Source organism: Dactylosporangium aurantiacum (genome assembly GCF_000716715.1).
Taxonomy (GTDB): Bacteria; Actinomycetota; Actinomycetes; order Mycobacteriales; family Micromonosporaceae; genus Dactylosporangium; species Dactylosporangium aurantiacum.
Genome location: NZ_JNYJ01000047.1, coordinates 1 through 56,231, shown reverse-complemented (window position 1 = coordinate 56,231; position 56,231 = coordinate 1). Strand labels below are relative to the sequence as shown.

General features: G+C 73.0%; 53 protein-coding genes and 5 pseudogenes (1 of these 58 running past the window's edge). 25 read left to right on the top strand and 33 right to left on the bottom strand.

Annotated elements, in window-relative coordinates:
• The 4 genes from OP18_RS39990 to OP18_RS39975 form a co-directional block, all read left to right on the top strand.
• Positions 1–356 carry the final stretch of a GvpL/GvpF family gas vesicle protein gene (locus OP18_RS39990; RefSeq protein ID WP_052388031.1) on the top strand. 448 nt of this gene lie to the left of the window's left edge, so 356 of the gene's 804 nt are visible here — the last part of the coding sequence; the start codon falls outside the window, past its left edge; the stop codon is at positions 354–356.
• Positions 353–577 (top strand): gas vesicle protein, encoded by a 225-nt coding sequence (locus tag OP18_RS39985; RefSeq protein ID WP_033364392.1) that lies wholly within the window; start codon positions 353–355, stop codon positions 575–577. The genes OP18_RS39990 and OP18_RS39985 overlap by 4 nt, the downstream gene beginning before the upstream one ends.
• Positions 574–864, top strand: a complete 291-nt coding sequence (locus OP18_RS39980; protein ID WP_033364391.1) for a gas vesicle protein K — start codon at positions 574–576, stop codon at positions 862–864. Before OP18_RS39985 ends, OP18_RS39980 begins: the two co-directional genes overlap by 4 nt.
• Before the next feature lie 154 nt (positions 865–1,018).
• Positions 1,019–2,332 (top strand): SDR family oxidoreductase, encoded by a 1,314-nt coding sequence (locus tag OP18_RS39975; RefSeq protein WP_063745721.1) that lies wholly within the window; start codon positions 1,019–1,021, stop codon positions 2,330–2,332.
• Between the two features lie 60 nt (positions 2,333–2,392).
• On the opposite strand, the gene OP18_RS39970 is transcribed toward OP18_RS39975, so the two are convergent.
• Entirely contained in the window at positions 2,393–3,028 is a 636-nt protein-coding gene (locus OP18_RS39970; RefSeq protein WP_052388059.1) for a hypothetical protein, read from the bottom strand.
• Positions 3,029–3,179: 151 nt separating this feature from the next.
• Here OP18_RS39970 and OP18_RS56030 point away from each other — a divergent pair, with 151 nt between their 5' ends.
• Positions 3,180–4,028, top strand: coding sequence for a class I SAM-dependent methyltransferase (locus OP18_RS56030; protein ID WP_162189889.1), 849 nt, complete (start codon positions 3,180–3,182; stop codon positions 4,026–4,028).
• On the opposite strand, the gene OP18_RS53720 is transcribed toward OP18_RS56030, so the two are convergent.
• The gene (locus OP18_RS53720; RefSeq protein WP_052388030.1) at positions 3,998–4,420 is read right to left on the bottom strand and encodes a hypothetical protein; all 423 of its coding nucleotides are present in this window, start codon (positions 4,418–4,420) and stop codon (positions 3,998–4,000) included. The genes OP18_RS56030 and OP18_RS53720 overlap by 31 nt on opposite strands.
• 216 nt (positions 4,421–4,636) lie before the next feature.
• Between OP18_RS53720 and OP18_RS39950 the strand changes: the two genes are divergently transcribed.
• Positions 4,637–6,151, top strand: a complete 1,515-nt coding sequence (locus OP18_RS39950) for a DUF1349 domain-containing protein (RefSeq protein WP_052388058.1) — start codon at positions 4,637–4,639, stop codon at positions 6,149–6,151.
• 153 nt (positions 6,152–6,304) lie between these two features.
• Positions 6,305–6,697 (top strand): DUF2795 domain-containing protein, encoded by a 393-nt coding sequence (locus tag OP18_RS39945; protein ID WP_033364389.1) that lies wholly within the window; start codon positions 6,305–6,307, stop codon positions 6,695–6,697.
• Positions 6,698–6,821: 124 nt separating this feature from the next.
• Here OP18_RS39945 and OP18_RS39940 read toward each other — a convergent pair whose 3' ends face one another.
• The 4 genes from OP18_RS39940 to OP18_RS39925 form a co-directional block, all read right to left on the bottom strand.
• Positions 6,822–7,541 carry a GAF and ANTAR domain-containing protein gene (locus OP18_RS39940; protein WP_033364388.1) on the bottom strand — a complete coding sequence of 240 codons (720 nt, stop codon included), beginning with the start codon at positions 7,539–7,541 and terminating at the stop codon, positions 6,822–6,824.
• Positions 7,542–7,653: 112 nt separating this feature from the next.
• On the bottom strand, positions 7,654–8,169 hold the full coding sequence (locus tag OP18_RS53715) for an STAS domain-containing protein (RefSeq protein ID WP_052388029.1): 516 nt from the start codon (positions 8,167–8,169) through the stop codon (positions 7,654–7,656).
• Positions 8,170–8,289: 120 nt separating this feature from the next.
• Positions 8,290–9,894 carry a sigma-70 family RNA polymerase sigma factor gene (locus OP18_RS39930; protein WP_033364470.1) on the bottom strand — a complete coding sequence of 535 codons (1,605 nt, stop codon included), beginning with the start codon at positions 9,892–9,894 and terminating at the stop codon, positions 8,290–8,292.
• A gap of 183 nt (positions 9,895–10,077) precedes the next feature.
• Positions 10,078–11,391 (bottom strand): ROK family transcriptional regulator, encoded by a 1,314-nt coding sequence (locus OP18_RS39925; protein ID WP_063745720.1) that lies wholly within the window; start codon positions 11,389–11,391, stop codon positions 10,078–10,080.
• A gap of 450 nt (positions 11,392–11,841) precedes the next feature.
• On the opposite strand from OP18_RS39925, the pseudogene OP18_RS61285 reads away from it, so the two are divergent.
• The 9 genes and pseudogenes from OP18_RS61285 to OP18_RS39890 all read left to right on the top strand — a co-directional run.
• Positions 11,842–12,130, top strand: a pseudogene (locus tag OP18_RS61285) (RICIN domain-containing protein); the annotation flags it as partial.
• Entirely contained in the window at positions 12,131–13,609 is a 1,479-nt protein-coding gene (locus OP18_RS51620; RefSeq protein WP_425388695.1) for a glycoside hydrolase family 43 protein, read from the top strand. It abuts the pseudogene before it with no gap.
• A gap of 45 nt (positions 13,610–13,654) precedes the next feature.
• Positions 13,655–14,074, top strand: a complete 420-nt coding sequence (locus OP18_RS62725; RefSeq protein ID WP_425388693.1) for an endo-1,4-beta-xylanase — start codon at positions 13,655–13,657, stop codon at positions 14,072–14,074.
• Positions 13,983–14,495 (top strand): annotated as a pseudogene (locus OP18_RS62720) (endo-1,4-beta-xylanase); the annotation flags it as partial. The gene OP18_RS62725 and the pseudogene OP18_RS62720, both read left to right, overlap by 92 nt.
• A 9-nt stretch (positions 14,496–14,504) precedes the next feature.
• Positions 14,505–15,029: pseudogene (locus OP18_RS62715) on the top strand (RICIN domain-containing protein); the annotation flags it as partial.
• A 69-nt stretch (positions 15,030–15,098) separates the two neighbouring features.
• Positions 15,099–15,979: pseudogene (locus OP18_RS62710) on the top strand (non-reducing end alpha-L-arabinofuranosidase family hydrolase).
• Between the two features lie 79 nt (positions 15,980–16,058).
• The gene (locus OP18_RS39900; protein WP_033364386.1) at positions 16,059–17,180 is read left to right on the top strand and encodes a ricin-type beta-trefoil lectin domain protein; all 1,122 of its coding nucleotides are present in this window, start codon (positions 16,059–16,061) and stop codon (positions 17,178–17,180) included.
• Between the two features lie 3 nt (positions 17,181–17,183).
• Complete coding sequence (locus OP18_RS39895) at positions 17,184–18,824, top strand: glycoside hydrolase family 27 protein (RefSeq protein ID WP_033364385.1); 1,641 nt, start codon at positions 17,184–17,186, stop codon at positions 18,822–18,824.
• A gap of 4 nt (positions 18,825–18,828) precedes the next feature.
• Complete coding sequence (locus OP18_RS39890; protein ID WP_052388027.1) at positions 18,829–20,679, top strand: family 43 glycosylhydrolase; 1,851 nt, start codon at positions 18,829–18,831, stop codon at positions 20,677–20,679.
• 60 nt (positions 20,680–20,739) lie between these two features.
• Here the strand turns inward: OP18_RS39890 and OP18_RS39885 are convergent, their stop codons facing one another.
• Positions 20,740–21,759: an aldo/keto reductase gene (locus OP18_RS39885; RefSeq protein ID WP_033364384.1), complete on the bottom strand. Its 1,020-nt coding sequence runs from the start codon at positions 21,757–21,759 to the stop codon at positions 20,740–20,742.
• Between the two features lie 115 nt (positions 21,760–21,874).
• On the opposite strand from OP18_RS39885, the gene OP18_RS39880 reads away from it, so the two are divergent.
• Positions 21,875–22,450, top strand: coding sequence for a TetR/AcrR family transcriptional regulator (locus OP18_RS39880; protein WP_033364383.1), 576 nt, complete (start codon positions 21,875–21,877; stop codon positions 22,448–22,450).
• Between the two features lie 52 nt (positions 22,451–22,502).
• Here OP18_RS39880 and OP18_RS39875 read toward each other — a convergent pair whose 3' ends face one another.
• Genes OP18_RS39875 through OP18_RS39865 form a run of 3 tightly spaced genes read right to left on the bottom strand, consistent with a single transcriptional unit; the run spans position 22,503 to position 25,143 of the window.
• Positions 22,503–23,159: a response regulator gene (locus OP18_RS39875; protein WP_033364382.1), complete on the bottom strand. Its 657-nt coding sequence runs from the start codon at positions 23,157–23,159 to the stop codon at positions 22,503–22,505.
• Positions 23,156–24,310 carry a sensor histidine kinase gene (locus OP18_RS39870; protein ID WP_033364381.1) on the bottom strand — a complete coding sequence of 385 codons (1,155 nt, stop codon included), beginning with the start codon at positions 24,308–24,310 and terminating at the stop codon, positions 23,156–23,158. The genes OP18_RS39875 and OP18_RS39870 overlap by 4 nt, the downstream gene beginning before the upstream one ends.
• Entirely contained in the window at positions 24,307–25,143 is an 837-nt protein-coding gene (locus tag OP18_RS39865) for a CPBP family intramembrane glutamic endopeptidase (protein WP_033364467.1), read from the bottom strand. Before OP18_RS39865 ends, OP18_RS39870 begins: the two co-directional genes overlap by 4 nt.
• 165 nt (positions 25,144–25,308) lie before the next feature.
• On the opposite strand from OP18_RS39865, the gene OP18_RS56015 reads away from it, so the two are divergent.
• The 3 genes from OP18_RS56015 (at position 25,309) to OP18_RS39850 (ending at position 26,572) form a co-directional block, all read left to right on the top strand.
• Positions 25,309–25,497, top strand: coding sequence for a GAF domain-containing protein (locus OP18_RS56015; RefSeq protein WP_081971510.1), 189 nt, complete (start codon positions 25,309–25,311; stop codon positions 25,495–25,497).
• A 71-nt stretch (positions 25,498–25,568) separates the two neighbouring features.
• Entirely contained in the window at positions 25,569–25,880 is a 312-nt protein-coding gene (locus tag OP18_RS39855) for an antibiotic biosynthesis monooxygenase family protein (RefSeq protein WP_033364380.1), read from the top strand.
• On the top strand, positions 25,877–26,572 hold the full coding sequence (locus OP18_RS39850; RefSeq protein ID WP_033364379.1) for an alpha/beta hydrolase: 696 nt from the start codon (positions 25,877–25,879) through the stop codon (positions 26,570–26,572). Before OP18_RS39855 ends, OP18_RS39850 begins: the two co-directional genes overlap by 4 nt.
• Positions 26,573–26,581: 9 nt before the next feature.
• Here OP18_RS39850 and OP18_RS39845 read toward each other — a convergent pair whose 3' ends face one another.
• Complete coding sequence (locus tag OP18_RS39845; protein WP_033364378.1) at positions 26,582–27,520, bottom strand: tachylectin-related carbohydrate-binding protein; 939 nt, start codon at positions 27,518–27,520, stop codon at positions 26,582–26,584.
• Positions 27,521–27,734: 214 nt separating this feature from the next.
• On the opposite strand from OP18_RS39845, the gene OP18_RS53710 reads away from it, so the two are divergent.
• Entirely contained in the window at positions 27,735–30,470 is a 2,736-nt protein-coding gene (locus OP18_RS53710) for a hybrid sensor histidine kinase/response regulator (protein WP_052388025.1), read from the top strand.
• Between the two features lie 738 nt (positions 30,471–31,208).
• On the opposite strand, the gene OP18_RS39835 is transcribed toward OP18_RS53710, so the two are convergent.
• The 3 genes from OP18_RS39835 to OP18_RS39825 are packed head-to-tail and all read right to left on the bottom strand — an operon-like array spanning position 31,209 to position 33,261.
• The gene (locus OP18_RS39835) at positions 31,209–31,697 is read right to left on the bottom strand and encodes a hypothetical protein (protein ID WP_033364377.1); all 489 of its coding nucleotides are present in this window, start codon (positions 31,695–31,697) and stop codon (positions 31,209–31,211) included.
• A gap of 5 nt (positions 31,698–31,702) precedes the next feature.
• Positions 31,703–32,617: an aminoglycoside phosphotransferase family protein gene (locus OP18_RS39830; protein WP_033364376.1), complete on the bottom strand. Its 915-nt coding sequence runs from the start codon at positions 32,615–32,617 to the stop codon at positions 31,703–31,705.
• The gene (locus tag OP18_RS39825; RefSeq protein ID WP_052388024.1) at positions 32,614–33,261 is read right to left on the bottom strand and encodes a TetR/AcrR family transcriptional regulator; all 648 of its coding nucleotides are present in this window, start codon (positions 33,259–33,261) and stop codon (positions 32,614–32,616) included. The genes OP18_RS39830 and OP18_RS39825 overlap by 4 nt, the downstream gene beginning before the upstream one ends.
• Before the next feature lie 71 nt (positions 33,262–33,332).
• Between OP18_RS39825 and OP18_RS39820 the strand changes: the two genes are divergently transcribed.
• The 4 genes from OP18_RS39820 to OP18_RS39805 all read left to right on the top strand — a co-directional run bounded on the left by OP18_RS39820 (position 33,333) and on the right by OP18_RS39805 (position 36,306).
• Positions 33,333–33,719: a DUF1761 domain-containing protein gene (locus OP18_RS39820; protein ID WP_052388023.1), complete on the top strand. Its 387-nt coding sequence runs from the start codon at positions 33,333–33,335 to the stop codon at positions 33,717–33,719.
• An 11-nt stretch (positions 33,720–33,730) separates the two neighbouring features.
• A complete protein-coding gene (locus tag OP18_RS39815) occupies positions 33,731–34,027 on the top strand; it encodes a DUF1905 domain-containing protein (protein WP_033364374.1) in 297 nt (98 codons plus the stop codon).
• A 16-nt stretch (positions 34,028–34,043) separates the two neighbouring features.
• Entirely contained in the window at positions 34,044–34,358 is a 315-nt protein-coding gene (locus OP18_RS39810) for a DUF4241 domain-containing protein (RefSeq protein ID WP_245635690.1), read from the top strand.
• A 388-nt stretch (positions 34,359–34,746) separates the two neighbouring features.
• On the top strand, positions 34,747–36,306 hold the full coding sequence (locus OP18_RS39805) for an alpha-L-arabinofuranosidase B (protein ID WP_033364373.1): 1,560 nt from the start codon (positions 34,747–34,749) through the stop codon (positions 36,304–36,306).
• A gap of 58 nt (positions 36,307–36,364) precedes the next feature.
• Here the strand turns inward: OP18_RS39805 and OP18_RS39800 are convergent, their stop codons facing one another.
• The 19 genes and pseudogenes from OP18_RS39800 to OP18_RS51605 all read right to left on the bottom strand — a co-directional run.
• Complete coding sequence (locus OP18_RS39800) at positions 36,365–37,510, bottom strand: alpha-lytic protease prodomain-containing protein (RefSeq protein ID WP_033364372.1); 1,146 nt, start codon at positions 37,508–37,510, stop codon at positions 36,365–36,367.
• Positions 37,511–37,719: 209 nt separating this feature from the next.
• Entirely contained in the window at positions 37,720–38,520 is an 801-nt protein-coding gene (locus tag OP18_RS39795) for an S-methyl-5'-thioadenosine phosphorylase (protein ID WP_033364371.1), read from the bottom strand.
• On the bottom strand, positions 38,517–39,689 hold the full coding sequence (locus tag OP18_RS39790; RefSeq protein WP_033364370.1) for a pyridoxal phosphate-dependent aminotransferase: 1,173 nt from the start codon (positions 39,687–39,689) through the stop codon (positions 38,517–38,519). Before OP18_RS39790 ends, OP18_RS39795 begins: the two co-directional genes overlap by 4 nt.
• Positions 39,686–40,393, bottom strand: a complete 708-nt coding sequence (gene mtnC, locus OP18_RS39785) for an acireductone synthase (protein WP_063745719.1) — start codon at positions 40,391–40,393, stop codon at positions 39,686–39,688. Before mtnC ends, OP18_RS39790 begins: the two co-directional genes overlap by 4 nt.
• Positions 40,393–40,974 (bottom strand): 1,2-dihydroxy-3-keto-5-methylthiopentene dioxygenase, encoded by a 582-nt coding sequence (locus OP18_RS39780; protein WP_033364369.1) that lies wholly within the window; start codon positions 40,972–40,974, stop codon positions 40,393–40,395. The genes mtnC and OP18_RS39780 overlap by 1 nt, the downstream gene beginning before the upstream one ends.
• Before the next feature lie 19 nt (positions 40,975–40,993).
• Positions 40,994–41,641, bottom strand: a complete 648-nt coding sequence (gene mtnB, locus OP18_RS39775; RefSeq protein ID WP_052388021.1) for a methylthioribulose 1-phosphate dehydratase — start codon at positions 41,639–41,641, stop codon at positions 40,994–40,996.
• Positions 41,638–43,206 (bottom strand): S-methyl-5-thioribose-1-phosphate isomerase, encoded by a 1,569-nt coding sequence (gene mtnA / locus OP18_RS54565; RefSeq protein ID WP_063745718.1) that lies wholly within the window; start codon positions 43,204–43,206, stop codon positions 41,638–41,640. The genes mtnB and mtnA overlap by 4 nt, the downstream gene beginning before the upstream one ends.
• Before the next feature lie 21 nt (positions 43,207–43,227).
• Positions 43,228–44,466 carry an MFS transporter gene (locus OP18_RS39765; RefSeq protein WP_052388020.1) on the bottom strand — a complete coding sequence of 413 codons (1,239 nt, stop codon included), beginning with the start codon at positions 44,464–44,466 and terminating at the stop codon, positions 43,228–43,230.
• A gap of 78 nt (positions 44,467–44,544) precedes the next feature.
• Entirely contained in the window at positions 44,545–46,017 is a 1,473-nt protein-coding gene (locus tag OP18_RS39760) for a glutamine synthetase family protein (RefSeq protein WP_033364368.1), read from the bottom strand.
• Positions 46,010–47,266: a kynureninase gene (gene kynU, locus OP18_RS39755; protein ID WP_211273820.1), complete on the bottom strand. Its 1,257-nt coding sequence runs from the start codon at positions 47,264–47,266 to the stop codon at positions 46,010–46,012. The genes OP18_RS39760 and kynU overlap by 8 nt, the downstream gene beginning before the upstream one ends.
• Positions 47,263–47,682 carry an ester cyclase gene (locus OP18_RS53705; protein WP_052388019.1) on the bottom strand — a complete coding sequence of 140 codons (420 nt, stop codon included), beginning with the start codon at positions 47,680–47,682 and terminating at the stop codon, positions 47,263–47,265. The genes kynU and OP18_RS53705 overlap by 4 nt, the downstream gene beginning before the upstream one ends.
• Before the next feature lie 2 nt (positions 47,683–47,684).
• The gene (gene speD / locus OP18_RS39745; RefSeq protein ID WP_052388018.1) at positions 47,685–48,134 is read right to left on the bottom strand and encodes an adenosylmethionine decarboxylase; all 450 of its coding nucleotides are present in this window, start codon (positions 48,132–48,134) and stop codon (positions 47,685–47,687) included.
• A gap of 14 nt (positions 48,135–48,148) precedes the next feature.
• Positions 48,149–48,886, bottom strand: a complete 738-nt coding sequence (locus OP18_RS39740) for a 2OG-Fe dioxygenase family protein (RefSeq protein WP_162189888.1) — start codon at positions 48,884–48,886, stop codon at positions 48,149–48,151.
• A gap of 837 nt (positions 48,887–49,723) precedes the next feature.
• The gene (locus OP18_RS39735) at positions 49,724–50,305 is read right to left on the bottom strand and encodes an RICIN domain-containing protein (protein ID WP_081971505.1); all 582 of its coding nucleotides are present in this window, start codon (positions 50,303–50,305) and stop codon (positions 49,724–49,726) included.
• Positions 50,306–50,572: 267 nt separating this feature from the next.
• Entirely contained in the window at positions 50,573–51,568 is a 996-nt protein-coding gene (locus tag OP18_RS39730; protein WP_033364365.1) for a C-terminal binding protein, read from the bottom strand.
• Complete coding sequence (locus tag OP18_RS39725) at positions 51,555–51,767, bottom strand: hypothetical protein (RefSeq protein ID WP_033364364.1); 213 nt, start codon at positions 51,765–51,767, stop codon at positions 51,555–51,557. Before OP18_RS39725 ends, OP18_RS39730 begins: the two co-directional genes overlap by 14 nt.
• Positions 51,768–51,846: 79 nt before the next feature.
• Positions 51,847–53,790, bottom strand: a complete 1,944-nt coding sequence (locus OP18_RS39720; protein ID WP_033364363.1) for an APC family permease — start codon at positions 53,788–53,790, stop codon at positions 51,847–51,849.
• A 76-nt stretch (positions 53,791–53,866) separates the two neighbouring features.
• A complete protein-coding gene (locus OP18_RS62115) occupies positions 53,867–54,580 on the bottom strand; it encodes a response regulator transcription factor (protein WP_052388017.1) in 714 nt (237 codons plus the stop codon).
• Positions 54,577–56,231, bottom strand: a pseudogene (locus tag OP18_RS51605) (DUF4118 domain-containing protein); the annotation flags it as partial. The gene OP18_RS62115 and the pseudogene OP18_RS51605, both read right to left, overlap by 4 nt.

Genomic DNA, 56,231 nt, shown 5'->3' with positions numbered 1-56,231 from the left:
CGTACCTGCAGCGCCGCCGCGCCGAGCTGTCCGCCCGGGAACGCAGCCACGACGACGCGGTGCGCGACGCGGACGCGGTGCACGACGCGCTGGCCCGCCTGGCCGACGCCGCGCACCTGCACGCACCGCAGGACCGGCGGCTGACCGGCGAGCCGGAGGTCATGGTGCTCAACGGCGCGTACCTGGTGCCCGACCCGGCCGCCGAGGCGTTCGCGGCCGCCGTCGAGGCCCTCGACGCCCGGTACCCGGGAATCACGCTGCGGCTGACGGGGCCGTGGCCGCCGTACTCGTTCGTCCCGTCGATCGGCGCCCGCCGGCCGGACCACGATCCCGTGCCCGCCGGGGGACCGGCGTGACCTCGCGCGAGGTCGCCCTCGTCGACCTGCTCGACCGGGTGCTGTCCACCGGCGTGGTCATCGCCGGTGACGTCACGATCGCCATCGCCGACGTGGACCTCGTCCGGGTGTCGCTGCGCGCCCTGGTCTCCTCCGTGTCCTCGGTCATGCCGGACCCGGGCGGCATGCTGCCGGTCGCGCCGGACGCGGCGCTGCCCGCCGGCCCGGGCGGCGCGCGGTGAGCGAACCGGCCCGCGACAACCGGCTCGACCTGGACCGGGACTCGGTCGAACGAGGCTTCGCCTCGCTCGTGCTCACCGTCGTGGAGCTGCTGCGCCAGCTCGTCGAGCGGCAGGCGCTGCGCCGGGTCGACGTGGGTGACCTCGCCCCGGAGCAGATCGAGCGGATCGGGCTCACGCTCATGGCGCTCGAGGACCGCATGGCCGAGCTGCGCGAGCACTTCGGCCTGCGCCCGGAGGACCTCAACATCGACCTCGGCCCGCTCGGCCCGCTGCTGCCCCGCGACTGACCGCGCTCCGCCGCCGCGACCCGGGCCGCCAAGCTTCATCGGCGAGGCGTTGGGTACCGGGACCGTTGAGGAGGATCGTGGCCACATCGACCACGTTCGAAGCGCAGGCGGGCACCGGACGGGGGCGGCCTCGCCGTTGCGGAAGGAGGCCGCCATGCCCAGACCGGTTGCCGAGCAGGTCGTCGTCATCGTCGGTGCGTCCACCGGCATCGGCCGGGCCACCGCGATGGCGTTCGCCGCGAAGGGCGCCCGGGTGGTGTGCGCCTCGCGCGGCACCCTCGCCCTGGAGACGCTCGCCCAGCAGATCCGCCGCGACGGCGGCGACGCCCTGCCGGTGCCGACCGACGTCGCCGACGCGGCCGCCGTACGGTCACTCGCGCTCGCCGCCCAGCAGCACTACGGGCGCATCGACACCTGGGTGAACACCGCCGCGGTCGGCGTGTGGGGCAGGATCGAGGACATCACCGACGAGGAGTTCGACCGGGTCATGCGGGTCAACTTCCTCGGCCACGTCCACGGCGTCCACGCGGCACTGCCCGCCCTGCGCCGCGCCGGCGGCACCCTCATCGGCATCTCCTCCGCCGAGGGCGTCCGGGCCGTACCGTTGCAGGCTCCCTACGCCGCGAGCAAGTTCGCGGTGCGGGCGTTCTACGACAGCCTGCGCATGGAGCTCGCCCAGGACGGGGTGCCGGTCACCGTGACCACGATCCTGCCGGCGTCGATGGACACCCCGTTCTTCGAACACGCCCGCAGCAAGCTCGGCACCATGGTGAAGCCGCCTCCGCCGGTGTACCGCCCCGAGGTGGTCGCCGCCAGCATCGTGTACGCGTCGACCCACCCCCGCCGCGAGATCCCGGTCGGCGGCTCCGCCGTCGTGTTCCTCATCGGCCAGCGCCTGTGCCCGGCCCTGTTCGACGCCCTGCTGTCCGTGCGCCACCTCGGCGTGCGCGGCCAACGCACCGACCGCCCCGACGACGGCCTGGACAACGTCGACCGCCCGATGGACGGCACCGGCCGGGTCCGCGGCCGGCACCCGGGCTGGGTGCTGCGGCACTCCGCGTTCACCCGCCTCGTCGGCCGGCGCCGCCGCCCCGGCGAGCTGCTCACCGCGGCGGTGCGCGACCTGCACCGGCGCCGTAGCCCGGGCGAGACGTTGACCGCCGCGATCCGCGACCTGCGGCAGCGCCGCGACCTGCGGCGCCGCCCGCGCCGCCGCCCCGGCGAGCTGCTCACCGGGGCGATCCTCAGCCTGCGGCGGCGCAGCCGGCCCTCCACGCCGTCCTCGGTCCTGCCGTCGGTCCTGCCGTCGGTCCAGCCGTCGGTCCAGCCGTCGGTCCAGCCGTCGGTCCAGCCGTCGGTCCAGCCGTCGGTCCAACCGTCACCTCAGCCGTCGGTCCAGCCGTCACCTCAGCCGTCGGTCCAGCCGTCGGCTCAGCCGTCACCGGAGCCGATCGCCGGCGTGCGCTGACCGGCCCGGTGGCCCGTTCCCCGGCCCGCGGCGTGCGTCGCGGGCCGGGGAACGCGAAGCTCACCGCATCCACATGCCGGGCATCGTGCCGCCGGTCATGCCGCCGCCCGCCATGCGGTCGGGCAGGAACCGGCGCAGGATGCCCTTCGCGGTCGCGGCGGGCCGGTACGACTGCACCAGGTACGAGCCGCACACGATGTTCGCGCCGGCCAGGATCGGCACCGCCACCTGGGCGATGCGCTGACGGCGCTGCCACTTCGCGATCTGCGGCGGCGTCGCCGGACCCGGCACGGTCGCGTCCCGCACGTCGATCTCGTTGCCGCGGTCGTACGCCTGCTCCGCGAGCTGACCGATCCGCGAGCCGCAGTACGCCGAATACGCCGTCGCGGCCGCACCGAGCACCGTGATGCCGGCCTTCAGCGCGCCGACCGAGCCGAAACCGCGCTGCATCGCCAGCCGCCCCGTGCCGACCCGGGTCAGCTGCAGCCCGGCCAGCATGGTGGCCCCGATCCCGGCCCACTGCATGGGGCTGAACCGGCTCCACGCCGACTCGGCCACCCGGATCCGGTCGATACCCTGCTCGAGGTCGGCGCCGGACTTGTTCACGCCGGTCACGCCCATCACCGTGCCGCCGAACCACAACGCCGAACCCACGTCGTGCACCGCCTGGGCGACCGCATGATTGTCCGTTTCCATCGTCTGCAGCATTGCCTTACCCCCGTTGCGTCACTTACCTGGTTACCGTTCGCACCGCCCTTACCCGGCCCGCGGGCTCCGACACAGAAACCCGCCGGCGGCGCCGCCCGGATGGTTGCGACCCGGCCCGGGGTCCGGAAAAATCCGGCGGGTGGGTGACCGCGACGACCTGGCGACCCTGCTCGACGAACAGGCGGCGTTCTACCGGGCCGTCGCGCCCGAGTACGACGACCACGCCCTGCCCTTCCCCGGCGGCGCCGAACTCGCCCGGGCACTGGACGCGTTCCGCCCCACGGGCAGCGTCCTCGAGCTTGCCTGCGGTCCCGGCACCTGGACACCGCAGCTGCTGCGACACGCCACCGACGTCACCGCCGTGGACGCCTCCGCCGAGATGCTCCGGATCGCCTCCTCCCGCGTCAGCTCCTCCTACGCCACCTCCCCCCACGCCGTCTCCTCCCGCCCCGGCTCCTCCGGCGCCGACTCTCCCCACGGCAGCTCTCCCCGCGCCGACTCTTTCCACGGCAGCTCTCCCCGCGCCGACTCTTTCCACGGCAGCTCTCCCCGCGCCGACTCTCCCCACGGCAGCTCTCCCGGCGCCGACTCCTTCCACGGCGGCCGGGCGCCGTTACGCTTCCTGCAGGCCGACCTGTTCACCTGGCGCCCCGACCGCCGCTACGACGTGGTGTTCTTCGGCTTCTGGCTGTCGCACGTCCCAGCCGAACGCTTCCCCGCCTTCTGGTCCCTGGTCGACGACTGCCTGCAGCCGGACGGACGGGTCTGCTTCGTCGACGACTGGCACCGCACGGACGAGGAGCTCATCGAGGGCGAGGAGTCCCCGATCGTCCAGCGCCGGCTCACGGACGGCACGGCCTACCGCATCGTCAAGATCCCGCACCGCCCTGCGGAGCTGGAGCGGCAACTGCAGCGGCTCGGCTGGAGCATCCAGGTCCATCCCACCTCCGGTCCGTTCTACTGGGGCAGCGGCACCCGCACGAGGTGACCACCGCCGACCAGCCGCTCGCACCCGGCGTCGTCGCCGAGGCGGACAAAGCAGAACAACGTCACCGCCTGGACGGTGAGATCCCGCCTGGAGTCACCTGCCGCCGCGGCGGGCGGCGGGCGGCCGGCGCCGCCCGGTCCAGCGCTGGAACCCGTCGTCGTCCGCACGCCCCCGGTCGAGGTCGGGCCGCCGTCGCGGAGGGTTTCCGCGTCCAGCGTGACATCGACCGAGTCGCCGAAGTCGCCCTGCTTCGCCGCGCGCACCGGACCCGTGCCCGGGACGGTCACCTCGTCCCGGGCACCCGGACCGTAGCGGCCGCGCCCGAGCTCATGCTCCACCGCGGCCGAGCCGCCCCGGCCACCCTGATCGCGGTCATCGTCGTTGGCGTCCATCGCCTGCCCCCCGTGCACGTCGCATCGTCCCGCCGGCCATCACGGCCGCCGCTCGACCGGCCGCGACCCGTGACACCTCGCGGAAAACAACTCCGCCGGATCGCCGCCCCGCCGACCGGTGACCCGGCACCACGCCACTGTCGCAGACCCCAGGTGTCAACCCGGTGTCAGCCGCTGTCACCCTGTTGTCACCGGCCGCGGCGTACAACCATGGCCATGAGTGATGCCACCTTCCGGCGACTGGTACGCGCCGAGTGGACGAAGTTCAGCACGGTGCCCGGCTGGCGCACCGGCACCGCCGCCGCGGCGCTGATGATCGTGCTGTTCGCGGTGCTGACCGCCGCGAGTGCCACCGGTGGCACCACGCCGGTGCCGGTCGGGCCGCACGGCGGACCGGTCAGCGACAGCTTCTACTTCGTGCACCAGCCGTTGCGCGGCGACGGTGCCATCACCGTCGCCGTGACCTCCCTGACGACCGTGATCGGCGGCGACCCCGACGGGCGCGAGCCGACCGTGCCGTGGGCGAAGGCCGGGCTGATCATCAAGGACGGCGCGACACCCGGCACCAGCTACGCGGCGGTCATGGTCACCGGCGGGCACGGGGTGCGCATGCAGCACGACTTCGTCCATGACACCGCGGGCGAGCCCGGCCAGGCGTCGCCGTCCGCGCCGCGCTGGCTGCGCCTGACCCGCGCGGGCGACACGATCACCGGCGAGACCTCCGTCGACGGCGGCCGGTGGAGTCGGGTGAGCACCGTCCGGCTGGCCGGGCTGCCCACCGTCGTGCAGGCCGGCCTGTTCGTCGCATGCCCGAATGATGTCGATGGTCGCGGCACTCGTACCGCCGCGGCGACCGCCGTCTTCGGCCGACCCGACCTGCAAGGGCAGTGGGCGCAGGGCAGGTGGGACGGTGCGCAGGTCGGTGCCGAGGTTGCCACGTTCGGCGGTTATCCGCCGGTGCCGGGCGAGGTGGACGTACACGGGCCGCATATGACCGGCGGGTCCGTCCCGACCGGCGACGGCTTCACGGTCACCGGCGCCGGCGACATCGCACCGGCCGCGCGCTTCGAGGTGCCCCTCGGCGGCACCGTCAGCGACCTGCTGTTCGGCACGTTCACGGCGCTGATCGCGATGAGCGTCGTCGGCACCCTGTTCATCACCGCCGAATACCGGCACGCGCTGATCCGCACGACCCTGAGCGCCGGGCCGCAGCGCCTCCGGGTGCTGGCCGCCAAGGCCGTCGTGCTCGGCGGTGTCACGTTCCTCACGACCCTGCCGGCCACGGCGCTCGCGGTGCCCCTCAGCGAGCGGATCGCCCGAGCCCAGGGCCTCTACCTGTTTCCCGTGAGCACCGCGACCGCCGTGCGCGTCGCGCTGGGCACGGCCGCGCTGCTCGCGCTCACCGCCGTGTTCGCCCTCGGCGTCGGCACGCTGCTGCGGCGCAGCGCCACTGCCGTGACGACGGTCGTCGTGACGGTCGTCCTGCCGCACGTGCTGGTGCTGACCCCGATCCTGCCCGCGTCCGCGCAACGTTGGCTGACACTGGTCACGCCTGACGCGGCGTTCGCCGTCCAGCACACCATCGTCCGCTACGCCCACGTCGACAGCATCTACACGCCGAGCAGCGGCTACTACCCGCTCGGGCCGTGGTCGGGTCTCGCCGTCCTCGCCGGGTACGCCGCGGCCGCCCTGCTGCTGGCCGCGTTCGCCTTACGCCGCAGGGACGCCTGACCGCGACGGTGGGCGCTGACTGAGGAGCGTTGGCGGGGGCTGCTGGCCGTTGGCCGTTGGCCGAGGAGCGTTGGCCGAGGAGCGTTGGCGGTGGACGTTGGTGGAGCGGGTGCCAACCGTTTGGCCTCGAACGGGCTGGGAAGGCGGCCTGGCATGGAACGTAGCAGCAAGCACGGGCCGCGGGTCGATGACGAGATGAGTCGATCCGTTCGCGCCGTTGTTCAAGGCGGCACCGAGCCGCGTGCCGAGAAGCGCATGATGGCTGAGCCGTTCGGTGAGGACCAGCCGGAGCCGGCGCAGGTCCCGCAGGGCGACCGGCGCACCGGGGCGCCGCCTGGGCTCAGCAGCGCCGACATGGAGGAGTTCAGCCGGCTGGGGCGGTACATCGGGCTGTCCGCGCTGCCCGGCGACCGGGGCGCGCTGCGGCGCAGCGCCGAGACGTTGCAGGCACCGGACGACGTGCTCGGTGAGCTGGACCGGTTGCCGGAGGGGGAGACGTACGCGACGGTGACCGAGGTGTGGGCGGCGCTCGGGCACCGGGTCTGACGTCGCTTCGCCGGATTCAGGGAAGCGCGGGCGACCAGGGAAGCGCGGGCGACCAGGGAAGCGCGGGCGACCAGAGAAACACTGGCGACCAGAGAAACACTGGCGGATCAGGGAAGGCGGGCGATCAAGGGAACACTGGCGGATCAGGGAAGCTCGGGCCCCGCAGCTCGCCGGTGCGCACGAGGTGGTCGGCGATCTCGGCGAGCTTGGTGTTGGTGTGCTGGCTGGCGCGTACCAGGAGCTGGAACGCCGCGTCGCTGTTGATGCGGTACCGCTCGACCAGGATCCCTTTGGCCTGCCCGATGGTGTCGTGGGTGGACAGCGCGGCGGACAGCTGTTCGCGGCGCAGCAGGCCGCCGAGTGCGCCGGCCGCGTGCGCGGCGAACAGCAGGCCGATGTGCTCGTCCAGCTCGTCGAAGCGGCCGGGCTGTTCGGCGTACAGGTTCAGGCCGCCGTGCTGGGTGTCGGTGGCCACGAGCCGGAACGACAGCATGCTGCCCGGGCCCGCCTTCCGGGCCCGGGCGGTGAAGGCGGGCCACCGGGTCTCGGTCGTGACGTCGGGCATGCGCACCAGCGGCTCGTCGAACAGCGCGGACAGGCACGGCCCCTCGCCGAGGTCGTATTGGAGCTGGTCGACGGCCCGGACGAAGTCGTCGCTCGCGACCGGTGTGCAGGTGGTCTGCCGCGGGGTCCGCAGGGTCACGCCGGCGTGTTCGGCGTGCGGGACGGTCTGCACGGCGGCGTCGACGATGCCCTGCAGCACCTCCTGCAGGCAGGCGCCGCCGTGCAGGTCCTGGGCCAGCCGGCCCATGCGGGAGGCGAGCTCGACGCTGGGGTCGTTCATCAAAAACTCCGGCATCACGGGGGGACCGGCAGTGGCGTTCGCATGAGGCCCCTGCCCCGTGCGGCGCCGAACATGCGCCCGGCCCGTCGTGGCGCCCGCCCCTCCCATGCGCTCAGCCCGCGACCCGCTCGGACACCCAGGCGCCCTGCCCGGGCACCCAAGCGTCCTGCCCGGACCCCCAAGCGTCCGGCTCGGTCGCTCCGGACTCCTGCCCGGCCGTCCCGGACTCCTGCCCGGCCGTCCCGGACTCCTGCTCGGCCACCCCGAGGACGTCGAGCAGCCCGCAGACCCGTAGCAGCCGGTACACGACGGGGGAAGGACGCACGACCAGGAGGTCGCAGTCGGCGCGCTGGGCCATGACGACCCCCGTCAGCAGGGTGCGGATGCCGTTGGACTCGATGAACGTCACGCGGGACAGGTCCAGCTCGATGCGCTCGGGCTGGTGCTCGCGCAGCACCGTGGCGAGGGCGGCGTGCAGGCTGCCGGTGGTCAGCGGGTCGAGCTCGCCGGCGACTGAGAGGCGGGCCACACCGTCGTGCGGTGCGGGCCGGGCCGGCAGGACCTGGACCTCGAGGAGGGCGACGCCCTCGCAGGACTGCAGGGACTTCGGGAAACGGTCAAGCGCCATGGGCGTCTCCGTCGAACGGTGCCGATCTCGTCCTCTCGCTGCCGAAAGGCGGGGCCAGCTCCTCAAGTATGCACGCCGCGCCGACGGTCGCCACCCGTGCGCGGTCCGGCGGCGGGCAGGTCAGCCGGCGAGGGCCGGCCGACTGCGGAACGAGGAGCCGGCGGCGAAGGCGGCGCTGTTGTCGGTCTGGTCGACCCACAGCTGGCCGTTGGCGCGGGGGCGCAGGAACCAGCCCGGGTAGTTCGCCGCCTCCAGCCGGATGGTGTCGGCGGCGGCACCGGGTTTCACGCAGAACGTGGCGTCGCCGCGGAAGAGGGCGGTGCCCTGGTCCGGGTCGAGCCGGAAGCGCCACGAGGCGTGCCGCAGGTACTGCCCGTTCTGCGCGCGGAAGGTGTAGCAGGCGCCGTTGGCCAGGCCGGTGACGACGGCGAAGGTCGCCTGCCGGCGGGCGGCCTCGGCGCTGCCCGGGCCGAGGGGGACGAGCACGCCGAGCCCGTCGGCGGTGGTGACGTAGCCGCCGGGCTGCGCGGCGGACTCCAGCGACACCGAGCGGCCGGGGGCGATGGCGACGGTGGCCGGCGTGGACGGGGCGGCGCTGGCGGACGTCGCCGCGGGCGTGGTGACGGCGACCGGTGGCGGCGCGGAGCCGCGCTGCACCGGTGACGGCGCGGACGGCGTCGGCGCCGCCGCGATGCCGGTCCGCGGCTCGGGCGGGGACGACGGCAGGGTGGTGACGGTGACGGCCGCGCCGGCGACGAGGGTGCCGGCGGCGATGGTCGCGGCGACCGGATGGGCGGCGAGCGCCTGGACGATCTGGCTGATGAGGCCGACGTTGCCGCCGGCGGCGAGCCCGCCGGTGATGCCGCCGGTGACACCCGAGGCACCGGTCGCGCCGACGGTGCCGGCGAGCGCGGCCGCGGCCGGGGCGGTCTTGCCCAGCAGCGCGGCGGCCAGCCCGACCGGCACGGGCAGCAGGGCGACGCCGACGAGGAGCCGCTCCGCGGCGATGAGGCCGTGCCCGGCCCGCCCGCAGACCGGGCAGTCGCGGGTGTGCCGGGACAGGCGCTTGCGCCACAGCGGGCTCGGCACGCCGTCCCACTCGGCGACCATGCCGTCGAGCACCGGGCAGCGCGGCCGGGCCTGCAGCGCGGCGACCAGCGACCGGCCGACGTCGAGCTGCTGGCGCATGCGCTGCAGCCGGACGCCGGCGTGCGCGACGCTGACCTGCAGGGCCTCGGCCAGCTCGGCGCGGGTCAGCTCACCGGCGACCTCCAGCCACCACAGCGACAGCAGCGCCCGGTCGTCGGGGTCGAGCCACTGGCTGGCCTGGGTGACCTGGTGCCGTTGCGCGGACAGCTCCAGCCGCAGCATCGTCAGGTCCTCGAACTCGGCGTCGGCGTCGGGGACCTCGGCCGCCTCGTCCAGCGTGGTGGCCCGCTGCGCGGCGGCGGCGCGGCGGTGCAGGTGGGTGCTGACCTGGTGCACGGCGATCGCGGCCAGCCACGGCCGGAAGCTCTCCGGGTGCTGCAGCGCCGGCAGTTGCCGGACCGCGCGCAGCAGGGTGTCCTGCACGACGTCGTCGGCGTCCGGGTCGCCGCTGAGCGCCCGGCGCACGATCGTGTAGACGAGCGGCACGCTGCTGGACACCAGCTCGTCCAGGGCCTGCCGGTCTCCCGTCTGGGCGGCGGTCACGACGCCGGTGTCGATCGTGCCGGAACCTCGCATCGTCACATCACCGTCGCTGAACCGATGTCGGTTGTGCGGCCCCGGGCGGACCGGTGCGGGCCGGGTCCGCGCTGGTGAGGTCGCGTGGTCGTTGACTGTCGCCGACGACCGGCCGTCGCGTCAAGACGACACGGACCATGCGCTCACGACCGCCACGGGAACCTCCGGAATATCGACGGGCTGCTACCGGACGGGCACAGCCGGTGCGGGCACGGCCGGTGTGGGCAACGGGCCGGGCACCCGGGCAACCACGGCGGCGGGCGCCGGCACGGAGACGGTGGTCGGGTGCTCGATGACCCGGTCGAGCACGACGCCGGCGCCGCCGCGGGCGGCGGCGGTGAAACCGAGCCGGGACGCGACGAAGTGGCAGCGGGACACCGGGTTGGCCACGGCCCGGCGGGCCAGGGCGGCCTGCGCGGCGGGGATGATGTGCTCGGCGAGCGCGGCGAAGTAGCCGCCGAGCACGATGGTGCGCGGGTTGAAGAGGTTGACCAGGATCGCGCTGCCGAGCCCGAGCCAGGTCCCGACGTCGGTGACGGCGTGGCGTGCCACGCGGTCGCCGGCGGCGAGCCGGCGGGCCACCTCGGCGACGCGGTCCTGCGGGTCGGGCAGCGGCCCCCGTTCGAGGCCGTACGCCGCGTCGGGGGTGACCCGGCGGACCAGCTCGGCGAGCCCGACCTTGGTCTCCCAGCAGCCGGTGCGGCCGCAGCCGCAGACGTCGCCGCCGGGCTCCACGGTCATGTGCCCGATCTCGCCGCAGAAGCCGTCGGCGCCGCGCAGCAGGCGGCCGCCGAGGATCACGCCGGCGCCGACACCGACCTCGCCGGTGAGGTAGACGAGGTCGTCGGTGCCGGCGGCGACGCCGGAGGTGTGCTCGGCGAGCGCGGCGAGGTTGGCGTCGTTGTCGACGCCGATCCACAGCTGATCCGGCAGGCTGTGGGCGAGCCGGTCGACGATGGGCACCTCGTGCCAGCCGAGGTTGGGGGCCAGCACCACCACGCCGCGGGTGACGTCGATGAGGCCCGGGACGGCGACGGTGACGCCGATCGGCGCGACGCCGCGATCCCGTAGGTGCGTGAGCGCCCGGTGGGCGGCCGCGGTGATCTCGTCCAGGCACCGCTCGACGTCGCGGCCGGCGCCGGCGAAGCCGGTGCGGTGCTCGTAGACGGTGCGGCCGGCGAGGTCGCTGCCGTGCACGGCGAGGTAGTCGACGTTGACCTCGATGCCGACCGCGCCGACGTGCGGGCTCAACGCGATGCCGCGGCCGGGGCGCCCGGCGGCGCCGGAGTGGTCCATGCCAAGCTCGCGGACCAGCCGGCGGGAGAGCAGCTCCTCGACGAGGCTGGACACGGTGGTCTTGTGCAGGCCGGTGGCGGCGGCGATCGCGGCGCGGGACCGTGGCCCGTTGGTGCGGATGTGGCGCAGTGTGCGGGTCAGGTTGGCATGGCGCACGGCGAGCTGGTCGTGCAACCCGTCCGCGCTGACGTCGACTGTCACGGCATCCCAATCTGCGCGACGCGGCAGACCCCGTCAAGTATTCGCGGCATTACCGGCGACGGGGTGAAGCGCGACCATTCGATGCCGAGGGACGTAACAGAAACCGTGCTGACGATGCATTGTCAAAAAAAGTGTTATGCGCGGGGCGCAACAGAAGTCGCGTTCGCTCGCCGACGAAATTTTCGGCACGGAAGTGCCAAGTCGCGAGCCTCCTGAAACGGACGTGACCTGCCAGAACGTCTGTACGCACCGGACTTGAAACGTCACATCCGGCCGGCTGGACGTTGCGTCGCAGGTCGCTGCACTTGAATGTTCTGAAACAGTCTGGCAATCTCGCGAATCGAGATGTGAGCGCTCCCGCCGACGCTCACCATTCCTCCTCCCCGCCTATCGAGAACCCGCACAGCCATCGCCGGTGCTCGCTGTTAGCGCTAACACGAAACGGCTGTCAGCGACGCCAACAACCAGCAGTGGCAGTTCGTCGACTCCGGCGGCGGCTACTACCGGCTGAAGTCGAAGCTGTCCTCGAAGGTCCTGGACGTCTACAACCGTGCGGCTGATCAACCGCAACAGCGGCAAGGCCCTCGAGGTGCAGGGCGCCTCCACCGCCGACGGCGGCAACATCGTGCAGTACACGGACTGGGGCGGCGCCAACCAGCAGTGGCAGCTGGTGCGCCTCGGCAGCACCCCTCCCACGTCGAGCTCGCCGCCGAACAACAACGGGACGTACAACAACCCGGTGGTGTGGCAGGACTTCGCCGACGGCGACATCATCCGCGTCGGTGACGCCTACTACTACTCGGCGTCCACCATGCACTACTCGCCGGGCGCGCCGATCCTGCGCTCCTACGACCTGGTCAACTGGGAGTACGCCGGGCACTCGGTGCCCCGCCTGGACTTCGGCTCCAGCAACTACGACCTGTCCGGCGGCCGCGCCTACGTCAAGGGCATCTGGGCCTCGACGCTGAACTACCGCAAGAGCAACAGCACGTACTACTGGATCGGCTGCGTCGAGTTCAACCGCACCTACGTCTACACCGCCTCGGCGGTCGACGGCACGTGGACGAAACGGTCCCAGATCAACAACTGCTACTACGACGCCGGGCTGCTCGTCGACGACAACGACACGATGTACGTCGCGTACGGCAACAGCACCCTCAGCGTCGCGCAGCTGTCCGCGGACGGGCTCAGCCAGGTCCGGACCCAGCAGGTGTTCACCACGCCGTCGAGCGTCGGCACCCTGGAGGGCTCCCGGTTCTACAAGCGCAACGGCAGCTACTACATCTTCGTGACCCGGCCCGCCAACGGCCAGTACATCCTCAAGTCCAGCAGCCCGTGGGGCCCGTACGAGATGCGTCAGGTCCTGCTGAACATGCCCAGCCCGATCTCCGGCGGCGGCACCCCGCACCAGGGCGGCCTGGTGCAGACGCAGAACGGCGACTGGTACTACATGTCCTTCGTCGACGCGTACCCCGGCGGCCGCGTCCCGGCCCTCGCCCCGATCACGTGGAGCGCGGACGGCTGGCCGACCGTGCAGACCGTCAACGGCGGCTGGGGCGCCACCTACCCGAAGCCGAACATCAGCACCACGAAGACCGTCAAGCCGATGATCGGCGCCGACACGTTCACCGACTCGGCGCTCGGCCCGCAGTGGGAGTGGAACCACAACCCGGACACCACGAAGTTCACCGTCGGCAGCGGGCTGCGACTGCAGACCGCCACCGTCACCAACGACCTGTACGCCGCGCGGAACACCCTCACGCACCGCATCCAGGGCCCGACGTCCACCGCGACGATCGAGCTGGACTACTCCACGATGGCCGACGGCGACCGGGCCGGCCTGGCCATGCTCCGGGACTCCTCCGCCTGGGTCGGCGTCAAACGCGACGGCAGCACCACCAGGGTCGTCATGGTCAACGGCCTGACGATGAACAGCAGCTGGGGCACCAGCAGCACCGGCACCGAGGTCGCCGGCGCGAACATCTCCGGAGGCCGGATCTGGCTGCGGGCCACCGCCGACATCAGACCCGGCAGCGGCCGTCAGGCGCGGTTCTCCTACAGCACCGACGGCACGAACTTCACCTCGCTCGGCAACGCCCTGACCCTCAACAACGCCTGGCAGTTCTTCATGGGCTACCGCTACGCGATGTTCAACCACGCCACGAAGTCCCTCGGCGGTGCCGTCACCGTCCGCCGCTTCGAGATGACCACCCCGTAGGAAGGCCGGACGATGACACACACCAGACGATCACGCCGGCTGCGGGTGATCCTACCGCTGGTCGCGGCCACCGTGCTGGCCGCCGGGGCGACCGTGTTCCTCAACGGCAACGCCAGCGCCGGCACCACCCTCGGCGCGTCCGCCGCGGAGAAGGGCCGCTACTTCGGTGCGGCGGTGTCCGCCGGCAAGCTCGGCGACAGCACGTACGTCGGGATCCTCAACCGCGAGTTCAACGCGATCACGCCCGAGAACGAGATGAAGTGGGACGCCACCGAGCCGTCCCAGGGCCGGTTCTCCTACACCGGCGCGGACCGGATCGTGTCGCACGCGCAGGCCAACGGGCACAAGGTCCGCGGGCACACCCTCGCATGGCATTCGCAGGAGCCGAGCTGGGCGAAGCCCATGGAAGGTTCGGCGCTGCGCTCCGCGATGGTCAACCACATCACGACGCCTGGGACGTGGTGAACGAGGCGTTCGCCGACGGCGGCTCCGGCGGCCGGCGGGACTCGAACCTGCAGCCCGCACGGCGCGGGCCGCGGATCCGGGCGCGAAGCTGTGCTACAACGACTACAACACCGACGGGATCAACGCCAAGAGCACCGGCATCTACAACATGGTGCGGGACTTCAAGTCCCGTGGCGTGCCGATCGACTGCGTCGGCTTCCAGTCCCACCTGGGCACCACGGTGCCCGGCGACTACCAGGCCAACCTGCAGCGCTTCGCCGACCTCGGCGTGGACGTGCAGATCACCGAGCTTGACATCGCCTCCGGCAGCAACCAGGCCAACAACTACGCCACGGTCGTCAAGGCGTGCCTGGCCGTCGCCCGCTGCACCGGCATCACCGTGTGGGGCATCCGGGACAGCGACTCGTGGCGTACCGGCGAGAACCCGCTGCTGTTCACGTCCTCCGGGGCGAAGAAGGCCGCCTACACCTCGACGCTCAACGCGCTCAACGCCGGCACCAACCCCGGCCCGACCGGCTCCACCGGTGTCGACACCAGCGCCTGGTACGTGCTGGTGAACCGCAACAGCGGCAAGGCCGTCGACGTGTACAACTTCTCCACCGCCGACGGCGGTCGCATCACCCAGTGGTCGCGTACCAACGCCAACAACCAGCAGTGGCAGTTCGTCGACTCCGGCGGCGGCTACTACCGGCTGAAGTCGAAGCACTCCGGCAAGGTCCTGGACGTGTACAACCGCTCCACCGCAGATGGTGCGTCGGTCGTGCAGTGGACCGACAACAACGGCGCGAACCAGCAGTGGCGGCTCGCCGACTCCGGCAGCGGCTACGTGCGCCTGATCAACCGCAACAGCGGCAAGGCCCTCGAGGTGCAGGGCGCCTCGACGGCCGACGGCGGCAACATCGTGCAGTACGCCGACTGGGGCGGCAACAACCAGCAATGGCAGCTCGTCCGCATCTGACCGACACCCCGTTCGGAACCGACAGTGGTGACCGCGCTGGTCGGCACCGGTGTCGCCGTGCTGAACATGACGTCGGCCTCCGCGGCGACCGTCGACACCAGCGCGACCTACGTCCTGGTCAACCGCAACAGCGGCAAGGCGCTGGACAGCGACGCCAACAACCAGCAGTGGCAGTTCGTCGACTCGTGCGGCTGATCAACCGCAACAGCGGCAAGGCCCTCGAGGTGCAGGGCGCCTCCACCGCCGACGGCGGCAACATCGTGCAGTACACGGACTGGGGCGGTAACAACCAGCAGTGGCAGCTCGTGCGCCTCGGCAGCACCCCGCCGACGACGTCCACGCCGCCCGGTACCGGCTGCAGCCTGCCGTCGACCTACCGCTGGTCCTCGACCGGTTCCCTGGCGAACCCGAAGTCCGGCTGGGTGTCGCTGAAGGACTTCACCAACGTCGTCTACAACGGCAAGCACCTGGTCTACGCCACCACGCACGACTTCGGTTCGACGTGGGGGTCGATGAACTTCGGCCTGTTCACCAACTGGTCCGACATGGGCTCGGCCAGCCAGAACGGCATGAACTTCGGTGCCGTGGCGCCGACGCTGTTCTACTTCGCGCCGAAGAACATCTGGGTGCTGACCTACCAGTGGGGTGGGGCGGCGTTCAACTACCGCACCTCCAGCGACCCGACCAACCCCAACGGCTGGTCCTCGCCGCAGACCCTGTTCTCCGGCAGCATCTCCGGCTCCAACACCGGTCCGATCGACCAAACGATCATCGGCGACAGCACCAACATCAGCCACGGCGACCTCGTGCGCAGCAACCCCGACCAGACCAAGACCGTCGACGCCTGCAACCTGCAGCTGCTCTACCAGGGCCGCAGCCCCAGCTCCAACGGTGTTGACTACGGCCTGCTGCCCTACCGGCCGGGTGTGCTGACTCTGCAGCGCTAGTTCCCGACCCGTCCGGCCCGGCCGGCCACCCCACGGTGGCCGGCCGGCGCGTCCCGGCAACCACTCAGGAGGCACCGCCATGCGCTCAGCACGACGATGGTTCAGCGCGGCCGCCGTGGCCGTCGCACTGACCACCGCTGGCATCATCACCCATACCGGCACCGCCGCGGCGGAGTCCAACGGCGGCGTGCGGATCATGCCCCTCGGCGACTCCATCACCGAGGGCACCCAGGTCCCCGGCGGCTACCGCATCGGCCTCTGGCAGCGCCTGGCCGCCGGTGGCTACCGCAACGACTTCGTCGGCTCCCAGTTCAACGGGCCCAGCTCACTGTGGGACCACGACCACGAGGGCCACCCCGGCTGGCGGATCGACCAGATCGACGCCAACATCACCGGCTGGCTGCGCAACACCACCCCGCGCACCGTCCTGCTGCACATCGGCACCAACGACGTGCTGCAGAACTACAACGTCTCCGGCGCGCCGGGCCGGCTGTCCACGCTGGTCGACCACATCACCGCGACGGTGCCGTCCGCGGACGTCTTCGTCGCCAGCATCATCCCGATCAGCAACTCCGGCCAGGAGTCCGCCGCCCGCACGTTCAACGCCACGATCCCCGGCATGGTGCAGAGCAAGGTCAACGCCGGCAAGCGCGTCCACTTCGTCGACATGCACGCCGCGCTGACCACCGGCGACCTCATCGACGGCGTCCACCCGACCGCCGGCGGCTACGACAAGATGGCCGCCGTCTGGTACAACGCGCTGCGCGCCGTGCCGGGCAGCATCGGCGACCAGACCACCCCCGGCACGCCGACCACGCCCGGCACCGGCAGCGCCCTGGCCAGCGCCGCGTCCGGACGCTGCCTGGACGTGCCCAACAGCAACAACGCCAACGGCACCCAGCCGATCATCTACGACTGCAACGGCAACGCCAACCAGCGCTGGACCGTCAGCGGCCAGACGCTGCAGTCGCTCGGCAAGTGCCTCGACTCGCCGACCGGCGCCACCGCCGGCGCGAAGGCGCAGCTGTGGGACTGCCACGGCGGCACCAACCAGAACTGGATCTTCAACTCCAACGGCACGATCAGCAACGTCCAGTCGGGCCTGTGCCTCGACGTGCGCAACAACGCCACCGCCAACGGCACCCTCGTGCAGCTGTGGACGTGCACCGGCGCGGCGAACCAGCGCTGGACGAGGAGGTAAGGCATGCGAAAGCTCGCCACCGTGCTCGCCGCCGGTGTGCTGCTGCTGGCCGGCGCCGTCGGCGTCCTGCGCAGCACGTCGGCCCAGGCCCTGGAGAACGGCGTCGCCCGTACCCCACCGATGGGCTGGAACAGCTGGAACACCTTCGGCTGCAACATCAACGAGACCCTCATCCGGCAGATGGCCGACGCGATCGTCAACAGCGGCATGCGGGACCTGGGGTACCAGTACGTGGTCGTCGACGACTGCTGGTTCAACCCCAACCGGGACAGCGCCGGCAACCTGCAGGGCGACCCCAGCCGCTTCCCCAGCGGCATGAAGGCGCTCGGCGACTACCTGCACTCCCGGAACCTCAAGTTCGGCATCTACCAGGTGCCGGTGGACAAGACCTGCGCCCAGTACTTCAACAGCTACCCCGGCGCGACCGGCAGCCAGGGGCACGAGGCGCAGGACGCCCGCCAGTTCGCCGCGTGGGGCGTGGACTACCTCAAGTACGACTGGTGCTCGCCGAACGGCACGATCAACGACCAGGTCGCCACGTTCGCGAAGATGCGTGACGCGCTCGCCGCGACCGGCCGGCCGATCGTGTACAGCATCAACCCCAACAGCATCCACGCCAAGACGGGCCCGCAGCGCAACTGGGGCGACGTGGCGAACATGTGGCGCACCACCGAGGACATCACCAACGCGTGGGACACCGGGCAGACCAACGGCTACCCGATGGGCATCCAGAACATCGTCAACGTGACCGTCCCGCTCGCCGGGTACGCCGCGCCGGGCCGGTTCAACGACCCCGACATGCTCGAGGTCGGCCGGGGCGGCATGAACGACACCGAGATGCGCAGCCACTTCGCGCTGTGGGCGATCATGGCCTCGCCGCTCATCGCCGGCAACGACATCCGCTCGCAGAGCTCGGCCACCGCGACGATCCTGAAGAACCAGAACCTGATCGCGATCAACCAGGACACCCTGGGCCTGCAGGCCACGCAGGTGTCCAACGACGGTACCCGCCGGGTCCTGGCCAAGCGCCTGGCCAACGGCGACGTCGCGGTCGCCCTGTTCAACCAGGGCGGCTCCACCACGACGGTCAGCACGACCGCCGCGGCGATCGGCAAGTCCGGCAGCTCGTTCACGCTGCGCGACGCCTGGACGAACACCACCAGCACCACGTCCGGCACCATCAGCGCCAGCGTGCCCGCGCACGGCACCGTCGTGTACCGGGTCAGCGGCGGCGGCACCAGCACGCCGTCGACGCCGCCGTCGAGCTCCTCGACGCTCGTCAGCGCCGCCTCCGGCCGGTGCCTCGACGTGCCGAACAGCAACACCGCCAACGGCACCCAGCCGGTGATCTGGGACTGCAACGGCGGCGCCAACCAGCGCTGGACGGTCAGCGGCCAGACGCTGCAGTCGCTCGGCAAGTGCCTCGACGCGCCGACCGGTGCCACCGCAGGCGCCAAGGCGCAGCTGTGGGACTGCAACGGCGGCACCAACCAGCAGTGGACGCTCAACTCCGACGGCACCGTCCGCGGCGTCGCGTCCGGTCTGTGCCTCGACGTGGACCACAACCTGACCGCGAACGGGACCGTGGTGCTGCTGTGGACCTGCACCGCGGCGGCGAACCAGCGCTGGACCCGGACGGGGTGACCGGATGACCGCGACCATCTCCGGGCTCGGGGCCGTGCTGCGGCGCCGGACGCTGCTCACCGCCGCCTGGGTGGTGACGCTGCTGGCCGTCGTGGCGGTGTTCGTGCCGTCCGCCCGGGCCGACAACCCGATCGTGCAGACGATCTACACCGCCGACCCCGCCCCGCTGGTCTACAACGGCCGGGTCTACCTGTACACCGGACACGACGAGGACAACTCGACCTACTTCACGATGAAGGAGTGGCGGGTCTACTCGACCACGGACATGGTGAACTGGACCGACCACGGCTCGCCGATGAGCCTCACCACGTTCAGCTGGGCCAGCGCCAACGCGTGGGCCGGCCAGGTCGTCAACCGCAACGGCAAGTTCTACTGGTACGTGCCGGTGACGAACCGCTCGACCGGCCGGATGGCGATCGGCGTCGGCGTGTCCAACAGCCCGACCGGGCCGTTCACCGACGCCATCGGCCGGCCGCTGGTGGAGAACAACGAGATCGACCCGACGGTGTTCATCGACGACAACGGCCAGGCGTACCTGTACTGGGGCAACCCGAACCTGTGGTACGTGCGGCTGAACACCGACATGATCTCCTACTCGGGCTCGGTGACCCAGATCCCGCTGACCACCGCCGGGTTCGGCACCCGCACCGGCAACGCCAGCCGGCCCACCCTCTACGAGGAGGGGCCGTGGGTGTACCAGCGCGGGAACACCTACTACAACGTCTTCGCCGCGAAGTGCTGCTCGGAGTTCATCGGCTACTCGACCGCGTCCAGCCCGACCGGGCCGTGGACCTACCGCGGCACGGTCATGCCGACGCAGGGCAGCAGCTTCACCAACCACCCCGGGATCATCGACTACGCCGGTAACTCGTATTTCTTCTACCACAACGGCGCACTGCCGGGCGGTGGCGGCTACACCAGGTCGGTGGCCGTGGAGAGGTTCAGCTACAACGCCGACGGCAGCATCCCGACGATCAACATGACCACCGGTGGTGCGCCGCAGGTCGGGACGCTCGACCCGTACGTGCGGCAGGAGGCGGAGACGATCGCCTGGGAGACCGGCGTGGAGACCGAACCCTCCAGCGAGGGCGGCATGAACGTCGGCTGGATCGAGAACGGTGACTCGATCAAGGTCAAGGGCGTGGCGTTCGGCGGGGGAGCGACATCGTTCACCGCCAGGGTCGCCTCGGCGACCAGCGGCGGGCGCATCGAGGTGCGCCTCGACAGCGTCAACGGCACGCTCGTCGGGACCTGCACGGTCGGCGGCACCGGCGGCTGGCAGACCTGGACGACGGTCACCTGCCCGGTCAGCGGCGCCACCGGCACCCACGACCTGTACCTGAAGTTCACCGGCGGCAGCGGCAACCTGTTCAACGTCAACTGGTGGCAGTTCGCCGGCGGTGGGAGCAGCACGGGCAACATCCTCACCAACGGCGGCGCGGAGGACGGCACGTCCGGCTGGGGCGTCTTCGGCACGGGCACGCTGTCGTCGAACACCTCCGTGGCGCACAGCGGCAGCCGGTCGCTGCAGCTGTCCGGCCGCACCGCGGCGTGGAACGGCGTCGCGCAGGACGTGACGTCGAAGCTGGTCAACGGCAAGAGCTACGCGACCAGCGTGTGGGTGCGTTCGGGCTCGGGCACGCCGAGCGCGAAGGCGATGCTCGCGGTCACCGCCAACGGCACGACGAGCTACGTGCAGCTGGCCCCGGCGACGACCGTGAACACCAACGGCTGGACCCAGCTGAGCGGCACCGCGACCGTGTCGTGGTCCGGGACGCTGACCGGTGCCACGTTCTACGTCGAGACGACGGCGGGCACCGACCCGCTCATCGTCGACGACGCCTCGCTGCAGTAACGGCGCGGCGTCACCGAGGGCCGCCGGGGCATCGCCCCGGCGGCCCTTACGCTGGTGTCCTCAGGCGGCGGCGCGTGCGGCCGGCGGCCGCCGCCGCAGGGCCGGCTCGGTCAGGGCCGGCGGCTGGTGGGCCTGGTCGAGGACGCCGACGTCGGTGCCCGGCGGGACGATCGCGTCGATGCGGTCGAGCAGGTCGTCGTCGAGGGTGACGTCCAGGCCGGTGAGCAGCGCGTCGAGATGCGCCATGGTGCGCGCACCGACCAGCGCGGTGGTGACACCGGGATGGGCGATCGCGAACGCCATCGCGAGGTGGGTCATCGGCAGGCCCGCCTCGGCGGCGAGGGGGATGAGCCGCTCGACGACGTCGACACGGCGCTCGTCGCTGAGGTGCCGCACGAGCCCGGCGCGGCGCACGTCGGTGCCCGCGTCGCGGCGGATGCGGCCGGTGAGCATGCCCTGGCCGAGCGGCCCCCAGACGAGGGTGCCGATGCCGAAGCGCTGGGTGGTGGGCAGGATCTCGCGTTCGATGCCGCGGTTGAGGATGGAGTACGCGGGCTGCTCGGTGTGCAACGGGGTGAGGCCGCGCCGTTCGGCGACCCACCGGGCCTCGACGATGCTGCTGGCGGGGCTCTGCGACGCGCCGATCGCGCGGACCTTGCCGGCGGCGATGAGGTCGGTCAGCGCCGCGAGGGTCTCCTCGATGTCGGTGTCCGGGTCGGGCCGGTGCAGCTGGTACAGGTCGATGTGGTCGGTGCGCAGGCGGCGCAGCGAGCGCTCGACGGCGGTGACGATCCAGCGCCGCGAGCCGCCCTGCCGGTTGGGGTCCTGCCCGTCCGGGCGGCCGAACTTGGTGGCGAGCACGACGCCGTCGCGGCGGCCCTGCAGGGCCTTGCCGACGACCTCCTCCGAGTCGCCGTAGGCGTCGGCGGTGTCGATGAGGTTGATGCCGGCGTCGAGGGCCTTGTGGATGATGCGGGCCGACTCCTCGGGCGCGTTGCCCATGGTGGTGGCGAACATGAGGGCACCGAGGCCGTACGGGCTGACCTTGATGCCGGTGCGGCCGAGCGTGCGGTACTGCATGGAACGTCTCCCTGCGCTGGTGGGACGGTGGTGCGTGGCGTAGGCTGCGGCAGAAGTGGAATCGCTTTCCGGAACTATACGGAAAGCGATTCCGGTTATGCAAGGGAGGAGCCCGGTGACCCAGGATGCGACCGGACCGGCGCCGCGCCGGCGGGCCGACGCGCGGCGCAACGTCGAGGCGTTGCTCGAGGCCGCCCGGAAGGTCTTCGACACCTCCGGCGTCGACGCGCCGGCGAAGGAGATCACCGACCTGGCCGGGGTCGGCGTCGGCACCCTGTACCGGCATTTCCCGCAGCGCGCCGACCTGGTCAAGGCCGTGGTGGAGGGCGGCATCGACGCCGTCGCCGAGGCCGGCCCGGCGCTGGCCGCCCGGCACCCACCGGCCGAGGCGCTGGACCGGTGGATCGACCGGTTCACCGACCTGCTCGGCACCAAGCGCGGCCTCGCCTCGGCGCTGCACTCGGGCGATCCGGCGTTCGCGGGCCTGCCGGGCTACTTCCACCAGCGCCTGGAGCCGGTGCTCACCGCGCTGCTGGACGCCGCCGTGGCCGACGGCTCGATCCGCCCCGACGTCGGCGCCGAGGACCTGCTGTACGCGATCACCCAGCTCTGCCAGCCGGTGCCGGGCCGCGGCCCGGACCACGCCCGGCGCATCGTCGGCGTCCTCGTCGACGGTCTGCGCGTGCGGTGACCCCGCTCAGCCCCGCTGCGGGCCGCGGCCGGCCAGGGTCGGCCGCAGCAGCTCAGGACACCAGCCCGGTGCGGTAGGCGTAGACCACCGCCTGGACGCGGTCGCGCAGGGTGAGCTTGGTCAGGATGCGCGACACGTACGTCTTCACCGTCTCTTGGCTGATCACCAAGGCCGCGGCGATCTCCTGGTTGGACAGGCCCTCGGCGATGAGCCGCAGCACCTCCAGCTCCCGCGGGGTCAGCGCCGCGTCGCGGCGGGCCTCGGGCGGGCGGATGCGGGCCGCGTACCGGCCGACCAGCCGCCGGGTCACCTCGGGCGCCAGCAGCGCGGCCCCGGCCGCCACGGTGCGGATGCCCTCCAGCAGCTGCGCCGGTGGGGCGTCCTTGAGCAGGAACCCGCTCGCGCCGGCGCGCAGCGCCTCGTACACGTACTCGTCCAGGTTGAACGTGGTCACCACGAGCACCTTCACCGGCCGGGCCACGCCGGCGCCGGCCAGCAGACGGGTCGCCTCGATGCCGTCGAGCACCGGCATGCGCACGTCCATCACCACCACGTCGGGGTGCAGCCGGGCGGCGAGGTCGACCGCGGCCCGGCCGTCGCCGCACTCGCCGACCACCTCCAGGTCGGGCTGGGCGTCGATGATGGTGGCGAAACCGGTGCGGATCAGCGCCTGGTCGTCGCAGACCAGCACCCGGACCGGCGCGGTCACGACGGGTGCCCGGTGGGGATGCTGGCCCGCACGACGAAGCCGCCTTCCGGCCCGGCGCCGGCGCTGAACTCGCCGCCGAGCACGCCGACGCGCTCGCGCAGCCCGGCGAGGCCGCGCCCGCCGCCGGTGGGCGCCGCGGGGTGCGGGACCGGGCCGTCGGTGCTGACCTCCACCGTGGTCCGTTCGCCGCCGTGCCGCACGTGCACGGTGGTGCGGCTGCCGTGGGCGTGCTTGAGCGCGTTGGTCAGGGCCTCCTGCACGACCCGGTACGCGGCCGCCTCGGCGCTGCCGGGCGGCTGCGCGGGGGTGCCGTCCTCGTGCAGCTCCACCGGCTGCCCCGCCTGCCGGGCCTGCGCCACGAGGGTGGGCACCGCACCGGCGGACGGCGTGCGCGGCCCGGTGCCGTGCTCCGGGTTGAGCAGGTCCAGCAGGTGCCGCAGGTCCGTGATGGCCCGCCGGCCGGTGTCGGTGATCGCGGTCAGCGCCTGGTCGAGCCGGTCGGGCGCGGCAGTCAGGTACCGCGCCGCCTCCGCCTGCACCACCATCGCCGTCACGTGGTGCGTCACGATGTCGTGCAGCTCGCCGGCGATGCGGGCCCGCTCGGCGGCGGCGGTCCGCTCGGCGACGTGCCGGCGCAGCTCCGCCTCGGCGGCCCGGGTCGTGCGCAGCCACGCCCCGGCGCCCCACGCGATCGCCAGCGCCAGGTAGAACGTGACGAACCCGGCCGCCCCCTCGGTGGAGCCGCCCCGGTCGAGGGCGACGGCCAGCGGCACGTACGCCGCCGACACCACCACCAGGACCGTGCGCCGGTGCCGCTCCAGGTGGGCCGCGGCGCTCAGCAGCGCGACGGGCAGCGCCGTGCCGGCGACCATGTGGTAGCCGAGCAGCTGGTCGGCGGCGAACCCCGCCGACACCAGCAGCAGGCACGCGGCCGGCCAGCGGCGGCGCACCGCCAGCGGCAGGCACTCCAGGGTGAGCACCGCGACCGCGAGCCCGTCCATCGGCCGGCCCGGCAGGTCGCCGAGCTGGGTGCCGCGGTGGTGCAGGGCCGGCACCAGCGACGCGACGGCGAGCAGCAGCCCGAGGGGGAGGTCCCGGACCATGACGGGCAGGCGCCGCCACCGGTCCCGGAGGTGCCGCAGGTCGATCACGGTGCGAGCGTAGCGGCCGGGTCGGCGGGGGCGGTGCGGCCTCGGCGGGGCACCATGGTGCCCCGCCGCCGGGCCAGGCGCAGGAACACCGCGGTCAACGCCACCCCGGCCAGCAGCGCCCACACGCTGCCCTCGGGGCCGAACCCGCCGCCGCTGAGCACCGCCGGGCCCGACGTGACCCCGTCCAGGAGCCCCTGCGGGGCGTCCTTGCCGGACACGTCGGTGCCGAACACGCCACCGCCGGCGAAGTTCCAGCCGAAGTGCACGCCGATCGGCACCCACAGGTTGCGGGTCGCGGCGTACACGGCGGCGAGCAGCGCCCCGGCCTCGACCGCGACGGCGAGCGCGCTCCACAGCGTCGCGTTCGGGTTCGGCAGGTGCGCCAGCCCGAACAGCGGCGCGGTGAGCAGCAGCGCGCCCCACGTGCCGAGGCGCTCCTCGACGATGCGGAACAGCACTCCGCGGAAGAGCAGCTCCTCGGTCACCGCCGCGGCGGCCATGAACCCGACCAGCGCCACCGCGCCTCCCGCGGAGCCCCAGCCGTGCACCCGGTAGCCGCCGGTGACGGCGATGGCCGCCACGACCGCGGCGAACATCGCGAAGCCGACGAGCACCCCGCGCCCCAGCTTCGGCCCGGCTCCCCGCGCGGCGACCTCGACGGGCGCCCGGCGCTCGGTGCGCCGCACCACCCACGCGTACGCCAGTAGCGACAGCACCGCCGTCGCCACTCCCAGCACCAGGGTCAGCGGCACGTTCCACCGTGCCGCGCCGACCGCCAGGCTGCCGGCGAACGCGACCGCCGCGACGGCCGCGAGCTGCTTGAGCAGTCGCATCATGGCTCCTTCAATGAGATCCCCGCGGCACCCCGCCACGGCCACTCCGAACGCTATGGATGCACCGCCGTCGCGGCGTCACCGTGCGGTGGACATCGCCCGTAGCTCGCACGGGGGACCCGCCGCGGCGGCAGCCGAGACATTCAGCCCGACAACATCATTGACATGTGCCCAATAGCGGTGCGCGACGAGGGCATCCGCAGCTACGCCGGCGCGCCGCTGGTCAGCGCCGGGGGTCACGTCCTCGGCGGCCTGTGCGTCCTGGACGTGCGGCCGCACGACTTCGACGACACCACCCTGGACCTGCTGCGCGACCGCGCCGCCCGGGTGGTGGCCCTCCTCGGGCGGGACTGACCCGGCCGGGACTTCCCTCCGCGGCGAACTGATGGAAACATCGGTTCGCACAGCGGAACGAGGGGAGTGTCATGCACGTCGTGGTCAGCCAGGCCTGGACCCTGGACGCGGAGGGGCACGCCGAGGCGTACATCGCCCTGTCCGCCCGCTTCGCCGAGTTCTTCGCCGCCCACCCCGGCTTCCGCGGCCGCTGGCTGGTCCGCGACGTGGAGGACCCGACGCACTTCACGCACATCCGCCTGTTCGACACGGCCGAGTCCTACGCCGAGGCGACCCGCACCCCGGGCTACGTCGCGCACACCGAGGCCATGTACGAGCACCTGCGCCCGTACGACACCTACCCGCGCACCATCGGCGAGGTCGTCCTGGAGGACCGGCCGTGACCGTGTTCGTCCTCGTGCACGGCGCCTTCCGCGGCGGGTGGGCCTGGTCCCGGGTCCGGCGCGCCCTCGCCGCCGCCGGGCACGAGGTGCACACGCCGTCGCTGACCGGGATGGGCGACCGCCGGCACCTCACCGCCGAGCCGCCGAGCCTGGACACCTGGGCCCTCGACATCGCCAACCTGCTGGCCGAGGAGGACCTGCGCGACGTCGTGCTGGCCGGGCACAGCCTGGGCGGCGTCGCGATCGCCGCCGCGGCCCGCCGGTGCGCGGACCGCCTGGCCCGGCTCGTCTTCCTCGACGCGCCCGAGCCGCTGCCGGGCGAGCGCGCCGCCGGGCTGCTCGGCCCGGTGCCCGACCTGCCGCGGGACCTGTGGCTGCCCGCGAAGCCGCTCGACCCGGCCGCGGACCCGTCCCTCGACCCGGACACGGTCGCCTGGATGAACGCCCGGCTGTGCCCCACCCCGCTGGCGCCCTCCCTGGATCCGATGCCCGCACAGACGGTGGCGTCGGCGGCGGTACCGCGCACGCACCTGTTCTGCACCGGCACGCCGCCCGGGTACCCGGCCTCGGTCACCCTGCGGCGGCTGCGCGCCGGCGGTGCGCCGTACCGGCTGATCGACAGCGGGCACGACGCGCCGCTGAGCCGGCCGGTCGAGCTGGCCGCGCTCCTGGCCGGCCCCGGGGCCGCGTGAGCCCGGGCGCTACATCCAGCCGGTGCCGATCTTCGGCGGGTCCGTCTGGTAATACCAGGACGGGTACTCGTAGCGGTACCAGGCGTCGTAGTTCCACCGCAGGTCGCCGTCGCGGTCGACCATGTACATCCGGCCCTGGCCGCCCGACTGCACGGTCTGGAAACCGTACGTGCCGCCCCGCCAGCCGGTCCCGACGACGGTGCCGGCTCCGGCCTCCCAGGTGTCGCCGTCGCCCCGCCTGGCGTGCCGGTACCGGTACCAGCGCAGGTTGCCGTCGGCGTCGACGCCCCACACGGTGCCTTCGGGCTCGGCGGTGACGTAGACGAAGCCGTTCCAGCCGATGCCGATCTGGCGGCCGCTGTTGAGCGCCCAGTGCCCGTTCACGCCCGGGACGCCGACGTACCGGTGCCAGTACAGCCGGCCCTGCGTGTCGACCGTGTAGAAGATGCTCCCGGGCTCGGTGCCGTCGGGACGGTCGATGCCGTCGTCGTAGCCGCCGCTGACCAGGAACTTGAGGCTCTGCCAGCCGGTCCAGCTGCGCGGCGCGAGCTCCACCGGCGCGCCGCCGTTCTGCCAGGCGCCGGCGCCGTTGTTGGCGAGGTAGGACCAGTAGTAGCCGTAGACGCCGGAGCTGTCGACGGCGAGGTAGAGGTTGTCGTACGTGTGGTTGATGCCGGTCGAGGCGAGCAGGCTGAAGCGCTGGAAGCCGTCGCCGCGGTGGAACGGGCCGAGCCACGAGCCGCTGCCCCACTGCCAGTTGTTGTGGTAGTACATGAGCAGCGCCCCGCCCGGGGTCACCAGGCTCAGGTTGCCGAACTGCCCGGCCAGCAGCAGGTTCTTGGTCCGCGCCGCGTGTGCCGTGCCCGGCGCGACGAGCCCGGCGGTGGCCGCCCCGGCCCCGGCCGCCGCCCCGGCCAGCAGCAGCGACCGTCGTGTCATGGTGCTCATCCGATGTCCTCCCGTCGGTTCGGAAACGACCGTTCGTTCCAATGCCACGGCTCCTTCCACGCGATGGCTGGATGGCGCCGGCCCATCCTGGCGGCCGTGGCTCGCAATGCGCTCGCAACGCCGGGCGCCCCCGGCGTCCGGTGCACGGCCGTCGGGCTCAAGTGGGTGCCCGGCCCGGCCGATAGACCGACAGGAGCGTCGGAGGGCTGGGACGATGGACGAGTCGGCACCGCGCGGTCCGCGGGGCTGGACGGTGGCGCGGCTGCTGGCCGCCGGCTACGTGCTGGCCATCGGCGGGCTGCTGCTGGTCGGTGCGGCCGCGTACCTGCGCATCGGGGTGCTGCTGGCCGACCGGGCCGTGGTCGAGCAGAGCCACGCCGTCGGCGACGACATCCGGTTGCTGCGCACCCAGCTGGAGGACGCCGAACGCGGCCAGCGCGGCTACGTCATCACCGGCGACGAGGTGTACCTGCGGCCGTACACGGCGGCGGTCGGCGACGTCGCGCGGACCATGCGGCGGCTGCGCACGGCGGCCGCGGGCGACCCCGGCCAGCGGCGGACGGTGCAGGACCTGCAGGCGCCGGTCGCCGACAAGCTCGCCGAGCTGGCCGAGACGATCCGGCTGCGCCGCGCGGAAGGGTTCGAGGCCGCCCAGCGGCTGGTCGCCACGGACCGCGGCGTGCGGGACATGACGGTCATCGAAGGGTTCCTCGACGACCTCGCCGCCGACCAGCAGCGGGTCCTCGCCGCGAGGCAGCGCGACAGCGCCGCCGCCGCGGCCGCCACCCGCGGCTGGATCCTCGGCATCACGCTCGGCGTCGCCGTGGTGGCCGCGGCCGGCGCGTGGTGGGCGACCCGGAAGGTCACCCGCCCGATCGCGGCCGTGACCGCCGCCGCCCGCCGGGTCGCCACCGGCGAGCCGTCCGACGGCGCGGCCGTGCGCGGACCCGCCGAGCTGGCCGAGATGGCCGCCGCGGTCAACGCCGCCACCCGCGTGGTGCTGCGGGCGCGCGACGAGGCGATGGCGGCGACCCAGGCGAAGTCGGCGTTCCTGGCCACGATGAGCCACGAGATCCGCACCCCGATGAACGCCGTCATCGGCATGACCGGGCTGCTGCTGGACACGGAGCTGACCCGCGAGCAGCGGGACCTGGCGGCGACCGTGCGCGACAGCGGCGAGGCGCTGCTCGCGATCATCAACGACATCCTGGACTTCTCGAAGATCGAGGCCGGGCAGCTCGAGCTCGAGGAGACCGTGTTCGACCTGCGCGAGTGCGTGGACAGCGCGCTCGCACTGGTCGCGGTGCCGGCGGCGGCGAAGGGCCTCGAGCTGGTCGCCGACGTCGGCGGTGCCCGGCCGCTGCGCGGCGACGTGACGCGGCTGCGGCAGGTCCTGGTCAACCTGCTGTCCAACGCGGTCAAGTTCACCGACACCGGCGAGATCATCGTCTCCGGTGAGGTAAAGGACCTGCACGGCGACGCGGCGGGGCGGGTCCAGGTCCGGCTCGCGGTGTCCGACACCGGCATCGGCGTCCCGGCCGAACGCATGGACCGGCTCTTCCGCTCGTTCAGCCAGGTCGACACCTCCACCACCCGCACCTACGGCGGCACCGGCCTGGGGCTGGCGATCAGCCGCCGCCTGGCCCGCGCCATGGGCGGCGACATCACCGTCGACAGCCGCCCCGGGCTGGGCTCCACCTTCACCGTGACCGCGGTGCTGCACACCAGCGCCACCCCACCCGCCGCGGACCGCGCCCCGGTCGACCTGACCGGCCGGTCGGCGCTCATCGTCGACGACAACACCGCGAACCGGCGCGTCCTGCAGGGCCAGCTGCACGGCTGGGGCATGACGTACACCGCCGTCGCCTCGGCCCACGAGGCGCTGGCGCTCGTCGAGGACGGGCAACGGTTCGACGTCGGCGTGCTGGACATGCACATGCCCGACGTCAACGGCGACGAGCTGGCCGTGCGGCTGCGTGCCCGGCCGGCCACCGAGGACCTGCCGCTGATCCTGCTCAGCAGCGTCAACGCCTCCGGCGAACGCCACCTCGGCGGGCGGTTCGCCGCGGTGCTGACCAAGCCGGCACGGGCGGCGGCGCTGCGCGCCACCCTCGCCCGGGTCCTGAACCCGCTGCCGTCCGGCGTCGAGGACGCCGCGCCCGGCGCCGCGCCCGCGCCGGCCCGCCCGCTGCGGGTCCTCGTCGCCGAGGACAACCAGGTCAACCAGACCGTCGCCACGATGATGCTGGACCGGCTCGGCCACCGCGCCGACGTGGTCGCCGACGGCGCCGAGGCGGTCGCCGCGGTGCACCGGGCCCGCTACGACGCGGTGCTCATGGACGTGCAGATGCCGGTCCTGGACGGCCTGGACGCCACCCGCCGCATCCGGGCCGAGCTGCCCGCCGACCGGCAGCCGCACATCATCGCGCTGACCGCGAGCGCCCTGATCGAGGACCGTACGGCGTGCGCGGCGGCCGGCATGGACGACTACCTCAGCAAGCCGATCCGCCCCGCCGACCTCGCCGCAGCCCTGCACCGCGGCACGGCGGGCGCCGCGGCGGACGGCGTCGACCCGCAGCCGGTGCCGGCCGTCGCCGACGGCATCCGCGCCCGAGTCCGGGAGCTGACCGACGACGACCCGTCGCCGCAGGAGATCGAGCTCGTCGACCGGGTGCTCGACGCGTTCTGCGTGAAGGCCCCCGAGACCCTGCACCGCCTCGCCGACGCGGTCGAGCGCGCCGACACGGCCGGCGTGGTCAGCGCCGCGCACACCCTGACCGGCGCCGCCGGCAATGTCGGCGCGGCCACCCTGGCCCGGCTCGGCCGCGACCTGGAGACCCGGGCCCGCGCCGCCGACCTGCCCGCCGAGCTGGATGCGTTGCGCGCCGAGCTGGACCGGGTCGTGGCGGCGGTGACCGCGGTCCGCGAGGAGCTCAACCGCCGACCCTGAGCGGCGGTCCCGCCGATGGCCCCGCCGGCGACGGCGCCACGAGTCGCGCGGGCGACACACCGTTGATTTCGCAGGTGGCGGACATCTGTCATGCTTTTCCTGCTGTACGCCGACGCCGGTCTCCCCGATGAAGTTGGTGTCCAGCGTCCCCCGTCGCCGCCGCGATGTGCCTTCGGCCACCTGATCAGTCAAACGGCTGTCCCAGAACGTTCCGGTTGGGCGCCATCTGCGAATCATGGGAGGTCGTGAACATGGCATTCATCCCAGTTATTCCGGGTCGTTCAGGCGTCGGATCTCTCCTGACATGCCTTTGAACACGTACGGTCTTTGCACACGCACGCAACCGAGGCCGGTCGGAGGTGTGTGAGTGACCGGAATCCTGCGTCACGGCCGAGATGTTTCCGCCGCGATGTCGCGCGGGCAGCGACCGGCTGCACAGGCTGCATCGCGTCTGGAGCGGATTGACGGAAACGCTGGGCAGGCGTAATTCCAGGAAGGAGGAAGTGATTGGAGCCTATTGCGCGCGAGATTGCGCGGACGGTCCGAGAAATTCTGAAGGACTGGCCTCGAACCATCCGCGCCTCGGTCCTACTGACGGTTGCCGCCGCAGTTTGGACCTGCTATCACCTGATCGTCACAAGGTAATGCGGTAGTCAGCGTAGGCGCCGCCTGCCGTCGTGGCCAAGGCGGCGCCGAATCATTTCAGCAGTCTGCACAGGGGATACCCGCCCTTCGCGCTCAGTAGTGGGCGTGGACCTGGGTCACCGGGTGGCCAAGGATCGCGCCGGTCGCGGCCAGCTCGTCGGCGCTGAGCTCCCAGGTGTCGCGGGTCCAGTTCATGACGCTCACCTCGAACCGCGCGAACCCGACCTCGGCCCCGAAGCGCAGCTGCGGCAGGGTGAGCGCGGCGCCGCAGCAGGGCACGGTCACGTCCAAGGTGTCCACGCTCGGCACGCCGGCGAGCCGCCCGCCGTTGGCGGCGCGCAGCAGGTCCCAGAGCCAGTCGAGGCCGAGCGCGGTGCCGCACCGCGGGCAGCCGACGTCCTGCATGTGCTCGCCGGGGTCGATCAGCGTGACGCGTTCGTAGAACACCGGCTCGACCGCCTCGGCGTGGTCGCCCGGCCCGGCGAACAGGCCGGCGACGTACCGCGCCGCGGCGGCGGCCGCCTCGGCCGTGGGCTGCCACCGCGGGTCCGTCGGGATGACCCGGATGTACAGGTCGCTCATCGGCGTCAGCCGGCGATGGCGACGAGGCGCCGCAGGGCGGCCCGGGCGGGCGGGCCCCAGGTGGGTTTGCCGCCGGGCAGGCCGCGCACGCCCGCGTCGCCGATGAGCAGGCCGCTGAGCACCCGGGCCATCGCGCAGCCGCGGGCCCGGCGCAGGGTGGCGGCGTCCGCTGCCGGGCGGTAGGCCGCGTGGAACGCGTCGACGGCGCCGTCGGGCAGCAGCAGCCACGCGGCGGCGAGGTCGTAGGCGGGGTCGCCGGCGCACAGGTCGCCGAAGTCGACCACGCCGCACAGCGTGCCGTCACCGGTGAGGACGTTGGCCGGGTGCAGGTCCGCGTGCAGCCACACCTTCGGGCCCGGCCACGGCGGCGCGGCGACCGCGTCCTGCCAGACCGCGCGGACGGCGTCCGGGTCGTCGACGAGGCCCAGGTCGGTGGCGGCGGCGAGCCCCCTGGCGAACGCCTCGTCCCGGTCCGCGAGGGGGCCGCCGCGGTCCCGCCCGGCGGGCGCGTCGTGCGGCGCGGGCCGGTGCAGCGCGGTCAGGAACGCGGCCAGGGCCGCCGCCGCGTCCGCGGCGCGCGTGACGGGGACCTGGTCGGCGGGGGTACCGCGGACCCAGGTGGTGACGAGCCACGGGCGGGGGAACCGGGCGGACGGCGCGCCGAGCCGCTGCGGGACGGGCACGGGCAGCGGCAGGCGCGCCGCGAGGGCGGGCAGCCAGGCGTGCTCCTTGCGCAGCAGCTCGTCGGCGGATCCCGTCGCCCACGGCAGCCGGACGGCCAGGTCGTCGCCGAGGCGCCACAGCTGGTTGTCCCAGCCGCGGGCGCCGAGCCGGACCGGCCGGTCGGCGAGGTCGGGGTGCTGGTCGCGGAGCAGGTCCCGGACGAGCTCGGCGGTGATCTCGAGATCGGCGTGGGTCACGGGGTGGAACGGTACCGGCTCAGGAACGTGGTGACGGCCTCGGCCGCGATCGACGCCAGTCGCCGCTCGTCGTCGGTGCGCGCGCCGCCCTGCAGGGTGACCCGGTTGAGGGGCGCGGCGATGACGAGCCAGGTGAACTGCTCGGCGGCCACGTCGGCGTCGGCGACGCGCAGCACGCCGCGCTCCGCCAGCCGCGCCAGCGCGCCGGCGAGCAGCCGCTGGTTGCGCTGCCAGCTGCGGGCCAGGTAGTCCGCCGCCACGGCCGGGAAGCGCTCGGCCTCCGTCGCGACCAGGTTGCGCATCTGCAGCACCGGCGGGCTCAGGATGCCGGCCTGCATCGTCCGGGCCAACTGCAGCAGCCCTTCCGCCACGTCCGGCGCGTCCAGCAGCGCCCGTACGTGCGGCACCATCGCGTCGTGGCCCCGGTCGACCCAGTCGCGCACGACGGCGGCGTACAGCTCGTCCTTCGACGGGTACTGCCGGTACAGGGTCTGCTTGGAGATCCGCGCGCCGGCCGCGACCGCGTCCATGGTGGCGCCCGCGTAGCCGTTGGCCAGGAACACCTGCCGGGCGACGGCGAGCAGCTCGGCGCCGCTGCTGCCGCCCGGACGCCCGCGGGGGCGCACGGCCGTGGTCTTGGACATCACCGAAGAGTACTGGACAGTACGCAATCCCTGCGCTTATGGTACTGGCACGTACTAAAAAGGAGTCCGCCATGGTCGTGCTCGGGATCGCGCTGGCCGCGGTCGCGGCGTTCATCGCCAGCAGCGTCTACTACGCCGTCGTCAGCCCGGCCGAGCGGCGGATCCTCGGCGACGCGGTGCTCGACCGCGGCCGGCCCACGGCGTGGAAGGTCGGTACCGAGCTGCTGCGCACGATGCTGGTGGCGGCCGTCTTCGCCTGGGTCGCCGACCAGGCCGGCCGGCTGTCGCTGCCGGAGAGCCTGCCGCTGGCGCTCGTGCTGTGGGCCGGGTTCCCGGTCGCGCTGCTGACCGGCTCCGTGGTGTGGGAGAAGGTCGCCCCGGTCACCGCGGCCATGCACGCCGGGGACTGGCTGCTCAAGTTGCTGCTCATCGCCGCGATCGTCGGCGCGTTGCACTGAAGGGATCCACGATGACCACCGAGAAGCCGGCCGTCGGGCCGATCGACCGCACCTTCGAGGCGGTGCTGCTGCAGAGCCCCGCGAAGGGCGGCTGGACCTACGTGATGATGGACGGCTCGGCCGAGTACTTCGGCACCCGCGGCCGGGTCAAGGTCTCCGGCACGGTCGACGACGCGCCGTTCACCACGTCGTTCATGGCGCTCGGCGACGGCACCCACAAGCTGCCCGTCACCGCCGAGCTGCGGGCCGCGATCGGCAAGCGGCCCGGCGACACCGTCACCGTCCACCTCCAGCAGCGCCTCAGCTGACCGCGCCATGCCGTACGTGCCGGATCTCGGTCTGCTGTTGACCGCGGGGCACCGCGCCGAGCGGGACGGGACCACCTATCGTGTGGAGCCGTACGACCTCGGGCCGGTGACGCTGCCGACCGGCAGGGTCGTCGGCTGCGACCCGCTGGTCCCGCGCACCACCCCGTTCGTCGATGAGGTGCCGCCGGGCCGGTACCTGCTGCGGGCCTGGGTGGCGGCGCTCGGCGGGGACGGCGGGCCGCAGCGGCGACGGGCGGATCACCGCCTTCGTCACCGACTTCCGCGTGGTGCCGCTCGAGTAGCGCGCTCGTCCGGTCACCGGTGGATGTGAGCGCTCCCATTCGAGGTCGCCGCGCGATCCCTTCCCACCCCTCCGGAGATTGTCGGTTTTCGCCGATTCGTGCGCGATTCGACCGCTAGACGTCCCGCATCCTCGGTGGGTAACGCTTTTTTCCCGGCAGACAAAAGTCGCCGATGCCAGTTGCGGAGATCGATCCCGCAGCGTTACGTTAGCGCTCACATCGGACGCCGGGCCTCCGCCGAAACGGTCCCGCGCCGGTGCCGGCGACGGCGGTCCGGGAGGAGCCGCGCAGCGCCGCCGCACCCCCGCCGCCGCACTCCCCGGCGGCGATCGCACCGTGCACCGCCCTGCCCGCGCCGCCGGACCGGCCCGCGGTGGCGGTCGCACGGCCACACCCCAACGCAGGAAGGAACCAACCATGCCTCTACGGTCACGAAGTCGACGTCTCCGCGGCGCCGTGCTGGCGCTCGCCGCCGCGGCCGCGCTCGTCGCCGGCCTGCTCGTCGGCACCGGCACGTCCCAGGCGGCGACCAGCCAGCCGTGCGACATCTACGCCGCGGGCGGCACCCCGTGCGTCGCGGCGCACAGCACGACCCGGGCGCTGTACGGCGCGTACAACGGTCCGCTGTACCAGGTGCGCCGGTCCTCGGACAACGCCACCCGCGACATCGGCCTGCTCAGCGCCGGCGGGTACGCCGACGCCGCCGCCCAGGACAGCTTCTGCGCCAACACGAGCTGCGTCATCACGATCATCTATGACCAGACCGGCCGCAACAACCGGCTCACCCAGGCACCGCCCGGTGGCTTCCAGGGCCCGGCACCCGGCGGGTACGACAACCTCGCCGACGCCAAGGCGGCACCGATCACCATCGCCGGGCACAAGGCGTACGGCGTGTTCGTCGCCCCCGGCACCGGCTACCGCAACAACGCCACCAACGGCATCGCCAAGGGCGACCAGCCGGAGGGCATGTACGCCATCTTCGACGGCACCCACTACAACGGCGGCTGCTGCTTCGACTACGGCAACGCCGAGACCAACAGCCGCGACAACGGCAACGGCACCATGGAGGCGATCTACTTCGGCAACAACACGGTGTGGGGCAGGGGTTCGGGCAACGGCCCGTGGGTCATGGCCGACCTGGAGAACGGGCTGTTCTCGGGCGTGGACCCGAAGCTCAACAGCGGCAACCAGACGATCAGCCACCGGTTCCTGACCGCGATCGTGAAGGGCGAGCCGAACCACTGGGCGATCCGGGCCGGCAACGCGCAGGCGGGTGGGCTCACCACGATGTGGGACGGCATCCGGCCCACGGTCGGCGGGTACAACCCGATGAAGAAGGAGGGCGCCATCATCCTCGGCATCGGCGGTGACAACAGCCACGGCGCCGCCGGCACCTTCTACGAGGGTGTGATGACGTCGGGCTACCCGTCCAACGCCACCGAGGACGCCGTCCAGGCCAACATCAACGCCGCCGGGTACAGCACGTCGGGCAACCCGGACCCGGGCCCGCTGACGCCGGGCTCGAACGTGTCGCTGCGGGCCACCACCGCCTGCTGCACCACCCGGTACATCAGCCACTCCGGCAGCACGGTGGCCACCGCCGTCGTCACCGCGTCCAGCTCGTCCACGGATAAGGCCAACGCCTCGTGGACGGTGCGGGCCGGGCTGGCCAACAGCTCCTGCGTCTCCTTCGAGTCCCGCAACGCCGCCGGCAGCTACCTGCGGCACCAGAACTACCAGCTGTACCTGCACGCCAACGACGGCAGCGCACTGTTCGCCTCCGACGCGACGTTCTGCCCGCAGGCCGGCAAGAACGGCCAGGGCAACTCGTTCGCCTCGGCGAACTTCCCCAGCCGGTACATCCGCCACTACAACAACAACGTCTACATCGCCAGCAACGGCGGCTCGAACACGTTCGACGCCACCGCCGCCTGGACCGACGACGTCAGCTGGGTGGTCAGCGCGACCTGGGCGTAGCGGCCCACAGTGGGCCCGGTCCGGCATCCCGCCGGGCCGGGCCCCGGACCGTCCCGGTTCAGCCGACCGACACCCGCCAGCCCATCGGCACGACGGCCGCGGCCGGGTGGAAGTACGTCGTGGTGCCGGCCGCCGACATCGCCACGATCATGCCGCCGATCTTCAGGCCGGCCGCGTCGTACGTGAAGACGTTGCCGCCGCTGTCGCCGAGCCGGGTGATGACCGGGCCGTTACTGACCAGCCGGTCGAGGCTGCAGGTGGTGACGCCGTCGGTCATCAGCACGCACAGGTTGGTCGCGTCGACCGTGCCCGCGCAGACCTCGCCGCCGAACGCGCCGTTGGTGCAGAACGCCTGGCCGACCACGGACGCCTTGGTGCCGCGGATGAAGTCGCCGTAGTCGCTGCTGGACGGTCCCTTGTACGTCCACGGCGTGAACGTGCCCGTGACGTACTCGAGGTCCTTGCCGTTGTTCGCGACGGTCCGGCCGCTCACGGTGCCGATGGAGACGCCGTTGTTGGTGACGACCGCCCCGTTGGCGAAGCAGTGGCCGGACGTGACCATCTTGCGGCTGGCGGGTGTACCGGGCACCTCGACGAAGAACCCCGCGGTGCAGGCGATGCCGCCGGCGGCGATCCGGATGCCGGCCGCCCACGGCCGCCAGTCGGCGGTCCGGCTCGCCCGGGTCGCCCGCGCGGCCTCGTGCAGCGCGACCTGGTCGCCGAACTCCGCCCGGGCCGCCGCCACCAGCTGCGGCGACAGCCGGGTCACGCCGACCGCGACGCGGTTGCCGGTGACGTCGACGTACCACTCCGCCAGCGCCGCGCCGCCGACCTGCCACCGGTCGGGGTCGGCGGCCACCCGCCGGCGCACCGCGTCCAGCTCGGCCAGGCTGTGGCGCACCGGGACCAGCGCGACCCGCAGGCCCGGCCCGCCCTGCCGCGCGGTGGCGACCGACCCGACCCTGGCCCGGGCCGCGGTGAGCCGCCCGGGCGCGTAGCGGACGGTGAGCGTGCCGCGGGCCGCGTCGACGCTCACCCCGCCGAAGGTCGCCTGGTCGGTGCCGGCCACCGAGACCAGCTCGTCGGCGCGGGCCTGGTCGACGACCAGCGCCGGCGGCGCGGCCTCGGCCGGCACCGCGGCCACCGCCGCACCGACGGCGCCGATGACCGCCGCCACGAGGAGCTGCTTGGACAGCGAACGCATGTGATGAACCGCCTTCCGGGGTCTGCGGCACATCGATGAACGTGCCTGCATGGTCCGCCTCGATGGCACCATCCCGCCGGCGCCGGCGGTAGGGCGCTCGGCGATACAGGAAGCGGTACGGGCAGCGGTACAGCCGGCCGGCCGGCCGCGTTCCCCGACCGAGGCGCAGGGCCCGGACGCCGACCCGGCCGCGGCGGCGCGGCGGACGGTCAGGCGGGCACGCTCATGCCGGCCAGTGCCGCCTGGCAGTCGCACGCCGGCTGGGCCGGCAGCGCGGCGACCGCGGTCAGCACCACGGCGCGCAGGCGTTCGATGTTGGCCGCGAAGACGGCGAAGACGTCGTGCTGGCTGACCGCCTCGGTGCGGTCGATGCCGGCGTCGAGGTCGGTCACCAGCGCCACCGACGTGTAGCACAGGGCGAGCTCGCGGGCGAGCACGGTCTCCGGCTGGGCGGTCATGTTGACCAGGGTCCAGCCCTGCGCGGCGTACCAGCGGGACTCGGCGCGGGTGGAGAAGCTCGGGCCGTCCACCACGACGGTCACCCCGCCGTCGGTGATGTCCTGCTGGTGCCGCGCGGCGGCCCGCAGCACCGCGTCGCGGCCGACCGGGCAGAACGGGTCGGCGAAGGACACGTGCACCGCCCCGTCGTCGTAGAACGACCGGGTCCGGCCGGTGGTGCGGTCGACGAGCTGGTCGGGCACGACGAGACAGCCGGGCCCCAGCTCCGGCCGCAGCGACCCGACCGCCGACGGGGCGATGATCTGCCGCACGCCGAGGGACCGCAGCGCCCACAGGTTCGCCCGGTAGTTGATCCGGTGCGGCGGGAACCGGTGGTCGCCGCCGTGCCGGGCCAGGAAGGCGACCCGCCGCCCGTCGAGCGTGGTGACGCCGACCGGGCCGCTCGGCGGGCCGTACGGGGTGTCGACGGTGACCTGCTCGATGCCGTCGAGCAGCGCGTAGAAGCCGGTGCCGCCGATGACGCCGACGGCCGGGTCGTGGGTGGGGTTCATCGTCGCTCCGTTCCGGACGGGTCACGGGGGCGCAGGCCGGCGAGGCGGCGCGCCGCCTCCGCCAGGACCGGCGGTTGTTTGCAGAAGGCGAACCGCACCACGTGCGACGCGCCGGCGGGGTCGTCGTAGAAGACGGCGCTGGGGATCGCGACGACGCCGACCCGGTGCGGCAGCTGCTCGCAGAAGCGCACCCCGTCCGCCTCGCCGAGCTGGCGGGTGTCGGCCTGCAGGAAGTACGTCCCCGCGCACCGGTACGGCGGCAACCCCGCCTCGGCGAGCGCCGCGGCGAGCCGGTCACGGTTCTGCGCGAGGGTCGCGGCGAGGCCCCGCGCCCAGTGCTCGGCCGTGGGCAGGGCGTGCGCGACCGCGTGCTGCAGCGGCGTCCCCGACGCGAACGTGAGGTACTGCTTGACCGCCCGGACCTGTTCGACCAGCCCGGCCGGGCCGCAGAGCCAGCCGACCTTCCAGCCGGTCACGTTGAACGTCTTGCCGGCCGAGGAGATCACCAGGGTCCGGTCCCGCATGCCGGGCAGCTCGGCGAGGCTGACGTGGGGGACGCCGTCGTACGTGAGGTACTCGTAGACCTCGTCGGCGACCGCGATGACGTCGTCGCGCAGGCAGACCGCGGCGACGTGGGCCAGCTCCGCGCGGTCGAAGACGGTGCCGGTCGGGTTGTGCGGGCTGTTGAGCAGCAGCAGCCGGGTCCGTGGGGTGACGGCGGCGGCCAGCTCGTCGGGGTCCATGCGGAACCGGCCCGTCGCGTCCGGCCGCAGCCGTACCGTGCGGCACCGGGCCCTCGCCAGCTCGATGCCGGCCCGGTACGCGTCGTAGTACGGCTCGAACACCACGACCTCGTCGCCGGGCTCGCACAGCGCGAGCAGGGTCGCCGCGAGGGCCTCGGTGGCGCCGGCGGTGACCAGCACCTCCCGGTCCGGGTCGTAGACGGTGCCGTGGCGCCGGGCGCGCTGCTCGGCGACGGCGGTGCGCAGCCGCGGGACGCCGGTCAGCGGCGGGTACTGGTTGTGCCCCGCGTCGATCATGTCCTTGGCGTGCCGCAGCAGGTCCGGCGGGCCGTCGAAGTCGGGGAACCCCTGGCCGAGGTTGACCGCGCCGGTCCGCTCGGCGAGGGCGGTCATCGCGGTGAAGATGGTTGTCGTGGGGGCGCTCACCGGGCGGCCTCCGGTGCCGCGGTGTCCAGGAGCCGGTAGCCCCGCGCGGTGACCTCGAGCTCGGCGAAGGACCGGATCGCCGGCGGCGGTGCCGCCCGCCCGTCCCGGCACACCGCGACCGCGTGCCAGCCGGCGTCGCGGGCGGCCCGCAGCTCCGCCCCGCTGTCGGACAGGAACAGGATCCCGTCGCCGGGCACGCCGAGCGCCGCCGCGATCGTCCGGTACGCGTCCACTGTGGACTTGCCGCCGGCGTTGGCGGTGTCGAAGTGGTGCGACAGGTACGGCCGCAGGTCCCCGTGCGGGGTGTGCCGGAACCAGGCGCGTTGCGCGGCGACGGACCCGGAGGAGAAGACGCACAGCGTCAGCCCGTCGGCGTGCCACGCCCGCAGCGCCGGCGGCACGTCGGGGTACACGTGCGAGGTGAGCTCGCCGGCGGCGAAGCCCTCCTGCCAGATGAGGCCCTGGACGGTCTTCAGCGCGGTCTCCTTGCGGTCCTCGTCCATCCACGTCCGCAGCAGCGCGACGCGGCCCGCCAGGTCCGTGCCAGGGACCGGCAGCGTCGCGAGCGCCTCGGCGACCTCCGGGTCGGTGTGGTGCGCGGCCAGCCACTGCGGCAGCCGCCGCCGGGCGTGGCCGAACAGGACCCGGTGCACGTGGTCGCTGGAGCTGGTGGTGCCCTCCACGTCCAGCACGACGGCCCGCATCACGCCACCGGGGCGGCGCGCAGCTCGTCGAGGGTGGGGAAGCGGCGCGCGATGCTGTCGGCGACGAACTCGCCGATCCAGCCGTCCTCCTCCTCGAAGAACCGGATGGCGGTGAAGTCCGGGCGGGCCCCCATGTCGAACCAGTGCCGGGTGCCGGCCGGCACCGACAGCAGGTCGCCGGCCTCGCACACCATCGCGTGGACCTTCCCGCCGGCGTGCAGGTAGAAGCAGCCGGTGCCGGCGACGAAGCACCGCACCTCGTCCTCGGCGTGGGTGTGCTCGTCCAGGAACTTCTCCCGCGCCGCGCGGGCCGTCGCCGGCCACTGCGGGTCGTCGTCGTCCGGGACCAGCCGGGCCACGTCGACGAGCCGGAAGCCGTTGTCGTCGCACAGCCGGCGTACCTCGTCGCGGTAGGCGGCCAGTACGTCGTCGGGGGAGGCGCCGGCGGGCAGGGGGCGCACCGGCCACCGTTCGAACGTGACGGCCAGCGGCGCGAGGGCCTCGGTGATCAGCTCGGGCCGGTCGGTCCGCAGCAGGACCGTGGCGGGGTCGTCGTCGGGCATGATCTGCAGCAGGGACATGGCGGTTCCTTCCGTGAGGTCAGCGGTCGAGCAGCAGCGTCAGCCGGCTCAGTTCCTCGAGGCATTCCAGGTGGTTGCGGGCCTGGCGCAGGTCCGTGCCCCAGGCCGTGGCGCCGTGGTAGGCGATCAGCAGGACCGGTCCGGCGTGCCGCGGGTCGCCGGCGAACCAGTCCTCGGCGTCGGCGGCGATGCGGGGGACCTCGGGCCAGTTGGTGAGCACCGGCACGACCAGCCGGCCGTCGGTGCGGCCGAGGCCTTTGATGAGCTCGAAGTCGTCGAACCGGACGGTGGACCGGCCGCGGCCGGCTTCCCGGCTGGCCAGTGCGGTGGCATACGGGCTGTGCGCGTGCACGACCGCCGCGCAGCGCGGGAACCGCCGGTACACGGCGAGGTGGATGGACGTCTCGGCGGACGGCCGCGGCCCGTCGTCGCGCACCGGCAGGCCGCTGGCCGCGTCGACGGCGACGGTGTCGGCCGGGGTCAGCTCGCCCTTGTCGCGTCCGCTGGCGGTGATGAGGATCCGGTCCGGGGACGTGCGCACCGAAAGGTTGCCCGACGTGCCTTCCAGCCAGCCGCGCCGGTACAGGCGGCGGGAGGCGTCGGCCAGCTCCGCGGCGGCCTGCGGTCCGGGGTGCGTCGCCGGTGCCGTCTCGAACGTCGCGCTCACGCGCCGCTCCCGGCGACGAGGGCGACCCGTGCCGGGGCCAGCCGTTCGGCGCCGGCCAGGCCGGGGATCGCCAGCAGGGCGGCGAAGCCGGCGACCGCCGCGCCCTGCCCGGCGACGAGGCCCGCGACGGCGCCGAACGTGCCGCCGGTGGCGAGGATGTCGTCGACGATCAGGGCCCTCGCCCCGGGTGGCAGCGCGTCGCGTTGCAGTTCGACGGTGTCGCTGCGGTACTCCAGGTCGTAGCCGGCCGACGCGACGGGACCCGGCAGCCGCCCGGCCTTGCGGGCCAGCACGAGCGGGCGCCGCGCGGCCAGCGCGACCGCGGTGCCGAGCGGGAAGCCGCGCGCCTCGACGGCCACCACGTGGTCGAAGTCGCCGGCGAACTCGGCGGCGACCGCGGCGGCCGCCTCGGCGAGCAGCCCCGGGGTGGCGTAGACGCCGCGCAGGTCCTGGAACACGGTGCTGGGGTCCGGGAAGCCGGGCACCGTCGTCACCGCCCGCCGGATGCGGCCGGCGAGGTCCGCCCGGGCCGGCGCGGGCCGCCCGCCGGGCAGCACCGCGTCCTCGGTGACGACGGCGGTGATGAGCCCGGTGGGGGTGACGTCGAACGCGGGGTTGAACGCCGTGGTGCCGGGCGCGGCGACGGGCACGCCGGCGACCGAGGTGACCTCGTGCGCGGGCCGCTGCTCGATGACGATGCCGCGGCCGTCGGGGGTGTACCGGTCCACGGTGGACTCCGGGGCGACCACGACGAACGGCACGCCGTGGCGGGCCGCGGCGACCGCCAGCGCGTAGGTGCCGATCTTGTTGGCGACGTCGCCGTTGGCGGCGACCCGGTCCGCGCCGACGACGACGCAGTCGACCATGCCCGCGGCGAGCGCCGCCGGTGCCGCCGAGTCGACGCACAGCCGGTGCGGCACGCCGGCGGTGTGCAGCTCCCACGTGGTCAGCCGGGCGCCCTGCAGCAGCGGGCGGGTCTCGGTCGCGAGCACCGACTCGATGCGCCCGCTGCCGGCGAGCTCGATGACGGCCTCGAGGGCGGTGCCGCGCCCGCCGGTGGCGAGGCGTCCGGTGTGGCAGTGGGTGAGGATCCGCAGCGGCCGGTCCGGGCAGATCGCGGTGATCAGCTCGGCGGCCCGGACGGCGGCGGCGCGGTTGGTGCCGCGGTCGGCGTCGGCGTGCGCGAGGGCGTGCCGCAGGACCGCGTCGGGGCCGTCCGGGACCCGCAGCAGCGCGGCCTGGATGCCGCGTTCGAGGTTGACGGCGGTGGGCCGGGCCGCGGCGAGCCGGCGCGCGTCGTCGTGCACGGCCCGCGGGTAGTCGCCGTCGTGGTGCCGGTGCGCGGACAGGGCGACGCCGAGTGCCCCGGCGATGCCGAGCGCGGGTGCGCCGCGGATCGCGAGCCGCTGGATGGCGTCGATCAGCTCGTCGACGGTGGTGATGCGCAGCCGGTGGTGCCGGTGCGGCAGCTGGGTCTGGTCGGTGGTCTCGATGGCGCCGTCGACCCAGTCGAGGGTGCGGGCGGTGGCGGTGCGGTAGGCCACGCCGCCGTCAGGTTGGTCCATTCGGGGGGTCCTTCTTTCGGGTCATGGCGCCGCTCCCGGGCTGTGCAGGGTGCGGGCGCGGCCGGCCAGCACGCCGGCGGCGAGCTTGACGGCGGTGAGGAGGAACAGCAGGGCGAACGGCCAGCGCCAGCCGCCGGTGGCGTCGTGCAGCAGCCCGACGAGCAGCGGGCCGGTCGTCGCCAGGAGGTACCCGACGCACTGCGCCATCGCCGACAGGCTGATCGACTCGGCGGCGCTGCCGGCGCGGGCCATCGTGAAGTAGAGCGCGAGCCCCATCACGCCGCCCTGGCCCAGCCCGAGCAGACCGGTCCACAGCGCGGCGGTGCTCAGCGGGGCCGCGACCGCGCCGGCGAGCCCGGCCGCGCAGATGCCGACCCCGGCGACCACCAGAAGGCGCTGGTCGGCCCGCCGCTGCGCGAGCATCGGCGTGGTCAGCGCGGTCACCAGGCCGCCGATGCTGAGCATCGACACGAGCAGGCCGGCCTGCCCCGGGGTGGCGCCCCGGTCGCGGAAGAAGCTCGGCAGCCACGACAGGGTGCTGTAGTAGATGAGGCTCTGCAGCCCCATGAACGCCGCCACCTGCCACGCGAGCGGGGACCGGTAGACGGTGCCGGCGCCCGCGGTGCCGGCGCCGGCCGGGGCGGTGCGCCGGGACGTCTGCGGCAGCCACACCAGCAGGGCCACCACCGCCGGCAGGCACCAGACGCCGAGCGTCACCGGCCACGAGCCGCCGGACGCCTCGTACAGCGGCACGCTGGCGGCCGAGCCGACCATGGCACCGATGTACAGCGCGAACAGGTACAGGCCGAGCAGCAGCCCGGTCCGCTGCGGCTGCCGGCGCTTGATCATGCTGGTGAGCAGGACGCTCATGACGGCGATCGCGCCGGCGGACACGGCGGTCGCCGGGAACAGCGCGCCGCCGGGGAACGCCGCCCGGGCCGCCAGCGCGCCGGCGAGCACGAGCAGCGAGGCGGCGAGCGTGCGCTCCTCGCCGTAGCGCCGGCCGAACGACGCGGCGACCGGCGCGAACACCCCGAACGCCAGGACGGGGACGGTGGCGACGACGGTGACGGCGGTCAGTGACAGGTGCAGATGGGTCTGCATCTCGGGGAAGATCGGCGGGAGGCTGGTGATGGCGGGACGCAGGTTGCACGCCAGCAGGACCACGCCGCAGCTGAGCAGCAGCAGGTCCCGCCGGTCGGCGGCACGGTCACGGGCAGCGGGTTCCCGCTGGATTTCGCGTGTTTGACCCGGTTTCATCCCTGCATCCTTCCAATGCGTGACGGATCCGCAACCCGCTTCACCCGCCATCGCCGGCCGCCCGGTTCAGGACACGGTTCAGGGCACGCAGTCCAGGTACGTCTCGACGTCCCAGGCGGTCGGCACGGCCAGGAACCGTTCCCATTCCGCGCGTTTGACGTCGTGGTAGACGCGGGACATGTCACCCGGCAGCGCGCCGCTGATGACGGCGTCGGCCCGCAGCGCCCGCAGGGCGTCGCCGAGGCTCTCCGGCAGCGCACGGGGCGGGAAACCGTCCCGGTCGCCGCGGTCGCCCGGGTCGTCGTAGGCGCTGGAGTCCTGCGGCGGCCCCGGATCCACGGCGTGGGCGATGCCGTCGTCCAGCGCGGCGAGCAGCGCCGATCCCATGAGGTACGGGTTCACCATCGCGTCGACCGACCGGTACTCGACCCGGCCGGGCGCGGAGACCCGCACGGCGCACGTGCGGTTCTGCACGCCCCAGTTCGCCCGGACCGGCGCCCAGAACCCGGTGTCCAGCAGCCGCCGGTACGAGTTGACGGTCGACGACCCGATCGCGGTGAGCGCCGGCAGGTGCTCGAGGATCCCGCCGATGCAGTGCAGCGCCAGCTTGCTCGGCTGCCGGGAGCCGGCGGTGTCCAGGAAGGCGTTGACGCCGCCGGTCCGGCGGGCGGAGACCTCCGGCGCGGCGCCGTCGCCGTCGCGGGCCGCGACGCCGTCCTGCCCGCCCTGCCACAGCGACATGTTGTGGTGGCAGCCGGAGCCGGACAGGCCGCCGAACGGCTTGGCCATGAACGTCGCGACGAGGCCGTGCTCGCGGGCCACCTGCCGGCAGATCTGCCGGTAGGTGACGAGCCGGTCGGCGTTGCGCCGGACCTCGTCGTAGTTGAAGTTCAGCTCCAGCTGCCCCGGGGCGTCCTCGTGGTCGCCCTGGATCATGTCCAGGCCCATCGCGCGGGCGTACTCGATGACCCGCAGCGTGACCGGGCGCAGGGTCTCGAACTGCTCGATGTGGTAGCAGTCGGGCCGGGTCGTGCCGGTGACGCCACCGGCGGCGTCGCGCCGCAGCCACATCATCTCCGGCTCCGTGCCGACCCGCAGCTCCAGGCCGTCGTGCCGGCGGCGGAACTCCTCGTGCTGGCGGGCGAGGTTGCCGCGGCAGTCGGAGGTGAGCACGCCACCGGGGTCGGTGCGCTCGTCGCGGTTGCGGAACAGCCGGCCGAACACCCTGGCGACCCGCCGGTCCCACGGCAGCTGCGCGTACGTGTCGGGCTCGGGCACCGACACCAGCTCGGAGGCCTCCGGCGGGTAGCCGAGGTAGCGTCCGTGCCGGTCGACGGCCAGGTCGGCGACGGAGCCGTAGACCATCTGCACGCCGCTGTCGGCGACGTCCTGCCAGTGCTCGACCGGGATGCCCTTGCCGACGACCCGGCCGGTGACCGTGACGTGCTGGACGTACACGTACTCGACGCCGGCGGCGCGCATCCTGTCCCCGACGTCGGCGGCGCGTTCCCGCCGCGCCGGGTCCTCGACGAACCGGTCCAGCTCACTCATGCCTCAGCCCTCCGTCGTTCACGGCCGTCTCGACGGTGGCGACCGCTTCGGTCAGCGCCGCGGCGGCGTCCCACACGTCGGCGTAGCGCACGTACAGCGGCGCGAACCCGAACCGCACCACGTCCGGTGGCCGGTACTCCACCATCACGCCGCGGCGCAGCAGCTCCGCCACGACCGCCTCGGCGGCGGGATGGCGGTAGGAGACGTGGCTGCCGCGCCGCTGCGCCTCGGCCGGCCCGAGCAGCCCCAGCCGCCGGTTGCCGGGCCGGGCCGCGACGAGTCGTACGAACCGGTCGGTGAGCGCGACCGCCTTGTCCCGGATCTGCCGCAGGTCGGCGCGGCGCAGCAGCCGCACGCCCTGCTCCAGCGCGACCAGTCCCAGCACCGGCGGGCAGCCGCTGAGCAGGCCCACCGGCGACGGGTCACGGTGGTAGACCGGGTCGAACGCGAACGGGTCGCGGTGGCCGATCCAGCCGGTGACCGGTTGCGTGAACCGGGGCAGCAGCCGGTGCGACACGTACATGAACGCTGGCGCTCCCGGCCCGCCGTTGAGGTGTTTGTACCCGCACCCCACGGCCAGGTCGACACCCCACTCGTCGACGTGGACCGGCATGGCACCGGCGCTGTGGCACAGGTCCCACAGCACGAGCGCGCCGGCCTCGTGCGCACGTTCGGTGATCTGCTGTACCGGCAGGATCTCGCCGGTGCGGTAGTCGACGTGGCTGAGCAGGACCACGGCCACGTCCGGCCCGAGGTGCGCCACGACGTCGTCGGTGGGCACGACCCGCAGCTCGTGCCCGCCGCTGACCAGATTGACCAGGCCATCGGCGACGTACAGGTCGCTGGGGAAGTTGCCGGTGTCCGACAGCACGACCCGCCGCCCGGGCCGCTGGGCGAGCGCGCCCCACAGCAGCTTGAACAGGTTCGTGGAGGTGGACTCGCCGACCACGACCTGGCCCGGTGCGGCGCCGATCAGCGCGCCGATCGCGTCGCCGACGGTGACCGGCAGCCGCAGCCAGCCGTGCTGCGTCCAGCCGCGGTTCAGGTCGTTGCGCCACTGCCCGCGGACCACGGCGTCCAGCGCCGCGGGCGTGCCGGCGGGCAGCGCGCCGAGCGAGTTGCCGTCCAGGTAGATGAGGTCCGTCGGCAGGTCGAAGTGGTCGCGCAGCGGCGCCAGCGGGTCGTGCCTGTCCAGCTCGACGAAGGTGTCGCGGTCGGGGACCGCCGGTGCGGTCGTGGTGCCGCTCACGGCGCCGTTATCTGGGACATGAGGCCGTTGATGTCCTCGTTGTGCCACCACTCGACGATCTCCCGGCCGCGGAAGCCCATGATGTCGATGCCGGTGAGCTCGACGCCGCGGCCCGTGCCGGGGATGCCGGACAGCACGCCGAGGTGGGTGCCGGCGGCGCGGTACCGGGCGACCAGCTTGTTCGACTCGACCATGACGTCCTCGATGACGAACGTCATGTCGGGGAACGCCTGGTGCCAGTCGACGGCCATCGCGATGTGCCCCTCGCGGGTGTTGGGGAACTGCTCGATCGGCCGGTGGTCGTGGAAGTCCTCGGCGAGGACCCGTCCACCGGCGGGGTCGCCGAGGTTCCACAGCTCGCCGATCCAGACCCGTACGTACGCCTCGACCATCTGCTCGCGTGTCGCGTCGCCCATGCTCACACCCACCCCAGTCCTCGCCGGTACTCGTGCACCGCGATGCCGCTGGGCGCGAACGCCTCCTGCAGCACCGGGATCGCGTTGCGCGGCTCGGCGGCGCCGCACATGAACATGTCGATGGCGGCGAACTCGCGCTCGGGCCAGCTGTGGATGCTGATGTGTGACTCGGCCAGCACCACCACGCCGGAGATGCCGCCGTTGGGCGTGAAGTGGTGCAGGTAGATGTTGAGCAGGGTCGCCGAGGCCGCCGCGACGCACCGGCGCAGCGCGTCCTCGACGTGGCGCAGGTCGTCCGTGCGTTGCGCGCCGGACAGGTCGATGAGCAGGTGGTTGCCGACGTACCGGTCGACGCCGTCGCTGAGGATGTGCCGGTCGTCCGGCACCGGCGGGTGCGCCGGGAACCGGTCGGCGATGATGTCGGGTCCTGCGGTCGCTCCGGTCAGCTGCATGTGTGCACCCCGCCTCACGCCTCGACCGGGTTCACGGAGAAGCCGCAGATGTCCCGCACCCCGACGGGCGCACCCGGCCGTACCTCGATCGGGGTCACGTCGTGCATGCACCTGGGGTCCTGGAACACGACGGTGTCGCCGGGCTCCTGCATGACCAGCTCCCGGTAGACGGCGCCGTCGGGCGTGGCGAAGCGGCTGACCGCACCGTCCACGTCGGTGCGCCGCATGAGCGTGAGCGCGGTGAAGGCGTGCCCGTCGCGGTGCATCCCCTCCGGCGCCGGAAACCCGGGCTGGCCGGGCCGGGCGATGATGCGCATGAGGTGCACGCCGCACTCCCAGCGGGTGGCCCGGTCGCGGTCCCGCGCCGGCAGCAGGGCGAGCACCGAGCGCATCAGCGCCGCCAGGAACGTGTTGTCCTGCGTGCGTTTCTCCAGCGATTCGAACCGCCGTTCAATACCGCCGGCATAATGGTTGACATCGGTGCTCTGATAGAACGGCTGATCCTCCAGCGGCTCGGTCGCCCCCGTTTCCAGATCGACCACGAATCTGCCGAAGCGGCGCTGCCGGAACACATATTCTGACTTGAGCCACAGGTCGTCGGCGAGATTGTCGAAGTCGCCGGACAGTGCGGTGAAGTCCTGCCGGAGCGGCTCCGGCAGGGCCGCCGGGTCGCAGCGCAGCTGCACCACCGGATCGTCGGCGAACGGCGATTCTGGCGCCGATGCGAAGATCGGCACGAGTTCCGTGGGCACGGACAAGCTCCTCATCGTGATGGGGTTCGGCGGGGCGCGAGAATGCAGCGCTCGGCACCCGGCTATCGGCGTGTGAGACGCGGTGCACCGGGCTGCGTTATCGGCTTTCGCATCCGACCGTAGTCACGATCATTGATTGATGTCAATGCTTTGCGTGCGATGGAATTCGATGTCGAACTCGTGGTCACGCAGAATTCATCGACGCGGTGACAGGGCGCGACCAGGTCCGGAGTGCGCGCCGCGCGGGTATCCACGGCACGCTGGTATTGACGGCGCGCGGCGGCCGGCCCGCCGATGGTGATGGCCGCGAAATGTCGGCGGCGGGCCGGTGTTAGTGGCGCGCCGATGTTCGAGCGGGCAGGCCGTTCGGCGGTACGCAGGCGTTTCGGCCGTGCGCGGGCTTTCTCCGGCGGCGCGCTGGATCGGCGGGCCGTTGCTCGGATTTGCGCGGACCGGTGGTCGCGCGGTGCGATGATGCCGCTCGGGCGGCTAGGCCGCGGCCGGCACGTCCTGCGGTAACGCGGCGATGGAACGCAGTGCGATCTGCCGGCCGGCGAAGGTTGCATTCATGCTGATCACGATCGCGTGATCGTGGGTCATTGCTGCTCCCCGCGTGATTCGGTGCAGTTCACCAGGCGACCGGACGGTCCGATGCCGCGGGACCGTCACCCCTGGCGCAAGTAGACAACATAGCCGCAATGCACGACCCCTGTCGTCGCCGATCCCAAATAGTGACCCCTCAATTACTGTGGGGTGATGCACTCCCGAGGGCGGCGCCGCAACCGGCGGCACGAAGGCCCGGCTCGGCGGCGTCTCCCGGCGCCGGCGGCGTCGTGCTCATCCGTACGGGTTCTGGTACGGGACCGTCTGCCAGCGCTGGTCTCCGGATCCGTCGCAGGTGCGCTGGACGACCGGGGCCCAGTCGGCGGTGCTGCCGGCGGCCACCGACAGGCACTTGCCGCTGAACGCGTTGCGCAGCGTGAAGCTGCCCTCGTACAGCACCGCGATCGCGCGCGGCGCGCTGACCGGGGTGTCGTCCTCCAGCCAGCGCACGTGGTCGCCTTCCTCGCAGGCCATCTGGATGACCAGCACGCCGTCCCCGGTGCTGGCGCCGGGCACCCCGAGGCAGCCGGAGGCGTAGAAGTCGCTGCTGGCGGTGTGCAGCGCGCGCAGCTGCAGGCCGCCGCCGCGCTGGTACACCTCCCACGCCTGGTTCGTGCCGAAGACGCAGCTGAACTGCACGGCCGGCCCGTACGGCTGGGTGTTGAAGCCGCCGATCTCCAGGCACTTGCGGGTGGCGACGTTGCGCACGTAGTTGGTGTAGCCGTAGGCGTCCAGCGCGGCCCGCGACGACCCCGCGGGCAGGACCGCCGCCGCCAGCGTCACCGTCACCCCGAGCACCCCACGAAGTACCTTCATGGAACTCAGGTTCCATGAAGGTACCCGGGTATCACAATGTCGGATACCCGTCGCCGGCACGCACGCCACCAACCTCGTACATCAGAGGCTGGGTGGGCTGGCATCCGAAAGAGCCCTTCGACGGTGTCCTGGTGCTCCGCCGGGCCGACGGATCAACGCAACGCCGCACCGTCAAGCGACGACGCGGGCTCGTGGGCTGCGAACGCCGTGATCTCCTCGCTTCGCATCGAGGTCTGAACACGCATCCGCTCACGCCCCGGCCGGTGGTCAGCGGCTGACGGTGTTGACCGGGGACTGCGGGGTCTGGCCGGTGAGCACCCGGACCGCCTCCTCGGCGGCGAGGGCGCGCACCGTGCGCAGGGACTGCTCGGAGTAGTACGCGGCGTGCGGCGTGACGACCGTGTTCGGCAGGTGCAGCAGCGGGTTGTCGGGGCGCCAGTCGCGGTGCTTGGCCGGCTCCTCCTCCAGGTCGTCCAGCGCCGCGCCGGCGATGGTGCCGGTGGTGAGGGCGTCGGCGAGGGCGGTGTCCTCGACGATGGGGCCGCGGGCGGTGTTGATGAGGATCGCGGTCGGCTGCATCCGGGCGAGCGTCGCGCGGTCGAACAGGTGGTGGGTGTCCGCGGTCAGCGGCGCCTGGATGGTGAGGAAGTCGGAGGTCTCGACGAGTTCGTCGAAGGAGACCGGCTCGACGCTGTGGGCGCGGACGCGGTCGTCGGGCACGAACGGGTCGTGGGCGATCAGGCGGACCCCGAACGGGCGGGCCCGGTCGGCGATGAGCTGGGCGATCGCCCCGAAGCCGAGGATGCCGAAGACCTGCCCGCTCAGCCGCCAGATCGGCTCGCCGGTCTGCCAGGTCCACGAGCCGGCGCGGATGGCCGCGTCGTACTCGTTGATCTTCCGGGCGGCGGCCAGCCAGAGGGCGATCGCGTGGTCGGCGACCTCCTCGGCGCACCAGTCGTTGGGCGCGTTGGTGACCTGGATGCCGTGGCGGGTGGCGGCGTCGACGTCCACGGTGTCGACGCCGGTGCCGTAGCGGGCGATCACGCGGCACTTCGGCAGCTGGTCCATGGCGGCCGCGCTGATCTGCACGTACTGGGTGAGGATGGCGTCGGCGTCGCGGCCGTACCGGATGAGTTCCTCCTCCGTCTTGCACCGGTACGCCTGCAGCTCGAACCCGGCCTTCTCGGCGATGGCCCTCTCGATGTCCACGTCGCCGAAGTCATAGTCGGCGACCATGATCGTTGCGCGGTCAGTGTGAGTCACGGGGCAGTCCTTTCGTGTGCGCGACGTCCTGGTAGGCGACGGCGAAGTCGAGGCAGCTGCCGGAGTCCATCTGGCCGGTGTGCGCCCGGAACAGCTCCTGCCAGGGCGTCTGGTTGTCCAGGGCCGGTGGGGTGTACGCCTGCGGCGGCGCGCCGGCGCGCAGGCGCGGCGGGCGGAACGCCGGTTCGCGATCGAGCATGTCGTGACCTCCACACCGGGGGACGACCGTGACCTTGACCAGCGGGGCCCTACCCGGCCGGTCAGGTCCCTAACGCCCGTCAGCCGACGTGGACCAGCGGGCGGCGCTGCGGGTCCGGCTCCGCCTCGCGCAGCACCTCGCGGGTGACCGGGGCGATCTCGCCGTCGCCGAGGAACAGGAAGCGCAACAGGTACACGACGGGATTGCCCTCGGTCCAGTTGAAGTAGATGTGCGGCAGGTCGCCGGTGTCGTCGCGCAGGTGCAGCAGCAGCGCGGCGATCGCGTTGGCTATGGTGGGGCTGGTCATGCGCAGGATGCGGTAGCCGAAGCGTTCCTCGCCGGTCACGTGCAGCGCCGCTTCGAAGTCCGACGGGTCACCGATGGTGACCTCGAGGAACAGCGGCCACGTCCGGGCCGGGATGTGGTTGTGCTTGCGCTGCTCGAACTCCTTGTCCCGGTACTCGGCCTCGTCGCGGGCGTCGGGCTCGTTGGCGATGATGCGGATCTCGCCCTCCTCGGCGGCCTCGTCGACGAAGCGCTGCGCGAGCGGGTCGAGCCGCACCTCGGTGACCCGCAGCTCGGTGACGCGCAGGATGCGCGACAGCAGCGAGGTGGCCACGATGGCGAGGATGAACAGCGAGGCGATCTTGACGCCGTCGGGGCGTTCGATGACGTTGTCGACGGTGGTGTACGCGAACACGACCGTGACGGCGGCGAACGCGACCGTGGACCTGCGGTGCCCGCGGCGGCGGGCGGACATGGTGACCGCGACCGCCGCGGAGGTGATGAGCACCAGGACGCCGGTGGCGTAGGCGCCGCCCTGCGCGTTCACGTCGGCGGCGAAGACGACGGTGATGAGGAACGCGATCATCGTGAACACGACGACGAGCGGGCGCACGGCCCGGGTCCAGCGCGGCGCCATCCCGTAGCGCGGCAGGTACTGCGGCACCAGGTTCAGCAGCCCGGCCATCGCCGACGCGCCGGCGAACCACAGGATGAGCACGGTGCTGATGTCGTACAGGGTGCCGAAGCCGTTGCCGAGGTATGAGTGCGCCAGGTACGCCAGGGCCCGGCCGTAGGCCCGGCCACCCGCCTCGAACTCGTGCTGCGGGATGAGCAGGGTGGTGACGAAGCTGCTGGCCACCAGGAACACGCTCATGATCACGGCGGCGGTGGTCAGGAGCCGGTGCGCGCCGCGGATCCGCCCGCGCGGCTGCCGCGGGTCGTCGCCGGCGTCGCCCTTGATCAGCGGCATGACCGCGACGCCGGTCTCGAACCCGGACAGGCCCAGCGCCAGCTTCGGGAACACCAGCAGCGCCACCAGCGCGATGCCGAGGATGTCGGGGTGCTCGGTGCTCAGCAGCGCCCGCCAGTCCGCGACCACGTGCGGGTTGGCCGCGACGTGCTCCAGCGCCACCGCGACGACGATCGCGTTGAGCGTCAGGTACACCGCGACGATGCCGACCGCGATCCCGATCGCCTCCTTGAAGCCGCGCAGGAACACGGCACCGAGCAGCGCGATCAGGACCAGCGTCACCACGACCTGCTCGCCGTGCACGGCCGCGGGCAGGTACGGGTTCTCCAGCACGTGGGCGGTCGCGTCGGCGGCCGACAGGGTGATCGTGATGATGAAGTCGGTCGCGGCGAAACCCAGCAGCGCCAGCACGAACAGCTTGCCGGTCCACCGCGGCAGGATCCGCTCCAGCATGGCGATGGACCCCTGCCCGTGCGGGCTCTCCCGGGCCACCCGCCGGTACACCGGCAACGCGCCGAGCAGCGTCAGCGACACCAGGATGAGGGTGGCCAACGGCGAGACGGCACCGGCGGCGAGCGCGGCGATGCCCGGCTGGTAGCCCAGTGTGGAGAAGTAGTCCAGGCCGGTCAGGCACATCACCTGCCACCACGGCCGCTGGTGCTCGCCGCCCGGTTTGGCGTGCGGCCCGGAGTGCTCGGCGTTGAGATCCTCCAGCAGCCACCCGCGGAGCCGGCGCCGGGAGATCTGCTGCTGTGCCGGCTGCCCCACCGTGGTTCCCTTCGCTGTCAACGCTGTGCCGGTCCATCCTCACCCGGCCACCGCCCGGTTGACCGCCCGAGCGGCGTTAAGAACGCGTCAAGATCCGCTGAGCTGACGCGGACGGCCGGCCGTCGGCCAGGTTCCGCTTCGGGCTCGTGCAGCAGGCGCCGGGTGAGCGGGGCGGCCTGGCCCGTGCCGAGCGGCACCTGCGCCGGTGCGGGGTCGCCGGGCACGCCAGGCGCCGTGGTGGCCGGCGTCGCGGGACAGCAGGTCGGTCAGCGACTCGCGGCGCACCAGGGTGCGCGCCCGGCCGTCGGCGACGCCGATCAGCGGCGGGCGGCCGACGAGGTGGGCGGTGCCCGTCGTCGTGGCGGGCGTCGCGGGTGGCGAGGTCGACGGTGTACCGGCCGATGCGGACCTGGCCCGGTTCGCCGGCGGGGCCGTGGCGGCGGGTGACCGCCCGGAGCCGGGCGAGCAGTTCGCCGATGTCGAACGGCTTGGTGACGTAGTCGTCGGCGCCGGCGTCCAGGGCGTCGATCTTGTCGGTACTGCTGCGGCGGCCGGACAGCACGATGACCGGCACCGGCGTCCAGGCGCGCGGGGCCCGGATGACGTGGACGCCGTCGATGTCGGGCAGCCCCAGGTCGAGCACCACCACGTCGGGATGCTCGGCCTCGACGGCGGCGATCGCCTGGGTACCGTCGGCCGCCGCGACGACGTCATAGCGGCGGGCCTGCAGGTTGATCCGCAGCGCGCGCAGGATCTGCGGCTCGTCGTCGACGACGAGGACGCGGGTCATGTGGTGGCCTCCAGCGTGCCGTGCGGGTGCGGGTACACCTCGAGCCGCCGCAGCAGTACCGGGTCGGCGTATCCCGGCGGCGCCGTCCGCAGCGTGAGCGTCATGGTGAGGCCGCCGCCGGGCGTGTGCTCCGGCTCCAGGCGGCCGCCCATGGCCTCGGCGAGCCCGCGGGACAGGGCGAGGCCGAGACCGACCCCGGTGGTGTTGTCGCGGTCGCCGAGCCGCTGGAACGGCTGGAAGATCCGGCCCCGGTCGGCGGCGGCGATGCCGGGTCCGTGGTCGATGACGCGGACCTCGACGAGGCCGGCGTGCTCGCTGGCGCTGATCAGCGGCGGCTGCCCGGCCGGGCTGTGCCGCACGGCGTTGCCGAGGACGTTGACGAGGATGCGTTCCAGCAGCGCCGGGTCGGCGTACACCTCGGGCAGCTCGTCGGGGATGTGGATGCGGACGCCGGCGGCGGCGCGGTCGAGGGATTCCTCGGCGGTGGCGAGGAGCTCCTCGCGGTCCTCGGCGGAGAACTCCACGTCGTGGCTGCGCAGGCCGCCGACGGCGGCCTTGGCGGAGGCGAGGGGGGTGCGATGGCGGCGTGCGCGGCGAACGCCTCGACGAGGCGCCGGTCGGCCGCGGCGAGGGTCGGTCCGCGCAGCACCAGGGTCAGCTCGTCGTCGATCGGCACCCCGGTCTGCCCGTCGGCGGGTGCGGTGCACGGCTGGCCGCCGGCGTTCGCCGCGATGCGCCAGGTGCCGGCGGCGCCGTCCTCGCCGGTGCGCCGCTGCGGCCCGGTGGCGCCGTCCTCGCCGGTACGCCGCTGCAGGAGGGTGACGCTGGTGAGGCCGAACACCTCACGGACGCGTTCGAGCAGCGCCGGTAGCGGCCGGTCGCCGTGCAGGACGCTGCCGGCCAGGGTGGACAGGGTCTGCGCCTCGGCCCGGGCCCTGGCGGCCTCTCTGGTACGTCTGGCGGCGAGGTCGACCACGGTGGACACGGCGGCGGCGACCAGGACGAACGCGAGCAGCGCGAACAGGTTCTCCCGTTCGGCGACGGTGAAGCGGTGCACCGGTGGGGTGAAGCAGTAGTTGAGCAGCAGGAAGCTGCCGACGGCGGCGAGCAGCGCCGGCCACAGCCCGCCGACCAGGGCCACGGCGACGGTCAGCATCAGGAAGGCGAGGATGTCGCTGGGCAGTGAGATGTCCGCCTGGACGGCGGTGAGACCGAACGTCAGCAGCGGCAGGCCGAGCAGCGCGAGCGCGACGCCGGCGAGGCGCCGTCGCGGGGTGAGCCCGCCGGTGGTGCTCAGGCGCAGCCGGCCGCGCCGGGCCTCCTCGTGGGTGACGAGGTGCACGTCGATGGAGCCGGACTCGGCGGTGGTGGTCACGCCGACGCCGGGGGACAGCACCTGGGCGAGCCGGCCGCGGCGGCTGGCGCCGAGGACGAGCTGGGTGGCGTTGACGCCGCGGGCGAAGTCGAGCAGGGCGGCCGGGATGTCGTTGCCGACGACCTGGTGGTAGGTGCCGCCGAGGGTCTCGGTGAGGACGCGTTGCCGGGCGAGGTTCGCGGGGTCGGCGCCGGCGAGGCCGTCGCCGCGGATGACGTGGACGGCGAGGAGGTCGGCGGCTTTGGTACGGGCGGCGATGCGGGCGGCGCGGCGGAT

What these genes read in the sequence shown, in the direction of transcription:
- OP18_RS39975 (WP_063745721.1), top strand. Translation starts at nt 1,019, where the DNA reads ATGCCCAGACCGGTTGCCGAGCAGGTCGTCGTCATCGTCGGTGCGTCC.
- OP18_RS39970 (WP_052388059.1), bottom strand. Translation starts at nt 3,028, where the DNA reads ATGGAAACGGACAATCATGCGGTCGCCCAGGCGGTGCACGACGTGGGT.
- OP18_RS53720 (WP_052388030.1), bottom strand. Translation starts at nt 4,420, where the DNA reads ATGGACGCCAACGACGATGACCGCGATCAGGGTGGCCGGGGCGGCTCG.
- OP18_RS39950 (WP_052388058.1), top strand. Translation starts at nt 4,637, where the DNA reads ATGAGTGATGCCACCTTCCGGCGACTGGTACGCGCCGAGTGGACGAAG.
- OP18_RS39945 (WP_033364389.1), top strand. Translation starts at nt 6,305, where the DNA reads ATGGAACGTAGCAGCAAGCACGGGCCGCGGGTCGATGACGAGATGAGT.
- OP18_RS39940 (WP_033364388.1), bottom strand. Translation starts at nt 7,541, where the DNA reads ATGAACGACCCCAGCGTCGAGCTCGCCTCCCGCATGGGCCGGCTGGCC.
- OP18_RS53715 (WP_052388029.1), bottom strand. Translation starts at nt 8,169, where the DNA reads ATGGCGCTTGACCGTTTCCCGAAGTCCCTGCAGTCCTGCGAGGGCGTC.
- OP18_RS39930 (WP_033364470.1), bottom strand. Translation starts at nt 9,894, where the DNA reads ATGCGAGGTTCCGGCACGATCGACACCGGCGTCGTGACCGCCGCCCAG.
- OP18_RS39900 (WP_033364386.1), top strand. Translation starts at nt 16,059, where the DNA reads ATGCGCTCAGCACGACGATGGTTCAGCGCGGCCGCCGTGGCCGTCGCA.
- OP18_RS39895 (WP_033364385.1), top strand. Translation starts at nt 17,184, where the DNA reads ATGCGAAAGCTCGCCACCGTGCTCGCCGCCGGTGTGCTGCTGCTGGCC.
- OP18_RS39890 (WP_052388027.1), top strand. Translation starts at nt 18,829, where the DNA reads ATGACCGCGACCATCTCCGGGCTCGGGGCCGTGCTGCGGCGCCGGACG.
- OP18_RS39885 (WP_033364384.1), bottom strand. Translation starts at nt 21,759, where the DNA reads ATGCAGTACCGCACGCTCGGCCGCACCGGCATCAAGGTCAGCCCGTAC.
- OP18_RS39865 (WP_033364467.1), bottom strand. Translation starts at nt 25,143, where the DNA reads ATGCGACTGCTCAAGCAGCTCGCGGCCGTCGCGGCGGTCGCGTTCGCC.
- OP18_RS56015 (WP_081971510.1), top strand. Translation starts at nt 25,309, where the DNA reads ATGTGCCCAATAGCGGTGCGCGACGAGGGCATCCGCAGCTACGCCGGC.
- OP18_RS39855 (WP_033364380.1), top strand. Translation starts at nt 25,569, where the DNA reads ATGCACGTCGTGGTCAGCCAGGCCTGGACCCTGGACGCGGAGGGGCAC.
- OP18_RS39845 (WP_033364378.1), bottom strand. Translation starts at nt 27,520, where the DNA reads ATGAGCACCATGACACGACGGTCGCTGCTGCTGGCCGGGGCGGCGGCC.
- OP18_RS53710 (WP_052388025.1), top strand. Translation starts at nt 27,735, where the DNA reads ATGGACGAGTCGGCACCGCGCGGTCCGCGGGGCTGGACGGTGGCGCGG.
- OP18_RS39835 (WP_033364377.1), bottom strand. Translation starts at nt 31,697, where the DNA reads ATGAGCGACCTGTACATCCGGGTCATCCCGACGGACCCGCGGTGGCAG.
- OP18_RS39825 (WP_052388024.1), bottom strand. Translation starts at nt 33,261, where the DNA reads ATGTCCAAGACCACGGCCGTGCGCCCCCGCGGGCGTCCGGGCGGCAGC.
- OP18_RS39820 (WP_052388023.1), top strand. Translation starts at nt 33,333, where the DNA reads ATGGTCGTGCTCGGGATCGCGCTGGCCGCGGTCGCGGCGTTCATCGCC.
- OP18_RS39815 (WP_033364374.1), top strand. Translation starts at nt 33,731, where the DNA reads ATGACCACCGAGAAGCCGGCCGTCGGGCCGATCGACCGCACCTTCGAG.
- OP18_RS39805 (WP_033364373.1), top strand. Translation starts at nt 34,747, where the DNA reads ATGCCTCTACGGTCACGAAGTCGACGTCTCCGCGGCGCCGTGCTGGCG.
- OP18_RS39800 (WP_033364372.1), bottom strand. Translation starts at nt 37,510, where the DNA reads ATGCGTTCGCTGTCCAAGCAGCTCCTCGTGGCGGCGGTCATCGGCGCC.
- OP18_RS39795 (WP_033364371.1), bottom strand. Translation starts at nt 38,520, where the DNA reads ATGAACCCCACCCACGACCCGGCCGTCGGCGTCATCGGCGGCACCGGC.
- mtnC (WP_063745719.1), bottom strand. Translation starts at nt 40,393, where the DNA reads ATGCGGGCCGTCGTGCTGGACGTGGAGGGCACCACCAGCTCCAGCGAC.
- OP18_RS39780 (WP_033364369.1), bottom strand. Translation starts at nt 40,974, where the DNA reads ATGTCCCTGCTGCAGATCATGCCCGACGACGACCCCGCCACGGTCCTG.
- mtnA (WP_063745718.1), bottom strand. Translation starts at nt 43,206, where the DNA reads ATGGACCAACCTGACGGCGGCGTGGCCTACCGCACCGCCACCGCCCGC.
- OP18_RS39765 (WP_052388020.1), bottom strand. Translation starts at nt 44,466, where the DNA reads ATGAAACCGGGTCAAACACGCGAAATCCAGCGGGAACCCGCTGCCCGT.
- OP18_RS39760 (WP_033364368.1), bottom strand. Translation starts at nt 46,017, where the DNA reads ATGAGTGAGCTGGACCGGTTCGTCGAGGACCCGGCGCGGCGGGAACGC.
- OP18_RS53705 (WP_052388019.1), bottom strand. Translation starts at nt 47,682, where the DNA reads ATGGGCGACGCGACACGCGAGCAGATGGTCGAGGCGTACGTACGGGTC.
- speD (WP_052388018.1), bottom strand. Translation starts at nt 48,134, where the DNA reads ATGCAGCTGACCGGAGCGACCGCAGGACCCGACATCATCGCCGACCGG.
- OP18_RS39735 (WP_081971505.1), bottom strand. Translation starts at nt 50,305, where the DNA reads ATGAAGGTACTTCGTGGGGTGCTCGGGGTGACGGTGACGCTGGCGGCG.
- OP18_RS39725 (WP_033364364.1), bottom strand. Translation starts at nt 51,767, where the DNA reads ATGCTCGATCGCGAACCGGCGTTCCGCCCGCCGCGCCTGCGCGCCGGC.
- OP18_RS62115 (WP_052388017.1), bottom strand. Translation starts at nt 54,580, where the DNA reads ATGACCCGCGTCCTCGTCGTCGACGACGAGCCGCAGATCCTGCGCGCG.